Here is a 57,671-nt window from a genome sequence, read left to right as displayed (position 1 = left end):
CTTTTGGATCAACAACAACAATAGCTGCTGGTAATTTATGCATTTGTTTAATTCCACCAAGTGCTTTTTCTAATTTAGCTTTTTCTTTTAAAATTTTAATTTGTTCTTTTTTAGTTCTTAAAGATAAACGACCTTTTTTTTCTTCTTCTTCAATCTCTCATAAAGCTTTAATTCTAATTAAAATAGTTTTTAAATTAGTTAAAGTTCCACCTAATCATCTATTATTAATATAGAAGTTTCCACTTCTTAAAGCAGCTTCTTTAACAGCGTTTTTTCCAGAACGTTTAGTTCCTACAAATAAAATTTTTTGTTGTTTACTTCCTAAAAATTCTAATAATTTTTGAGCTGTATTTAAATGAGTAATAGTTTTTTCTAAATCAATAATGTGATTTTTATTTTTTACTCCATAAATATAAGATTTCATTTTAGGATTTCATCTTTTAGTTTGGTGTCCATATTGAACTCCAGCTGCAGATAATTCTTCTCTTGTTATTTCTCTTGACATAATAACCTTTCTTTATTTGTTAAACTTCAAAATAATTCGAACATTTTCCACTCTTTTTATTTAATTTGAGCACTAGGAAAATGAATCCTTATTTTTGATTGAATAATTTTTTTAAATTAACCAACTTTTATATTTTATCAATTTTTTCTAATTTTACAATCAATAAACAAAAGCATTAATTAAAAAAGCAGAAGTTAATCTGCTTATTGATTTATATTATTTTCTGGATTAAATGAAGTTTGTTCATAAATTTGTTCAATTAATTCTTTTTCTTTTTTAGTTAAGCTTTTAGGAACTACAATATTTACTTTGATTATTAAATCTCCTCTTTTATCTTTATTTATAGATTTATACAATCCTTTGTTATTAATAATAATAACTTCATTAGAATTAATTGATTTTGGTAATTTATATTTAATATCACCATCTAAAGTTTTGATTATAATTTCATTTCCTAAAATTGAATCTAAATAACTAATATTATAAGTCATTAAAATATCATTATTATTAACAATTTCAAATACCTTAGATTCTTTTAAATAAATATCAATAATTAAATCACCATTAACTCCATTATTAGTTGAAGCATGACCTTTTTGAGAAAGTTTAATTTGTTGATTTGGTCTAATTCCTTTTGGAATATTAATTTCAATTTTTTTTCTTTCTAAATATTTACCCTTACCTTTACAGTTTCTACACTTATTTTTAATAATTTTTCCAACACCATTACATACATTACATTTAGCTGATTGTTGAAATTGGAAAAATCCCATATTTTTTTGAATTAAAACTTCTCCAGATCCATGACAATTATTACAAATGCTTATATCATTATTTGACTCAGCACCACTTCCAAAACAAACATTACAATTTGTTAATAAATCTAATTCAATTATTTTATCAACACCAAATAAAAGTTCTTTAAATGTTAAATAAATATCTATACTGACACTTTGTCCTTTAGTTGATCTTTGATAATCAGATTTATTAGATCCAAAAAAATCAGAAAATATATTAGTAAAAGATGAAAATCCAGAAGAACCCATGTTAGAAAATAAATCTTCAAAATCAGTAAAATTTGAAGAAAATCCAGATGAATTATCAAAGGCATGATGACCAAATTGATCATATTGTTTTCTTTTATCTTTATCTAATAATACATCTGCTGCTTCATTAATTTCAACCATTTTATCATGAGCATCAGGAGATTTATTTAAATCAGGATGATATTGTTTTGCAAGTTTTCTATAAGCTTGTCTGATTTCTTGTTCACTAGCAGTTTTTGATACACCTAAAACTTCATAATAATCCTTTTTTTTCATATTCTCTCTTCTTTTCTATAAAAACAAAAACTAACTAGTGTTAGTTTTTATATATTTAGTGTGATTAATTATTTTGTTCTGGTGAATTATTATTTGAATCTGAATCATTATGTTTGTTAGCAAATTCAGCAGCTGCAGCCATTGCTTGTTCTAGTTCAGTCATTTTTTGTTCTAAAGCTTCATAGTTTTCATTTTTAACTAGTTCTTTAATTTCATCAACCATTTTTTGTGATTGTTCTTTTTGCTCAGCACTAATTTTATCACCAGCTTGTAATAATGAAGTTTCAATAATATTAATATAATTTTCAGCTTTGTTTTTTAACTCAATATTTTTTTTCTTAGCTTCATCATTTGCAGCATTTTCTTGAGCTTCTTTTATCATTCTTTCAACTTCAGCTTCACTTAAATTCCCTGAATTTGAAATAGTAATAGTTTTTTCTTCATTAGTATTTTTATCTTTTGCTGAAACACTTACAATACCATTAGCATCAATTTCAAAAGTAACTTCAATTTGTGGAATACCTCTAGGAGCTGGTTGAATTCCTGTTAGTTGGAATTGACCTAATGATTTATTATCAGCAGCCATTGCTCTTTCACCTTGTAAAACATTAATATCAACAGCTGGTTGATTATCTGCTGCAGTTGAAAAGATTTGAGTTCTTTTTGCTGGAATTGTAGTATTTCTTTCAATTAATTTTGTCATAACTCCACCCATTGTTTCAATACCTAATGATAATGGAGTTACATCTAATAATAAAATATCAGTAACTTCACCAGCTAAAACTCCACCTTGAACAGCAGCACCCATAGCAACAACTTCATCTGGATTAATTGATCTATTTGGAGATTTATTTAATAAACTTTTTACTAATTCTTGAACGGCTGGTATTCTTGTTGATCCACCAACTAATAAAACTTCATTAATTTCACTTGGAGTTTTTTTAGCAGCACTTAAAGCATCTTTAACTGGTTGAATAGTTAAATCAACTAAATGTTTTGTAATTTTGTTAAATTCACTTCTTGTTAGAGTTGTTGCAAAAGAAATTGGACCACTTTCATTCATTGCAATAAATGGTAAATTAATTTCAACTTCTAATTGACTAGACAAATTAATTTTTGCTTTTTCTGCTTCATCTTTTAATCTTTGTAAAGCCATTTTTTCTTTAGATAAATCAATATTGTATTCAGCTTTAATTTTACCTAGTAATCATTTGATAATTTCTTCATCAAAATTGTCTCCACCTAATTTATTATTTCCACTAGTTGCAATAACATCAAAACTTCCACCACCAATAGCTAGAATAGAAACATCAAAGGTTCCACCACCTAAATCATAAACTAAAATTGTTTCTTCTTTATCTTGTTTATCTAATCCATAAGCCAAAGCAGCAGCAGTTGGTTCATTAATAATTCTTTCAACTTGTAATCCTGCAATTGTTCCAGCATCTTTTGTAGCTTTTCTTTGCGCATCATTAAAATAAGCAGGAACTGTAATAACAGCTTTAGTTACTTTTTGTCCTAATTTAGCTTCAGCATAATTTTTCATATATCTTAAAATTTCAGCTGAAATTTGTTCTGGACTATAATCTTTTCCTTCTAAATTAACTTTAGAAGTAGTTCCCATTTTTGATTTTATTGATTGAACAACATTTGGATTAGTTACAGCTTGACGTTTAGCAGCACCACCAACAATAATATCTGAATTTTTAAAAGCAACAACACTTGGTGTAGTTCTTTGACCTTCAGGATTTTCTAAAATAATAGGTTGTCCACCTTCAATAACTGAAACAACTGAATTAGTAGTTCCTAAATCTATTCCAATAATTTTTTCTTTTGCCATGATTTTATTTCTCCTTGTATCTTTTTTACTGTTTATCTATTTATTATTGTTTTATTTATTTTGCAACTTTAACTATTGCATAAACTAGTACTTTATCATGAATCATATATCCATCACTTAAAACACCAATAATTTGATTTGTTTTATATTCATCTGATTCAACTGCTTCATTAGCATCATGAAGATGTGGATTAAACATATCACCAACTTTAACATTCATAGCTTTAATATGATGTGATTCTAAAATGTTATCTATTTGATTAACAATCATTTCAAACCCTTTAACATAAGCTTGAACTACTTCATTATTACTAGGAGCATTAACAACTTTTTTTAAAATTTCTAAAGGTTGAATTAAGTCTCTTGCTAATTTACTAGCACCATATTTTTTAATTTCTAATTCTTTTTGATTATACTTTTTAGTCAAATTACTAATTTCAGCTAAATTAAATTGTTTTTCAGATTCAATATCTTTTTTTAAAGTTTCATTTAACTCTTTTAAATTTTGAACTTCTAATAAAACAGTATCAAGTTTTGTTTTTAACTTTAAATATTGATTTTTTTTAACATGAGGTTTTTGAAATTCAGCTTTAATTTTATTTTTATTTTGACTATAATAGTTTTTATTATTTTTTTTATTTTTTAATTCTTCAGTCATTTTAATTCTCCTTTGCATTAATAATTTCAATAATTAAGTTCATTAACTGGTTTACTTGGTTATAATCTACTCTTTTTGGTCCAACTAAAGTTAAAACAGTAGAAGAATTACCAATTTTTAATTCTGTAGCAATCATTGAAATATCATCATTTATTTGATCGATTTCATTACCAATTTTAATTGCTATTTTATTCATATTTTTACTAGATTCATAAGCAATATTAAATCAATCAAAAGGAGATAATTGTTCAACTAACTTAACTGCATTTTTTAATTTATTAGTATCATTAAACTCAGGATTTTCTAACATATATCTCATTCCATGAGTTTCTTTTTGTTCATTTTTTGATTCTAAAATAGTATTTATAAATGTATTTAAAACATAATCATATTGTTTAATACTTAAGGATAATTGATGTTTTAAATCATTTAAATATCGATCTATTTCATCTAATTTAACATCAACTAAAAAATCTGAAAATAATTTAATAGCAATTTTTAAATCAGATAAAGAAATATCTTTTAAATTAAACATTTTATTTTGCACATCACCATCAGAAAAAATAAATAATACACTTACTAAAAATTCTGATAATAATATTAATTCAATTTTTTTTAACTTTATATTTTTTATATTTTGTTTTTTAATTATAACTGCTGTCATTTTAGTTAATTCACTAATAATTTCACCAGCATAATTAATCGTTTTATCAATATCATATTTTCTTAAATCTAATAACTGGTTTAAATAAATTTTTAATCTAGTATAATCAGCTGAATCTAATTTCATAATATTATCAACATAATATCTATAACCTTTAGTTGAAGGAGTTCTTCCACTTGAAGTATGTTGTTTTTCTAAATAACCCTCATGTTCTAAAATAGCTGATTCATTTCTAATTGTTGCTGAAGATATTTTAATATCTAATAGTTCTAAAATTCTTTTAGATCCAACTGGTTGATTAGTTTTAATAAATTCTTCAACAATAGTTTGTAAAATTTTAACTTGTCTTTTAGTTAACATAAAACTAATTAAATTGTTTAAATTCTTCTAAAACAAATTGGTTATTTTCAACATCAATTAGATATCTAGTACTTTCGCTTATTAAACCACTAATAATATAATGTGCTATTAAAGTTTCAATATTTTTTTCAATATATCTTTTAATAGGTCTTGCTCCAAATAATCTATCATAACCTTCATTAATAATTTTGTTTCTAGCTTCTTCTGAAAAATTAATAAAGTAGTTTTGTTCATCTTGTAATCTTGTAATTAATTCATCTAAAAGTTTATCTACAATTTCACCAATTGTTTGCACTGATAAAGCATTAAAATAAACAATATTATCAATTCTATTTAAAAACTCAGGTCTAAAAGTTTGATTTAATTCTGCTTGAATTTTTTGATCATCAATTTGCACATAATCATCTGAAGTTAGTAAGTATTGACTAGCTATATTTGAAGTCATAACAATAATTGTATTTTTAAAATCTATAGTTTTTCCTAATGAATCTGTTAATCTTCCATCATCTAGTATTTGTAATAAGATGTTAAATACATCACTATGAGCTTTTTCAATTTCATCAAATAAAATAATTGAATAAGGATTTCTTCTTACAGCTTCAGTTAGTCTTCCTCCTTCTTCATACCCAACATACCCAGGAGGAGCACCAATTAGTTTAGCAACAGAATGTTTTTCCATATATTCACTCATATCAAGTCTGATCATTTTTTTAGGTGAATTAAATAAAATATCTGCTAAGCTTCTTGCAACTTCAGTTTTTCCCACTCCAGTTGGTCCTAAAAATAGAAAACTACCAATTGGTTTATCTGGATTTTTAATTCCACTTCTACTTCTCATAATTGCTGAAGTAACTGCTTTAATTGCTTGATCTTGACCTTTAACATATTTTTTTAGTAGATCTTCAAGATTTAAAAGTCTTTCTTTTTCTGAAGAAATTAGTTTATCAACTAAAATTCCTGTTGATTTAGAAACAACTTTTGCAATTTCTTGCTCAGTTACTTCTTCTGAAATCATTTTTGTTCCAGATTGTATTTCAAATAAAACTAAACTTTTTTCAAGTGATGGTAATAATGAGTATTGAATTTCTCCAGCTCTTTTATAATTTCCATCATTTTGAGCAGTTTCTAATTCTTGTTTTAAGTTTTCAATACTTGATTTTACTGAATTAATCTTATTCAATTGTTCTTTTTCTTTTTCTCATTTTTGATTTAAATTAGCTTGTTCAATTTTTAAACTATCTAATTCTTTTTTAGCTTCTTGTCATCTTTCTTTAGATTTATCATCTTTTTCTTTTTCTAAAGCAGAAGTTTCAATTTCTAATTGCATTACTTTTCTATTTACTTGATCTAGTTCAATTGGGACACTTGCTAATTCTGTTTTAATAGAAGCACAAGCCTCATCAACTAAATCAATAGCTTTATCTGGTAAATATCTATCAGTTATATATCTACTAGATAGCTTAGCAGCTGAAACTAAGGCATTATCATGAATTCTTACTCCATGATAAGTTTCAAATCGATCTTTTAAACCTCTTAAAATTGAAATAGTTTGATCAACAGTTGGTTCATTAACTAGAACTCTTTGAAATCTTCTTTCTAAAGCAGCATCTTTTTCTATATATTGACGATATTCATTTAAAGTAGTTGAACCAATTGCTTTTAATTCACCTCTAGCTAAAGCTGGTTTTAATAAGTTAGAAACATCCATTCCACTATTATTTCCAGTTTTTCCAGCTCCAACTATTAAGTGTAGTTCATCAATAAATAAAATAATTTCACCATTAGATTTTTGAATTTCATTAACAACTGATTTAACACGAGATTCATAATCTCCCATATACATAGCTCCAGCCATTAAACTACCCATATCAAGTTCTAATATACGTTTGTTTTTTAATAATGTTGGCACATCACCTTTAACAATACGTTGAGCTAATCCTTCAACAATAGCAGTTTTACCAACTCCTGGTTCACCAATTAAAACTGGATTATTTTTTGTTTTTCTAGATAGTATTTGAATAACACGAGAAATTTCTTCTTCTCTTCCAATAACAGGATCTAATTTATTATCTTTAGCATCTTTTGTTAGATCTCTTGTATATTTTTTTAAAGCATCAGTTACTTTTCCTTTTTCTTGAAATTCCACTATCTCAGCTCCTTTAAGTTAAAATCTGTTTTTAACTATTTCTATTGTAACATATTTTTAGCAATTGCATATAGTGAGTGCTAAAAAAATAAAAAAGACCTTTTGGTCTTAAATTATTAAAATATTTCCAATTAAGTATACTAATCAAAAAGCTAAGAATAAACCTATTTTTTATTTTGAACTTCTTTAATAATCTGTTCTATTTGTTTAGCTACTCCATCATTTTCTAAACTATCACAAATTTTAAATGCAACTTTTTTAAGCTCATCAACACTATTTTCAACACAATATCCTTGTTTAACACCTTTAACCATTTCAATATCATTATGATTATCTCCAAACACAATAATATCTTTGTAATTAATATCTAAAGCTTTAGCTAAATGTTTTAAACCAGATAACTTATTAACTTTCTTTTTCATAATGTTAAATAATTTTGGTAGTGATTGAACTAGATCAAATTTATCTTTAATACATTCTTTAATTAAATTTAATTTTTCTTCAGCTTTGTCATCTGAAAGATTTTGTAAACTAATAATTACTTCAACAATTTTTAAATTGTTATTTTTTAATTCATTTGAAATTTCTAATAAATCGTTATACTTTTTAATTTCTCAATGATATTTTTTCTTAGTTTTATTCATATAATTTTGTCAAGAAATTACTCTTTCAGAATTAAAAGTTCCAATCATTGTATTATGAGTATATCCAACAATATCAATATTATGTTCATAAGCTAATTTAAATAACTCACTTGCTAACTTATTATTTAAATAATCAGCATGTAAAACTTCATTAGTCTTTAAATTAGAAATTAAAGCCCCATTACAAGAAATTACAGGTAAATTAACTTTTAGTTGTTTTGCTATTTTTTTATTAGCACCATCAACTCTTCCTGTACAAAACGAAAAACGATTATTACTTAATTTTTGATATTTTTTAATTACTTTAATAGTTTTTTTACTAATAGAAAAATCTTTTAAACAAACAGTTCCATCAAGATCAGATAAAATATATGGATAATTATTCATTATTCTTCAATTCCTTTTCAACGTTCACTTAAAATATAATCTTTACCTTTTTGAGTTTCGTATTTAACTAAATCTAAATAGTCTCATTGTCTTAAAACTTCATAACTAGCAATTCCAACAGTATTTGCAATATTTAAACTTCTAGTCTCACTTATCATTGGTATTCTAAAAGTTGTATTGTAATGTTCTTTTAAAATTGGTTTTGCAATTCCAGTTGATTCTTTTCCAAATACTAAATAAACATTATCATTAATTTTTGAAAAATCAAAATCAGAAATTGGTTTTTGACCATATCTAGATAAACAAAATAAGGTGATATTTTTATGTTTAGTTATAAAATCATTTCAATCATCATATCTAATACAATCAACATATTTATACTCATTTGCACTTGATCTTGATAAATGACGATCATCAAAAATAAAACCTAATGGTTCAATTATATGTAATCTTGCATTAATAGCTACACAAGTTCTCATAATTGCTCCAACATTTTGAGCAATTTCTGGTTGATATAAAACAATATTAATTTTTCTTTTATTCATATAAATCCTTAATTATTTTACATTATCAATATATTGTATTAGTTTATCTATTGCTTTTTTTCTAGCTGAAATTTGATTTTTTAACTCACTACTCATTAATGAATAAGGTCTATCATAACCTTTAGGAATAAAAATAAAATCATAACCAAATCCAAAATCACTTTTTTTAATATCAAAATCAATATAACCTTTAGCTATTGATTGATAAACAAATTGTTTTTTAGTTATTGAATCATATAAAGCAATAGCTGTTGTCATATAAGCTTTTCTTTTATGTAATTGATTTATATGTTTTAGTTTATCTAATAATTTATTGCATATATCATAATGATTAGTTAAAGGATAAGCTCATCTTTTAGAATAAATTCCTGGAAAATTATTTAAAGCTTTAACACAAATTCCAGTATCATCTCCAATTGCCACTCCATTGATATATTTAGCTAAGTGTTTTGCTTTTAATAAAGCATTTTGTTTAAATGTCTTTTTATTTTCTTCTATTTCAACATATTCTGGTATATCTAATAAACTTTTGATTTGATATCCTTTTAAAATTTCACTAAACTCTTTTACTTTATTTTTATTAGTTGTAGCTAAATAAATTACTTTATTCATAAAACCTCTTTATCATCTTTACTATATTAATTTTAAAATATTAAAAATAAAGTTAATCATTTTATTTTTTAAAACTTTAATTAATAAAAAATTTTGCATTTTTTTCTGTTTTATTGTAAAACAACAAAGTATAAAACTTTTATCCTAACCGATTTTAAGTTTTATACAGGAGGAATTATGAAGAAATTAATTGCGATTTTATCATCAATGTTGATAATAAGCACAGCTAGTTTACCAGTAATTGCTTGTCATAAAAAAGAACACAAATTTGAGTCTAACAACTCACTAATAAATACAAAAACTGCTGCTAGTTTATTTGCTAAAGATTTTATTTTAGCAGATCAGCTACAACTAAATTTTCAAGAAATTAAAGTTTTTAAATAAAAATAAAGATCTAGAATTATTAACTAATAAAAATAACTTATTAATTGATAAAAATGAACTAACTTCAAGTTCATTAAAATCAACTAGTCAATTTATTAACAAATATTTTGATGAAAATTCATATAAAAAAGTTATTGATAAAAGTATAAAACTTGACTCTAATAAGAGTTTAAAAAATTCTATATTAAATGAAATTTTTAAATTACTTAGCCTAGATATAAGTGATACTGAAAAAACTAGTAATGATATTAGTAGAATCTTAGAATTAACTTCTAAACTAAATCCTATGTTTATGTTTAGTCATTTTTCAAATATTGATTCTTTATTAAAAGAAATGTTTGAAAAACTTAAACCTAATTTAAAAACTTGATTAGAATCATTATCTAAACCAGATCAAAGTCTAATTAAAAACATTAAAGATTTTCAAGAAAAAGTTGATGTTAATAAAAAGTATAAAGATCTTAAATTAGAAGATCTTGATAAAGCTTTTTATACTAGTTTAATTAATGCTATAGGTTTAGGGTTATCTTCTAAAACTTATAAAGCAATTGAATTAGATGTTAATAAAACTAATGATTCATTACAAAAAGCTAGTGAAAATTTAGCCTCTATTTTAAATGATAAAAAGGGGCTTGAAAAAAATAAAGAGTGAGAAATTGTTAGTTATGTTTTACAAGCTCTTCAATTTTTACAATTAAAACTAAGTTTATTTGATAATACTAAAGAATATGAACCTATATCACCTAATAACTTATTTAATAAAGACAAAACTAACCAAGAATTTATTAAAGAACTTTATAAAGAAAAAACAATAGGTAAAATAACTGAAAATAGATCATCATCTATTAATTTAAAGTACCTACTTTCTTTTTTTAAAAAACCAGTTGATGAATTAAAAGATAGTTCTAAAAAAGATGGATATCAATTGCAAAAATTATTAGCAATGTTATTCTTATCAACTGAAAAAGTTGAATATACAACAAAAAGTTTTAAAGTTGATGATCCAACAGAATATTACAATAATAAAAAAGCACATCCATCAATTTATTTACTATCTATTCTTTCTAAGAATTTTCTAATAAAAAAACTTAGTCCTTTATTAATTAGTAAAACAATTAAAGAAGAAAATGTTAAAAGATTGATTGAACATTCAATTCCATATTTTTATAAATGGTTATCATATACAACAGTTAATTTATTAACTGGAACAAAAAGTTTCTATGAATCGTTAAGCGCTTTATTTGTTAAAGTATTACCTTCTATAGTTGTAATACTTCAAAATGAAACAAAACTTTTAAGTGATGAAATAATAAAATTTAAAGACTTTGCCTTCCCTATATTGTTTCAACAGATAATAACACCAACTTTAAACGTTGCTTTTCCAATAACAATAGATAATAAAACTAATAAAAATTCCTTTAAAATTCTTTATAGCGGAGATGTTTTTTTAGTTAACAAAACTAATGACATGTTTAAAACTTTTAAAGAAAAAATAGAAGGTCTTTTAAAAACATTTAGTAGTTATATACCAATAAAAACTAAAGATATTCCGTTTTCTACAATGCAGTTTTACTTTACTAGTTTTGCAAATAACTACGAATCAATCTTTAAAAATATTCAACACTTTAATTTAAAAACTCTATTAACTACTCCACTTAACAAAATGAATGAATCTTGATGAAAAGATAAATCATTTGCTAAAGAATATCAAAATATATCTATTGCTGATAATTTAGATAAATTATTAAAAGATTTAGATGTTAAAGGTAATGAAAAAATAGAAAATCTACAAAGTACAAATATAAATCTAACTAGTTTAACTGACATAATTTCAACTATTGAAAATTATAAATATCAAGTATCTAACATTAATTACAATAAAAAAACTAATTTAATTGATATTTTAAAAGAAAATCCAGATAAAGCTTTACAAATTCTAGGGTGAACTTCAGATAAAAATAAACCAATAGGACAAAACTCACTACTAGATATAGTATTTTCTAAAGGTTTAAATATTAAAGTTAATGATAAAAATGATAATTCTGAAAATACTATTAATTTATTATCAAAATTCTTATTATCTGTTAATAATTCATTAAATACTGAATTTAATGAAAATAAATTTAATATTTCTTATACATTTTTAGATGATAAGAAAAATAAATTTAACCAATTAGTTTCTCAACAATTAGAAGCTAAATTTGTAAATAATAAAAATAAATCTACAACTAAATATATCTTTAATTATTCTAGAAATACTAAAGATGATAAGTTTAGATTTACAAAAATTACTAAAAATTAATAATTAATAAAACATTATTTTTTATTAAAAAATAATAACTCGATAACAAATGCTCACTCAACTGTTAGTTTATTTGCTAAAGAATTAATTTTAGCAGATCAATTAAAAGTTCAATTGAGTGAAATTAAAAATAAAAACAATAAAAAGTCACTTAGTGATTTATTAAAAGAAAACAATTTAACATTAGAAAATACTGATAAGAGCATCAGTAATATAAACACATTTGAAAATCTTTTAAATCAATATTTTGAAAAAGATTCATACAAAAAAGTGTTAGATTCTAAAATCAAACTAAATTTAAAAAATAACTCATCTAATTTTTTATTTAAAGAAATTTTTCAATTAGTTGGATTAGGTAAAACTGAATTAAATAATTTTAGTGATGATATTACAAAAATTTTAGATTTAACAATTAGTTTAAATCCAATGTTTGTTTTTACTAATTTTAAAGAAATTGATAGTGCTTTAAACACATTCTTTGAAAAACTTAAACCAACTTTTTCAAATTGAATAAAAACTTTAAGCACCCCAAAAGAAGGTTTAGCTAAAAGTATTAAAGCCTTTCAAGATGAAATTGATGTAAATAAAAAATATAAAGATCTAAAAGCTAAAGATTTAGATGTTGCTTTTTATGTAAGTTTAGTTAATGCTGTAGGCTTAGCATTATCAACAAAAGATTTTAAAGAAGTAGAACTAAAAACTAATAATGTATTTGATTCACTAAAAAACGCTGGAGATGCATTAAACAAAATACTAAGTTCTTCAGCTCAACCTAATAAGACAAATGAATTAAAAGTAGTTTCTTATGTTCTACAAGCACTTCAATTCTTACAATTAAAATTAAGTTTATTTGAAAATGCTAGAGATCATAAACCAACATCTGCAGATAAATTATTTGATAATACTAAGCAAAATCAACAATTTATAAAAGATCTTTATAAAGATCAAAATATAGAATCAATAAGCAAGAGAAAACCATCATCTATTAATTTAAAATACTTATTATCTTTTTTTAAAAAACCAGTTCAAGAACTAAAAGATAAAAACCAAAAAGATGGTTATGAATTACAAAAATTATTAGCTATGTTATTCTTAACTGCTGATGAAGTTACTTATAAAAAATACAATAGTACTAATGAATTTGTAGAAGATTCTAAAAAATTTGTTGAAGAAAACAAAAGTTCACCACTTTTTTATCTATTACAAAGAATTTTAGAAAGTCAATTAAATAACAAATTTAAATCTAAAAAAGATAAAATAAGTGTATTAACTAAAAGTTTAGATATTTTAACTAAATGATTAACACTAACAGCAAATGATCTTTTAAATGGTAAAAGTTTAGCTAAATCTTTTAATGAAATTTTTAAAGAAAATCAAATTTTTCAAACTATATTAGAAAAATTATTTGAAAGTGAAATTATTGATAAAAATGTTATCCCTGCTGATTTTCAATTATTTATACCATTTTTACCAGCTTTAGTTAATAGTTTTTTATTCTCATTTTTAACACAAGGTGATGAATTACCTTCACTAATAAAAGAAGTTATTCCAGTAGTAGAATTTAAATTAAATTCAAATCAAAACGCATTTAAAGAAATTTATTCAGGATCAATATTTGATATTAATAAAGTCAAAACTTTTATTAATAACTTAAAAGGAGTTTTAGATAATATAGCTAAAAACCCTGATGGAGAAATATTTGCTGAAGTCTCTAAACAATTTGATACTAAAGTTGTTACAGAATATGCTGAAAAATTTGTAATTAAACCATTTAATGAACTATTTGGTAATGTTAAAACTTTCAATTTAAAAACTTTATTAACTACTCCACTTAATAAAATGGATGAATCAAAATGAAAAGATAGAAGATTTGCTAAACCATTACAAAGTAAATCTGTAGCTGATATTTTAGATACATTACTAACAACTTTAAACGTTCAAGGTAATGAAAAACTAGAAAGCTTAGAAAGTTCAAATATTAACCTAACAGCTTTAACTGAAGTTGTTTCATTAATTAATAATTATTCATACAAAGCAAAAGGAGTTAATAGTAGTAAAACTCAACTAATTGAGCTTTTAAAAGAAAATCCAGATAAAGCTTTACAAATTTTAGGATGAACCTCAGATAAAAACAATCCAATTGGTAAAGGCTCACTGTTAGATACTTTATTATCTAAAGTCTTTAATTTTAAAATGAATGATAGAAAGAATAAAACAGAAAATGCTTTAAACCAATTTGCAAAAGTTACTAGTCTACTAAACAAATGACTTGTTACTCAACTAAATGAATCTGATCTATTAATTACATTTAGCTTTACTAATACTAATAAAAATAGTTCGAACCAATTATTATCTGAAACTATGATAGCTACAGTTAAAAATAAAGTTAATAACTCTCAAACTAAATACACATTTAGTTATGCTAGAGATAAACAATCTAAATTCAAATTTACAAAAATCTCAAAAAATTAATCAATAATCATTATTAACTAAAACTGCAAGATCTTAAATATTATAAGGTCTTGCTTTTTTATTGCTTATTGTTGTTAAATTGATGAACTTATTAGAAAATAAAAAATTTTAAAAATGAATTATGTTATGAAATGTAGTTCATATTTGATAAAAATTATTGAATCTTTTTTATATTTATGTTATTTTTTACTTTTAGACTACTTTTATTGGCAACATCTTAATGTAAAGCATTTTTTATATTGTTTTACATAGGAGAAATTATGAAGAAATTAATTGCAATGTTATCTTCTTTTATGATGATAACAACTGCTAGTTTACCAATAATTGCCTGCCATGTTAAAGAAAAGAAATTTGACACTAATAATTCGATAGCAAATACTCACTCAACTGCTAGTTTATTTGCTAAAGAAATTATTTTAGCAGACCAACTAAAAGTTAACTTAAATGAAATTAAAAATAAAAACAATAATAAATCACTTAGTGATTTATTAAAAGAAAATAATTTAACATTAGAAAATACTGATAAGAGTATCAGTAATATAACAACATTAAATGGTCTTTTTGATCATTACTTTGTAAAAGATTCATATTTATCAAAAGATGTTTTAGATTCAAAAATTAAATTAGATAATCAAACTAAAAAAATAAAAACTCCTTTATTTGATGAAATTTTTAAATTAATTGGATTGGGAACAAGTGATATAGATAAATTAAGTGATGATATTTTAAAAGTATTGGAATTAACTACTAATTTAAATCCAATGTTTTTATTAAGTGATTTTGATTCAGTTAACAGTACTTTAAAATCGTTCTTTCAAAAAGTTAAGCCTTATTTAAAAGATGGACTAGAAAAATTGTCTAATACAAGTATTAAATTTGAAGATGAAGTTAAAGCTTTTCAAGAAAAAATTGATGTTAATAATAAATTTAAAGACTTAAAAGTTGAAGATTTAGATAATGCATTTTATGTAAGCTTATCTAATGCTATAGGTTTAAGCACAGTTGGATCTAGTTACACACCAATTGAATTAAAAACTAGTGAAGCTTCCAAGTCATTAAAGCAAGCTAGTGAAGCATTGACTAAAGCATTAAATGGTCCTGCAAAACCTAAAAATGGACAAGAATGAAATATTGTTGCTTATATTCTGCAATCTCTACAATTCTTACAAATAAAACTTAGCTTATTTGAAGAAGCAAGAGACTATACTCCTAACTCATATACTAATTTATTTAGCGCTTCTAAGAAAAATGAAGAATTTATTAAATCTATTTATAATAGTAAAACTATAAAAGAAGTTACTAAAGATAAACAATCATCTATTAATATAAAATACATTTTTTCATTTATTAAAAAAGCTGTTGATGAACTAAAAGATGAAACTAAAAAAGATGGGTTTGAACTACAAAAACTACTAGGAATTTTATTTTTAACATCAAATAAAGTTGAATATTCAGAAGATAGTTCTAAAGATGATTCAAAAGAATATTATGATAATAGCAAAGCTCATCCATCATTAACTATACTAGCTGACTTAGCAAAACAAGCATTAAATGAAAAACTTAAACCTTTGCTAGCATTAATATCAAAAGAAACTACTGATGATCAAATTCAAAAAGTTGTAGATACTTTAATTCAACAATTATATAAATGAATTTCGTTCACTTTAAGTAGTTTATTAACAGGAGAAAATAACTTAAATAAATGTCTAACAACATTATTTGCTAAGGGTTTACCTGTAATTATAGAAAGCATACAAAAAAATACTAAACTACTTCCACCTGAAATAGCAGCACAATTAGGTTTCTTACCATTTTTACTTATTCCATTAATAAATAAAGTTTTAGCAGTTGCATTTCCTATTTTATATAGCGGGGGTGAAAAACCTGCTGTAAATTCATTTAAAGATTTATATGCAGGACAAGTATTTTTAGTAAATAAAGTTAATGAAATGTTTAAAGTCTTTAGAAAAACATTAATTAAGATATTAACTGAAGTAAAAGTTGATACACAAAGTATTCCGTTTGCTACAATTAGAGGATTTTTAACTACATTAGAAAATGGTTATGACAAAATCTTTAAAAATGTTAAAGAATTTAACTTAAAGGGTTTACTAACTACTCCACTTAATAAAATAAATGAAACTTGATGAAAAGATCAACCAATTTCTAAATCATTACAAGAACAATCAATTACTGATATTTTAGATTCATTACTAAATGATTTAGATGTTAAAGGTAATGAAAAAATAGATCAAGTTAAAGATTCAAATATTAACTTAACAAGTTTAACTGAAGTTGCTAAATTAATGGATAACTATACTTATAAAGTTAAAGACATTAATACTAGTGGTAAAATACACTTACTAGAAATCCTAAAAAATAATCCAGAAAAAACTTTAGAAATTTTAGGTTGAACTTTTGATAAAAATAATCCAATAGGAAAAGATTCTTTAATTTACGCATTATTAACTAAAGTGTTTAATGTTAATTTAGATAAAAAAGATGATAAATCACAAAATGCTATAAACCAAATTTCTAAAATTATTTCAACAGTAAACAAATCAATAGAAATTAAAACAAATTGAAATAGTGTTGAAATTAGTTTTGAATTTAAAAATCAAAAGAAAAATAAATTTAACCAATTATTAAGTGAAACTGTCATTGCTAAAGTTAAAAATAAAAATAATAACTCTCAATCTAAATACACATTTATTTATCAGAGAGATAAACAAGACAAGTTTAAATTTACAAAAATTACAAAAGAATAATAAATTAATTAATATAAAAAGCAAGACATAAAGTCTTGCTTTTATTATCTAAAATTATAATCCTAACTCTTCATCAGTTTTTAAATCTAAAGCTGATCCAATATATGAAAAAATTTCAGGAGATTGTTTAATATATTTACCTTCAATAATTCTAATAACACTATCAATTGTTTCATTTAAAGGTACATATTGACCTTTTTGTTTTGTAAATTGTTCAGTCATAAAGAAATATTGAGTAAAGAAGTTTTCTAATTGTAAAGCTTTTTTAACTAAGATTTTACTTTCAGCATCTAATTCATCAAATCCTAAAATTAAAATAACATCTTCTAAATCTTTATAAGCTTTTAAAATTCTTTTAACTTCAATAATTGCATTAAAGTGTTTTTTACCAATTAAAGTTTCATCAACTGAACTAGAAGAACTTGCTAGTGGATCAAAAGCTGGAAGAATGTTTTTTGCAGCTTGATCTCTTGATAAAACTAGATTTGAATCCAAGTGATTAAATACAGCTACAGCTGATGGATCACTTAAATCATCCATTGGTAAGAACACAGTTTGAAATGAAGTAATAGCTCCATTTTTATTTTTAAATAAACGATCTTGAATATTTGCAACATCACTTTCTAAAGTAGATTGATATCCACCAACTGAAGGTTTTTTACCAAGTGTAGCACTTACTTCATTTTCTGCTTGAATAAAACGATAAATATTATCAATAAATAATAAAACATCTTCTTTTTTAACATCTCTTAAATATTCAGCAGCAGTAACTCCAATTGGAACAATTGACATACGTGCTCCTGGAGATTCGTTCATTTTAGAAACAAACATAGTTGAATTTTTCATTAAATTAGATTCAGTTAGTTCATCATAAAGTTCAATACCTTCTCTTGAACGTTCACCTGATCCAATAAAAATATTTGAAGTCTTTTTATATTTGTTATTAACATTAAAAATAATTTCTTTCATTAAAACTGTTTTACCAACACCAGCTCCACCAAAAATTCCCAATTTAAAACCTTTAAAAATAGGAATAAAAAAGTCAATAGCTTTAATACCAGTTTCAATTAATTCAAATTCACTACTTAATTCTCTTTTATTATTAATAGTTGAGTTCATTTCAACATATTCTTGTTTATCATTATGAGGATTATTTAATGAAATTCCTGTAAAACTAAAAATATTGTTTTTAGCACTATTTCCAACTGGAACCATAAAGCTTTTCTTAGTATTAATAATAATATCGCTTAATGAAATTTGTTTATATGCATAAATGATGATTGCTTTAATATTAGTGTCATTAATAACACTTTTTACTAGTAAATATGTTTGATTATCATGAGTTGTTAATAAGTGATTAATTGAAGGTAAATTACTTGGTTCAAATTGAACTTCAATTACATCACCTGATATACTTAAGATTTTTCCGTTCATTATTTATCTCCTAACTTTTTAGCAGTTTTTTCTAAAAAACTTTGATCTAATGATAAGAAATCATATTCATTATCAATTTCTCAGTTTAATCCAACATAATCAGAATATTGTTTTAAAGCAAATAAGAAGTAATTTTTCATCATTTTATCATCATAATTATTTCCTGATTTGATAATTTCAAATTGTTTTTTTCCATCATTACTATTATTAATTAATTCATCAATAAATTTTAAAGCTTTTTGTTCGTCTTTAATATCCTTGATTAATGATCAATTAATGATTTTAGTCATTATTAAAATAAAATTGTATGAAAATATGCTAAATCCCTTTGAAGTAAACAATTTATCAATCATTTTACCTTTATACATTAAATCACTAACTTCACTATTTAAGTTATAATCTAGCATCGATAATTTTAATTGTCTTTTATATTTTCTATATGTCTTGTTAATTTCACCAGCTATTTGGCGTATAGTTTTGTCTTGTACACTTCCACCAGTTCTTGAAACTGAAAAATCAATATCAACAGCAGGTAAAATTCCTTGAGAAAACAATTTACTACTTGTAACAATTTGACCATCAGTAATAGAAATTACATTTGAAGCAATTAAACTAGTAATATCATTATCAATAGTTTGAATAATTGGTAATGCTGTGATAGTCTTTTTATTTTTATATGATCCAGCACGTTCTAGTAATTGAGAATGAGCAAAAAACATATCACCAGGCATTGCTTCTTTTCCAACAGGACGATTACTTAATAAAGCAATTTCTCTAAAAATGTTTGCATGTTTTGTTAAGTCGTCAAAAATAATTAAAACATCATTGGTATTTGAAATATTTTCAGCATGTGTCATTCCAATGTATGGGGCTAAATATTGTTCATAACTACTATTAGCAGGCGCATCAAGTATAATTGTGTTTTTTAAAGCATCATGTTGTTGTAAAATATTATAAATTCTTGAAATGCTTTCTTTTTTTTGACCAATAGCAACATATACACATTTAATATTTCTAGCAGATTGATTAATAATAGTATTTAAAGCTATATGAGTTTTACCTGTTTGGCGATCTCCAACAATCAATTCACGTTGACCCTTTCCAATTGGAATTAATAAATCAATAGCAGCTAAACCAGTATATAATTGTTCATTTAATCTTTGAACTTTCATTAAATCATGACTTAATTTAAAAACTTCACTTGAAATATCTTCAGGTTTTTTAACTACTGTTTTTTGTTCAGGTAAAATGATATTTCCATAAATATCAATTACTTTTCCAAAATATTCACTTGAAGTAAAGACTTCATTTGTACTATCTAATAATTCTAATTCATCATTAATAGTTAATTTTAAAGCTTGCAAATTAGCCAATAAATATGCAGTGTCACTTGTAGCACTAATTAAAAATAATCTTGCTTCTTTATTTTTTTTAGAAGTAAAAATTTGTTGTTGTTTATAGTCAAACTCACCTTTAACTTCGACAATGTAATCATAAATTGCACTAATTTTAGGTAATGTATGTTTGCTATTTGTTTTTAAATTCATTGTTTTATCCTTTCAATCCTATTATTAATAAAATAATTGAAGATATAGTAATAATTGTTGAAATTGTAGTTGAAATAATAAATGTTAATTTAGCATTTTTATTATTACTACGTTTTGCTTTAATTAGAAATACTAAAGTGTTTGCTATAATGAACAATAATGAAAGAGCAATAAATAATGAACTAATAATTATTAAAGGTCTTTTATTTTCTCTATTATTATCTTCTAGTTTTTTAATAGCACTTTGATAACTTTCTTGAAACTCTTTAACTTTTTCTTCATTATTTTTAATTTCTGAAGTATCAGTTAAAACTTTTAATAAAGCTGAGTGTTCAGAAGTATCTTTAATATGATTTGTAAAATCATCATATCAACTTAAAATATTTAAAGCCTTACCAATTTGATTTGCACTAGTTTGTGCTTTTAATATTGAAGTGTCTAAATAGTCATATAATTGATCTAGATGTTTTAGGTCTATATTAAATTCATTAGCTTTTTTAATAATTGCTTCTCTAGTACCACTAACTCTTGCTAGTTCTTGATAAATTTCTTGAACACTTTTAAATCCAGCTGTAAGAACTGTTCATGGATTATTTTGATTATTTAATTGTGAAGCACTAATTGCATGTAATAATCTTGAAAACGCTTGATTTGATACTTTATTAATTCAACTAGCATAATCATCATCACTACTAATATCATTTAATGATTGATATTTACTAGTTGCTATATTATATAAAACATTATGTGAGTATTTAGTATCACTAACTATTCTAGTAGCTAAATTTACTAAACCAAATAAACTAGTTTGTAAATGATCATTGTTCAAATCTACATAATTAATTTTTTCATCTAATAATAAGGCTTTATAAAGTTGTAAGAATTTTGCTTCGATTTTTTTAGATAAATTTTCTAAAATAAAGGTAAATCTAGGATCTGCATTATAAGTTAATTTAGATGTATAATAAGTTCTTTCAACGTCTTTTACTTGGTCTTTAATTTTAACAACAGCTGTTCCATCATCATTTAGTGAAGTAACATGATATTTAAATCTTGTGTTAACAGGATTAATAAAGAAAAAAATAGGTTCTTTTTCTTCAGTAGATGCATTAAAAGTACTTTTTATAGAACTTTTGTCCTTATCTGCATAGCTTCATCTTAAAATTGGTTGTAATCTTGGAAGTTGTTCAGCATATTCAACTGAATTTTGATCTCTTTTTTCTGTTGGATCTAATGGTTTTTTATTTATGTCAGGAAGATTTGGTGGGGTTGGTTTACTTGAATTACTAGTTTGAGTGTTAAACTGAAAAGCTTGATTTTGATTTAAATCAAAATCAACAAATCTATTTTTAATTTTAGTTTTAATATAATCTTGTCAAGTTTTGTGCTCTTTTTTCAACACAATAGTATAACCATCAATATTTGTTGTATTACCAGATTCATTTGTTGAAGTATTAGATTCATTTGAATTTTTTTGACTAAAAAATATGTCTTTACCAAATTCTGGTAAATCCTGTTCTTCTTTATAAATAATATCTTTTAATTTAGATAACAAACTTTGTGAATAATTACTCAATAAAGCATCAAATCTATGACTAGTTATAACATTTTCTTGTTCTTTTTTATTTTTTTCAACACCATCTTGTTTATCTTTTTCAACTACTTTTGTATAATCTCTTTCTGCTTCGTCAGGTGATACCTTTATATTATTGTATGTTTTACCATTAAATTTAACTATAGCTGTATCTACTTTTTTATCATTTGCTATAACTTTAGGAAAAGTAATATCAAAACCATATTTTGATGCTTCCTTCTCAAATTCATCTTTATTACTAAAATGCTTTTTTAATTCAGTTAAATAAACTCTTTTTTGCAAATTTTTAAAATATTGTTCTGATTTTTCAGTGCTTTCATCTAATTTTTTTAATTTGCCTAATTCTTGTTCAATAGTTTCAATTGCCTTTTTTTGAACTTTTTCTAAAGTTTCTTTAATGCTTTTTTCTGCTTTTTCTTTAAAAGTATCAAATTGATCTGAAATTTTAGGTGTTAATGGATCTGTAGAATTTGTAGTATTATCATTTCCATTACTTGTGTCATTATTTCCATTTTCACTAGTAGATCCACTATTTGCGCTACCATCTTGATAGAATCTAATAACAGTATTATTTTGATTAACATTTTTAATTAGTGATGTTAAACTTAAACCACTAATTGCTGTTAAAAGGAGAATAGCTATTTTATATGATTTAGATAATAATTTATTTTTTTTCATATTATTCTCCTTTTAACTGTAATAAATTTTTTAATTTTAAAACATAATATTTATTTTTTAATCTTTTTAATTCTAATAAAGAATCTATAGTTAAACCAATTGTTTGATTTGCTTGTAAGATAGTAATTTGTTTATGTAATTCTTTTAATTGTTCTTGATATTTTTTCTTACGATTTGTTCTAATTAAAAAGTTTTGTTTTGAAAAAGTATTAATTACAACATGATTATTTTTAACCATAATATTTACATTATTTACAAATAAGTATTTTTCTTGATTATTAGATAAATCTAAGATTTTTAATAACATAATTTCATAACCTAAAATAGAGTTATTATTTAATGAAATTCATTCATTTTCTTCATCAGCATTAAAATAAACAATTGCTTTATTAAAATTAATAGTTTGCTTATTTTCAATAAAATTAATTTCAACACTAAAAGCCATTATTGATCTCTCCTGATTAAAAATCTTTTATTATTACTTGTTAGTAAAACAATTTCTTCAATTTCTTTTTCACGTTTAATTCTAATAATTTTCTTATTTAACTTTTTAACTTCTTCATCTACTTCATTAATAGTTTTATTAGTTTTAATCAATTCATTTTTAGTTTTATAAAATGATGATTCAACTAATAAAGATTGAATTGAATTTTCTATAAAGTTATCAATTTGAGTTTGAATATAATTATCAATATCTGGAAAGATTTTAAATTCTTTAATATTTGTTAAGTCGAATTTATTTTCAGTTTCACTTAAACTATTTACATTAAACTTAGTTAATGGAAGAATAATAAAATTATTATCTTTATTTTTATTAGAATTAATTACAAAATGTAAACTTTGATAATTATATTGAGAAAATAAAAATTTTATAATTAAAGTTAAAATTCAAGAAAGTTTTGAAATAGTTTGTTTTTGATCAACATTATAAATTACATTTAACTTATTTTGACTACAAAACTCTTTAGCACGATCTCCAATAGTAATAAAATCAGCACTACTTTTTTTAATGTTATTTAAAATATGTTTTTCATATCTTGAATAAGAATCTGTTGAATATTTTTGCTCTTCAGTAACATAAATTCATAATTCTTTTGGTTGAGAAATAAAATCTTTTAATTTATTAATTAATTTATTTTTACTAGCTTTATTTTCATTGATTAAATTATTTTTAATTTTATATTCAGTTTGTAATAATGAAATAATATTTTGATTTCACAAAGCATTTTTAACATAATAATTTAATAAAGCATTTTGTTTAATCATATCTATTAGCAAAATGTTTTTTTCATTATTTAATCTTTGTTGAATAGTTTTTAAGTTATTTAACTTGGTTTCTACTTTTTTTAAATCCATATTAACCTCTAGTTAAAACTTTAGTTTTATCAAATATAATTTTTAATTTATCAGTGTTTTTAGATTTAAAAATAATTATTTTTGGAAAAATTTCAACACATAAATCTTGTTTAATTAGTGAAATTAAACAATCATTAAAAGTATTTAAAAATTTATTATATTGTTCATCTTTACTTTGTTTTAAGTTTATAGCTTCAGTATTACTACTTTCAGATGCACTAATCATTGGTACTAATAAATCGCTACTAATTTTTAAATTAACATTAAAAGTAATTACAAAATCTCTTAATACTAAATCATAATGATTTTTTAATCCTAATAAGTATGAATTTTCAAATTCTTTATATACTTTTGAATCAAAACCAATTTGATTTTCTAATAACACTGTTGCTAGTAGTTTTTGATAATCAATGTAATTATTAGCATTAACTATTTGTTCATATAAGTCAAAAACCATAAAAGATTGATCACTAGTTTGTTTGTTTTTGTGTTTCATGATTTAGCTCCTTTTTAAAAGTTTTAGAAATTTTAATACTTGTGATTAACATATAAGTTAATGGATAAATTACATTAATAATTTGAAATGCTACTATAAAAATACTTATAATTTGTAATAAATTAGCTTTTAAAGGAATAATAAATAAGTTTTTATTATTATGTGATAGTAATATTTGATTAAATCCAAATACTAAACTTATTATAAAAATCATTATTACATTTAAAGTAATTAATAAGTAATTATAATAGTTGTTAAATCTTGATGATTTAATATGTCAATAATAACTAATAGCAACTAAAACAATAGTAATTAATAAGTTAATCATACTTACAGTTGTACTTGTTGTTAAAAAACTAGCAACCATAAATACAGTTCAAATAATAAAATGAAAAATAGTTAAATAACTGATCTTAATTAAAGGACTATTTAATCTATTTTTAAATTGTTTAAATCATAAATAAACAATAGTAATAATAATGTTTAATAAAGAAAATAATAAGTATAAATATTCTAAGTTATCATTTTTTACAAACACTTCATGAGTTGATGGTATTTTTAAAAATACTAAACTTATTAATCAAATAAATACAACAATTACTCCAGTTAAATAAAAATTCAACTTATCTCTAATAATTTCAAAACTAAATTGTTTATAAACTATTTTTAAAATAGTATAAATATTTAATCCAATAAACAATAAACCAATAAATATAAAACTAGTAATAATAATTAAAAAGTTTAAAAAGTTTTTAATTCCAAATAAGTTTAATACATACTCATAAAACTTATTATTAGCTAGCATTTCATAAGCTGTTCCACCTTGATTTATTCAAACTAGAAAAATAGTTAAAACTAAACTAACTAAAATTGCTCTACTAATTAAATCAACAATTAAACTTCATTTATTTTGATATACTAATGGGTTTAATTTTTTTCTTGTTTTATATTTAAATAACACATAAGAAATATCTATTAATAATAAACCGATTAAACTATAAATTAGATTAATTATATTTTGTGCTTCTAATGGTGAATAAGTAAAAAATAATATAAATGCAGAAATACTAGTTATTAAATATAAACTAAATCAAATCGTGTATTGTTTTAAATATGGTTTGTTTGGTTCTATATTTATATAAGCTTTTTTTAATCCATAAAAATATAAAAATCCTAATAAACAAATTCTAAAAAGTACTACTCAGTTATATTGTTCAAATGCTGGTTGAGAAAAATTAAATAGAAATTGGTATGAATTTTCTATATTTTTATTAAAGATTGAATAATTTGATAAAAATAGTAACAATGACATTGATACAAAAAAGAATGAAAGAACAATAGTTTTATAAATAGATACTATTTTATTCTTTTTTGTCTCTAGTATTAAGTTTGAACCATCATCATAAAATTTTTGTTGTTCAACTTTTAAAGAAATCATTTATCTTGTCTCCTTGAATAGATGAAAAGTATATTTATCAGATTACTTTCCTTTATCATTTTTAAATTGAAATTCAGTCGGAACATCCTTTTGTTCAAATCCTTTATCAAATAATGCACTTTTTTTACCCTTATACATAGAATTCATAACTTCTCTATATGACTTACCTTCAGCTTGGTCTTTTCCTCCACCATAAATTAAATCATATTGCCCTAATTTATAATTACCAAATAAATTATTATAGTCATAACCATTAGATCTAAACGCTACAGCTAATCCTGTTCTTGCTGTTTCATTTGACGCGTGATATGTGGCTAATAGTTTATTATCTTTTGTTCTAACACTAGAACCAGAAGCCCCACCAGCTGGTGCATAAAATCTTGGCATTATTTCTAATCCGTAGTTAAAATATCTCTTAGTTTTTTCTTGTTTTTTATCATTTAATGAATATAATTTTTTACCGACTTTATTAGCTGTTATAAATGCATCAGTTAGTCCTGGTTTATCAATAAATGAACGGTAACCAATTTGATATGAAAAGAAGTTTCCTTTTTTAGTTTCATAATCTTTAAATGAACTAGTTGATCCTTCCTTATTAATTAGTTTATTATAGAATTTGTACTCACTATTAATTCATAATGAAAAATCATATTTTTTATTTTTTAGTTGTTTTTCATCTTCATATCTATCTAAATAAAAATCTTTATAAGCTGTAGGATAACCGACTATAAATAAACTATCTAGATCATTATATTTCTTCAATTCTTCTTCTTTATTAGGATTAAAATCAAGTGGTCTATCAAACTTTTCATAATTTTCTTTTTCTAACAATGAATCTGAAACAAATTTAATTTTTTGCCCACTTTTAGCATAATCATTGGTTATTTTACTAATTAATTTATCTTGTTCTTTTTCATATGTATTTGATATATCATTAGAAGAACTTCATACAGAATGTGAATATTTGCTTGTATCTAAAAGCTCTTTAAAATCAACTTCAACAACAGCAAAATCAGCAAATATTCCGACATCACTATATTTAGTTTTTTGGTCATCTTGCAACAATTTTACAGGACTACTATTTTCTTTTATAAAATCAGTAGCATGAAAAATTGCAGTAACAGCATCTTCAAGTTTATTATTATTGATTGGAGAAAATGTAAATTTTGTAAAATTGCTATCATGTCCATTTAAACCAAAAGTTTGTCCTACTTTAACATTTGAATTTATTCTTGTTAAAGAAAATGAAACCATCCCATCTTTAATCCCTTTAGCAACGTGTGAATTTGTTCCAAAATAGAATTTGGTTGGGCTTTTACCATCATCTTCATTTAAGTAATCCATTATTCACATAGTTCCTGATTCTGAAATTTGGAATGTTTTTTCTTTTTTCTTTTCTTTATATTTTTCTATTTCTTCTTCTTGTCATTTTTTAAGACCTTGTTTATCCAGACCTGATATTTTAGCTACATCTTTTTGATATTCTTCTTCAATTTTTTTTCTCTTTTCTTTAAGACCAGATAATATAGTAGTTCGATCATCTTGAGTTTCAGAAATTTGTTTGTCTATTTGAAAAACTTCATCTTCATAATTTAGCCTTAATTGTGTTAACTGTTCTGAAATATAACTTTGAATTTCTTGTTCATTTCAAGAATCAAATAATTTTATATTATCTTCTGCTTCTTCTATTTCTTTTTCATAATCCTTATAGATAGTAAAGTTGGTTTGAAAAGTTTGAATAGCTGCTGTTTTATACATATCATTAGGTAACGTTCTAGCTAAACCAACAGTTCTAGCTTTTTCATTTCTACCAAGAGAATCCAACTCTGAAGGACCCTTTCCTACTTCTGGACCATCATTAATTTGTAAACCTTTAACATTTCCATCTTCACCATATACAGGTAAAGTAAATCCCTTCAAAGCAGCATTATAATAAGTGTCAAAATTACTATTTTTAGCTTGCTCATCAAATTTTTTAATATGTTCTTGCTTAGTATTTAGTCCTCTATATTTTTTTAAATCTATTGAACCCGAACCATCGCCAAATTGTCTTTTCAATCTAGTCATATATCTTTCATTATCATAATCAAATCTTTGTTTTTGGTCTTTTTTAGCATATTGATCGTAACCGTCAGATCCACCAAAGTATGCTAAATCATCAACTACTCTATTTCCAGAAGCATCGAAGTTACCTTTTTGATTTAATCCTTTAATAATAAAATTTATAGATCTAGTTGTATTTGTTTTAAGATTTTTAAATTGAGCAAATATTGTAGCTTCTTTTTGTATTGCAAAAGGGTTTGTTCTATCAACATCTACATTTGTAACTACTGCGCTAATTTGTCCTTGATATTTACCTTTGAAAGTTATACTTATATTTTCATTTTTTAATTGTGAAGGTATTATGTCTTCTTTTTTAGTATCTGCACCACTAGAATTTTTAATTCTAATATCAGCGTATTTTAAAAGATCATTTTCAGTTTTTATAGAATCAATAAGTTTATTAAATTCATCATCATTAATTGGTTTAGCAACTACTTTAGAAGGAGTACAAGCAACTAATAAAGTAATCGGGAGTAAAAGTGTTGATGATGATATATACATCAATAATTTATTCAATCTTTTCATAGGTTACATATTCCTTTTTTTATTATGTAAACGATCTATCAGAAGCAGTTGAAACTTTATAACCTCAACCTTCTAATTGTTTTTTTAGTTCATCAGATCCGCTTGGTATTTGAATTTGTTTTCCTGAATTTCTAAGTGATTCATTATATTCCAAGTATTTATCTAAGTTTTTTCTTCCTTCATCAGATAATAGAGTTTTTCCAGAAATTCTTATACTTGTTGTGTTATTTCCATTACTAAAATGAATTTTTGGTTTTTCAGGATTTCCTTCTCCAGTTGATAAATGTTGTAAGTTAGCTTCATTTAATTCATCAGAAGAAATTTCAAAGTAAGATTCATTATTATATAAGGTTAATTCAGTAATTTTTCTTGGTTCATTTGAAGTATCTAAATCATCATCAAATCTTAGTCCTTTTAATGATTTAATACCTATAACTCTAGAAAAGTCTAAACCTGTTGGGTAACTATTTTGTCCTAATTTTTTATCAGGCTCTAATCCAGGTCCATGTCCACCTTGGAAGAATGGTTCATTATTTCTTGCATAATACACCATTCTTAATCCATCATTAATTCTTTCATAACTACCATTTTTAAAGTCTTCTTGATCAAATGCTAAAGTGTTAAAAGTAATTCTAGTTGTAATTTTGTCATAACTAGAATATTCAGCACTTACATTATAATCTATTGTATTAATTCAAGTTGTATTTCTTAAAGCTAATGGATTATATGATCAAGCTTTTTTTAATGAATTTCCACTAGTGTATAATGATAATTCTTTAATATTTTTATTTTCTAAAGCAATTAAACTAGCTGTATTTGTTGCTTTATCTGAGAAGAACAATTCTAATTGTTGAATGTTTTTTGGAAGTGCAGCTAATATATCTTTAAATGCTTGATCTGAGTTTTTCTCACCCATATTTTTTATTCTATAAGAAGTGATTTGTTCACCATCTTTTTGAAGTTTTTCTATTAATTCTTTAGATCTTCTATAAGCTTCATCATTTGAAACATCTAAATCTAATACTAGTCCTGAGTTAAGTTTACCCTTAGCTGGATTTGGATTTATTCTTTCTAATTTACTAAATCTAATTCCATCACTTGCTTTGAAATTATACTTTTTACTATATTCTTCACTAACATCTTTTTTAACTCAACCTGGATAAGTTCCATTTGCTATTTTATCTGATGATCTATTATAATATTCATCATAATCAAAGACTCTATATTCAGAATTATCTCTTCTTAATCTTGAAGTTACAGTATTATATTCATCTGGTGGTCCTCAACCATTAGAATCAATTTCACCAGCTTCGTTAATAAATGCACTTCTTGGAGAGATTGTTAATCCTTTTTCTAAATATTTTTCTGAAGTTGATGCTATTTTTGTGAATTTAGACTGATCTAAATTAGCAATTAATCAAATATATTCTTGATTTTTAGTTTGAAATTTAGATTTTAGTTTTGGATATTCTTTTTGTGCTTCAGATTTTAAGAAATTTATAACATTTGGTGAATCTAACAATTTTTTATAACGTTCTAAAGTATTTTGAAAAGCACCAGAGTTTTGACGTGCTACTGATTCAAGAGTGCTTAAAATATCATTCAATTCTTTACCAGAATTAAATTCTTGTTTAAGTACATTAAAAATACTATTGTTAAATAATCCTGCACCTTTATCATAACCCCCACCACCATTTAAAGCGTCTTTAGCAACTTGCTCTTTTAGTTTAGTAGTTACTTTAACACTAAGTATTTTATTAACAGTGTGGTTTTGATATGGTTTTGTTGGATTTGATATTTTTTTGTCTTTATCTCTTTGATGAGTTACAAATCCTGGTGGTCCTTCAATTTCGGCTTCAACTTCAATTCCAGCAATTATAATAGTTTGTTTTCTTCTAGTTATTTTTGGTGAAGTTATTTTTGTTTCAGGCTTTCTTACTACTGGTTTTGGTATTGGTTTTGCCGCTTCTATTTTTTCTTCTTTTTTAGCAGGTGGTATTATTATTTTTTCTTCAATTTTCTTTTCGGTTTCTTTGATGATTTTTTCTTCACTTGGTTTTAATTTATTATCTCTATTTGAAACTATTGCATCATCAATCGGATTATTTATTGGGGTTAATTCAGCATCAGTTATTCCATTTGAAGAAGTTTCAAAAGAAATATTAGCATCTGAAATAGAATAATAAATTACTGATCCAAATGATAAAGAAGTAACTAAACTAGCAACTAAAGTATACATTAAAATCTTATTCTTTTTCTTTTTTAAAAAATACACTTTTATTCTCCTTAGAAATAAAATATAGTTTTTCTTTTTGTTTAGCATTTTATAATAATATAAAAAATTAAAAAAAAAATAACATAAGCTAACTTAAGATTATTTTAAAGTATTTTTTTTATATATTCAATATTAAAATTTTAATTAAAAAATCCTTTAGTAATTAGCTAAAGGATCTTATAATTTATATTATTTTGCTTTGCTATCTTTAAATTTAAAATTTTCAGGAACTTCATTGAATCCATTACTAAATAATGCGCTCTTCTTATTATTGTATTTAGTATTCATAACTTCTCTATAAGATCTTCCTAATTGTTGATCTTTTCCACCACCATATATCAAGTCATATTGACCTAAATTATATTCACCAAATAAACCTTTGTAATTATAACCATTTGATCTGAATGTGGCTGCTAATCCAGTTTTTGCAATATTATTAGCTGCATGATATACAGCTAATAATTTATTATCTTTTGTTCTAACACTTGATCCACTAGCCCCACCAGCTGGTGCATAAAATCTTGGTAATATTTCTAAACCATAGTTAAAGTATTTCTTTGATTGTCCATTATTTTTTTCATTTAATGTATATAGCTTTTTACCAACTCTATGTGCTGCTAAAAATGCATCAGTTAATCCTGGTTTATCAATAAATGATCTATATCCAATTTGATATGATAAGAAATTTCCTTTTTCTAATTCATCTTTACTAAATGAACTAGTATAACCTTCTTTATTAGCAAGTTTTTTATAATATTTAGATTCACTATTTACTCATAATGAAAAATCATATTTTTTAGTACTTAATTGAGTACGATCTTCATATTGATCTAAATAATAATCTTCATTTGCTGTTGGATAACCAACTATGTATAGACTTTCTAGTTTTTTATATTCTTCTAATTCACTAGAATTATTCTTATCAAAATCTAGTTTTCTGTCATATTTATCATAATAAGTTTTATCTAGCAATGAATCAGAAACAAATTGAACTTTTTTAGAATTATTACCTGCATAGTCATTAGTAATATTAGAAATTAATTTATCTTTATCAGTTTCATAACCAGAAGTTATATCTCTAGATTCAGTTCAAACTGTATGAGTATATTCACTATCATTTAATAGCTTTGAAAAATCGACTTCAATAACAGCAAAATCTGCAAATATTCCAGCATCTTTATATTTTTCTTTTTGCTTATCTTCAAGCATTTTTAATGGATTTGATTCCTCTTTTATAAAATCAGTTGCATGAAAAATTGTAGTAATTGCATCAGTTATTTTTTTACTATTTTTTGGAGTAAATACAAATTTAGTAAAGTTTTTATCATAACCATTTAAATTAAATGTTTGACCAACACTAATATTTGAATTTAATCTAGTTAATGATACTGATAATAAATCATCTTTAAGTGCTTTAGCAACGTGAGAATTTGTTCCAAAATAGAACTTAGTTGGATTTTTGCCACCATTTTCAGTTAAATAATCCATTATTCACATTGTTCCTGATTCAGAAGCTTGAAATTTCTTTAATTCTTTTTTCTTTTTATATTCTTGAATTTGTTTTTGTTGTCATTTAACTAAACCATCTTTGCCTAATTTAGATATCTCATCTTTATCTTTTTTATATTTTGACTCCAATTCATTTTTTTGTTTTTGAAGATTATCTATTATACCTGTATTTTCTCTATTAGTAGTTGCTATTTGTTTATCTATTTGTCCAGATTCATCTTCAAAATTCAATTTTAACTGTTTTAGTTGAATATCGATGTAATTTTTAATTTGCTTATCATCTCATGATTCAAATAATTTTATATTATCTTCAGCTTCTTCGATTTCAGTAGCATAATCTTTATGAGCTGTAAAACTTACTTGAAAAGTTTGAATAGCAGCAGTTTTATATGTTTCATTTGGAATGGTTCTAGCTAAACCATTAGTTTTAAATCTATCTCTTCCTAATGAATCAACTGTTGAAGGACCTTTATTTATTTCAGGACCATCATTAATTTGTAATCCTTTTACAGCACCTTTATCATCATAAACTGGTAAAGTAAATCCTTTTAATGCAGCGTTATAATAAGTATCAAAATTACTTTCATTAGCTTTTTGATCAAACTTAATGATATGTTCTTTGCTAGTTTCTAAACCTCTATATGTTTTTAAATTAATAGGTTTATCAGGACTAATTTGACCTTCTAATGAATTTATATATTTTTCATTATCATATTTAAATCTATCTTTTTGGCTTTTATTAGAATATGAATCAAACCCACCAACACCATCAAAATAACTTATAGTATTAACAGAACTACTTCTAAAAGGATCAACTACTCCCTTTTTATTTAACCCACTAACTATAAAATTTATAGTTTTAGTTGTATTTGTCTTATTATTTTTAAATTCAACATAAAGTCTTACACTACTTGATAATTCATTATTATTTAGATCATTATTTATAGTTGTAACTTCTGCACGAATTTGACCTTTATAACTACCTTTAAATATAATTTCAACTTGGCTTTTTTCTAACTGACTAGGTATGACATCACCTTTATTAATATAAGAACCTCTAGAATCTTTAAACTTAAGATCAGCATATTTTAAAAGATCTTCTTCAGATTTAATAGAATCAACTACTTTTAAAAACTCATTATCATCAATAGATTTTGGTGATGATTTTGTTGAAGTACAAGCAACTAATAAAGTTAAAGGTAATGCTAAAGTTGTTGAAGATAATAATACTAATAATTTATTCACACGTTTCATAAAATATTATTTCCTTTTATTATGTAAATTCTCTTCCATTAGATACATTTACATTAAATCCTCATTGTCTTAATTGGTTTTGTAATTCAGTAGCTCCAGATTCAACTTCAACTATGCGTGGTCTTCCTTTAAAACTTTCACCATATTCAAAGTATTTGCTTAGATATTCTCTACCTTTATCAGTAATTGTACCTTGTCCAGTTATTTTAATACTTGTTGTTTCATTACCATTACTAAAGTAAATTTTTGGTTTTTCAAGATTTCCTTCACCAGTTGATAAATGTTCTAAGTTTGCATTATTTAATTCTTCAACTGATATATTAAATGCTGAACCAGTATTATATAAAGTTAATTCTGTAATTTTTCTTGATCTATTTGATGAATTATATTCATCATCAAATCTTAATCCTCTTAATGATCTAATTTTTGGTATTCTTGTAAAATCTAGTCCAGTTGGATAACTATTTTCTCCTAATGATTTATCAGGACTAAGTCCTGGACCAAATCCCCCTTGAAAGAATGGTTCATTGTTTCTAGCATAATAAACCATTCTTAAACCATCATTAATTCGGTCATATTTACCATCTTGAAAGTCTTTTTCATCAAATGCTAATGTGTTAAAAGTAATTCTAGTTGTAATTTTTGCATATTTAGAATATTCAGCACTCACATTATAATCAATTGTATTTATTCAAGTAGTATTTCTTAAAGCTAATGGATTATATGATCATGATCTTCTTAAAGAATTACCATTTGTGTATAAAGATAATTCTTTAATTTTTTTATTTTCTAAAGCAATTAAACTGGCTGTATTTGTTGCTTTATCTGAAAAGAATAATTCTAATTGCGGAATTTCATCAGGAAGTTCAGAAAGAATATCTATAAAGTTTTGAGATGAATTAACTTCACCCATATTTTTAATTCGATATGAGGTAATTTTTTGATTTTTTTCTTTAAACTTTTTAATCAATTCTTTAGTTTTACCATAAGCATAATCTTGAGAAACATCAATTTCTAAAACTAAACCAGAATTAATTTTATCTTTAGCATTAGTATGTTTATCTCTTGTTAATTCACTAATTGTGATTCCCTTTTTTTCTTCAAAACCATATGTAGATGCATAATTACTAGTTACATCTTTTTTAGTTCATCCAGGATAATTTCCACTTTCAATAGAATCAGAAGATCTATTATAATATTGGTCATAATCAAAAACTCTATATGTAGAATTATCTTTTTGTAATCTTGATGTTACTGTATTATATGCATCAGGTGGCCCTCATCCATGAGAATCAATTTCACCATTTTCATTAATAAAAGCACTTCTTGGTGAAATTGTTAAACCTTCTTTTAAATATTTTTCTGAAGTTGAAGCAATTTTAGTAAATTTAGAATGATCTAAATTATTAATTAATCAAAGATATTCTTGTGTTTTAGTTTTAAATTCACCTTTTAGTTTAGGATATTGTATTTTTGCTTCTGGTTTCAAATATTCTATTACATTTTTAGAATCTAATAATCTTTTATAACGTTCAATACTTGAGTTAAAAAAATCTGAATTTTGTTTTGAAATAGCTTCTAGATTTTCTAGGGCCTTATGAATATTACCTTTATTTTCTTCAATTTCTCTAGAAATGACATTAGTTAGTGTATTTTGAAATAATCCAGCACCTTTATCATAACCTTCACCACCAGTTAATGAATTTTTAACAACACTATCTCTTAATGCTTGTGTTACTTCAATACTTAATATTTTTTCAACTATATGATTTTGATAGGGTCTAGTTGGATTAGCAATATTTCTAGATTTGTCTTGATCATGAACAATAAATCCAGGAGGTGCTTCAATTTCAGCGTTAACTGTAACTCCATTTATAACAATTTGAGATTTTACTTTAGCTCTACTTGGTTTATTTATAGTAGTTTCAGGCTTAATAATTTCTGGTTTTGTTTCTGGTTTTGCAGCATCTATTTTTTCATCTTTTTTAACTGTAGGAATAACTAATTTTTCAATATTTTTATCAGTTTCTCTAATAATTCTTTCATGATTTGGTTTTAGTTTATTATCTCTATTTGAAACTATTGCATCATCAATCGGATTATTTATTGGGGTTAATTCAGCATCAGTTATTCCATTTGAAGAAGTTTCAAAAGAAATATTAGCATCTGAAATAGAATAATAAATTACTGATCCAAATGATAAAGAAGTAACTAAACTAGCAACTAAAGTATACATTAAAATCTTATTCTTTTTCTTTTTTAAAAAATACACTTTTATTCTCCTTAGAAATAAAATATAGTTTTTCTTTTTGTTTAGCATTTTATAATAATATAAAAAATTAAAAAAAAAATAACATAAGCTAACTTAAGATTATTTTAAAGTATTTTTTTTATATATTCAATATTAAAATTTTAATTAAAAAATCCTTTAGTAATTAGCTAAAGGATCTTATAATTTATATTATTTTGCTTTGCTATCTTTAAATTTAAAATTTTCAGGAACTTCATTGAATCCATTACTAAATAATGCGCTCTTCTTATTATTGTATTTAGTATTCATAACTTCTCTATAAGATCTTCCTAATTGTTGATCTTTTCCACCACCATAAATTAAATCATATTGACCTAATTTATAATTACCAAATAGATTATTATAATCATACCCATTAGATCTAAATACAGCAGCTAAACCAGTTTTTGCAACATAATTTGCTGCGTGAAATACTGCAATTAATTTATTATCTTTTGTTCTAACACTAGACCCAGAAGCTCCACCAGCTGGCGCATAAAATCTTGGTAGTATTTCTAATCCATAATTAAAGTAATGTTTAACTTTCTTTTCTTTTTCATCATAAAGTGTATATAAATCATTACCGATTCTATGAACTGCTAAAAATGCATCAGTTAATCCTGGTTTATCTATAAATGATCTATATCCAATTTGATATGATAAGAAATTTCCTTTTTCTAGTTCATAATCTTTAAATGAACTAGTATAACCTTCTTTTTTCACTATATTTTTATAATATTTATATTCACTATTTACTCATAATGAAAAATCATATTTTTGGTAATCTAATTGCTTTTGGTCATAGTATTTTTCTAAATAATGATCTTCTTTTGAAGAAGGATAACCTAAAATATAAAAACTATTTAAATCTTTATAGTTTTTTACATCTTCAGGTTTGTTATGATTAAAATCAAGTTTTCTATCAAATGTATTATAGAATTGATCTTCTAACAGCGAATTAGATTCAAATTGAACTTTAGATTTACTATTTTGATAATCATTAGTAATTTTTTTAATTAATCCTTCTTGATCACTTGGAGATTTATCAGAAATTTCAATTTTTTCATTTCAAATATAACGTTTGTAATCATCTGTTTTTAATAGTTTTTTAAAATCTATTTCAATAACAGCAAAATCAGCAAATATTCCAGCATCTTTATATTTTTCTTTTTGTTCTTTTTCTAGCAATTCAACTGGGCTACTTTCTTTTTTTATAAAGTCAGTTGCATGATAAATAGCAGTAACAGCATTACTAATTTTGCTTTTATTTTCTTGTGCTTCAAATGTAAAAGTTGTAAAGTTTTTATCAAAACTATTTATATTAAAAGTTTGACCTACATTTATATCAGAATTAATTCTAGTTAATGACACTGAAATTAGATCATTTTTTATAGCTTTAGCAACATGTGAATTTGTTCCAAAATAAAACTTGGTTGGAGTTTTACCACTATCTTCAGTAAGATAGTCCATTATTCACATAGTTCCAGATTCAGAAGTTTGAAAAATCTTTTCTTCTTTTTTCCTTTTATATTTTTCAATTTCTTCTTTTTGTCATTGAACTAATTCATCTTTTTTTAAAGAAGATAATCTTGCTTTTTCTTTTTCATAATCCTTTTTTAATTGTTCTTTTTTATCATTAAATCCTTTAATTACTGTAGTTAACTCAGGATCAGTTGTAGCAATATCTTTTTCTACTAAATTTAAGTCATATTTAAGATTTTGTTCTAATTGTCATAATTGTCTAGCAATATATTGCTTGATTTGATCATCAGTTCATCTTTCAAATAATTTTATATAATATTCAGCCTCAGCTATTTCTTGAGCATAATCTTTTCAACCTTTAAAACTTACTTGAAAAGTTTGAATAGCAGCTGTCTTATATATTTCATTTGGTATAGTTCTAGCTAGTCCATTAGTTTTTGCTTTTTCAATTCTACCTAGTGAATCAATTGGCGAAGGACCTTTTATAGTCTCTGAAGCATCATTGATTTTCAATCCATCAACTTTACCATCTTTATAAACAGGTAAGGTAAATCCCTTTAATGCAGCATTATAATAACTATCAAAATTGCTTGATTCAGCTTGTTTATCAAAGTTTTTAATATCATTAGCACTAGATTCTAATCCTCTAAATCTTTTTAAATCAATAGAGCCTTTAGATCCACCAAATTCAGATTCTAGTCTAGAAATGTATTTATCATTATCAAATTTAAATCTTTCTTTTTGACTATTATTTGTATATTTAGTATAACCTGTTTCACCACCAAAATAAGCTAATTCATCAATTACTTTATGACCAGATCTATCAACTGTATTTTTAGTATTTAAACCAGTTATTTTAAAACTTTTGGTTTTTGATTTATTTGTTGAAACATTTTTAAATTCAATAAAAATGGTAGCATCATTTACTACAGAAAATGGATTATCAGAATGTTCGATTTTTATATTAGTAACCCTAGCATTAACTTGTTTTTCATATCTATTTTTAAAAGTGATTGATATATCATTATTACTTAATCTTGTAGGTAAAACACTTTCTTTATTAATCAAATCACCTGATGGATCTTTAAACTTAATATCAGCATACTTTAGAATATCATTTTCATTATTAATAGAATCAACTAAATTTATAAACTCATTGTCATTTAAAGGTTTATTAGTAGTTTTTCTAGTTGATGGTTTACAAGAAACAAGTAAAGTAAGTGGAATAAGTAAAGTTGATGAAGAAATTAACATTAATAATTTATTAAATTTTTTCATTATTTATCTTTCCTTTAAAATTAAGTAAATGATCTAGTACTTGAATCTGAAACACTATACCCTCATGATTTTAATTGTTCTTTTAATTGATTTGAACTTGAATCAACTTGAATTTGTTTACCAGCAAATTTTAAGCTTTCACTATATTCAAAGTATTTTTCAAGATTTTTTCTACCTGATTCAGATAACTCACTAGTTCCTTTAATTCTTATTCCTTTAGTTGAACTTCCATTGCTAAAGTTAATTTTTGGTTTTTCAGGACTTCCTTCTCCAGTTGATAGATGTTCTAAATTAGCTTTATCTAATTCATCTGCAGATATTTCAAAAAAGTCTTCGTTATTATATAAAGTTAATTCAGTAATTTTTCTAGATTTATTTGATGAATCATATTCATCATGAAAAATTAAACCTCTTAATGATTTAATACCTGTTACTCTAGAAAAGTCTAATTTAGATGGATAACTATTATCTCCTAATTTTTTATCAGGAGTAAGTCCAGGACCAAATGCTCCTTGGAAAAATGGTTCATTGTTTCTTGCATAATAAACCATTCTTAATCCATCATTGATTCTTTGATAATTTTGATCATTTTTATAATCATCTTTATCAAAAGCTAATGTATTAAAAGTGATTCTTGTTGATATTTTTTCGTGCTTAGGATAATCATAACTAACATTGTAATCTAAATTGTTAATATATGTTGTATTTCTAAAGGATAACGGATTATATGATCAAGAATTTCTTAATGAATTTCCATTAGTAAATAAAGATAATTCTTTAATTTTTTTATTTTCTAAAGCAATTAGACTGGCTGTATTTGTTGCTTTATCTGAAAAGAATAGCTCTAGTTGTGGAATTTCTTCAGGAAGTTCATCTAGTATTTGTTTAAAACTTTGAGAGGTATCAACATCACCCATATTTTTAATTCTATAGGAAGTGATTTTTTCAGTATGACCTTTAAATTGTTTGATTAAATTTTGAGCTTTTTTATATGCATTTGGATTAGAAACATCTAATTCTAAAACTAAACCAGTATTTATTTTTCCTGTTGATTCAGTTTGTTTTTCTCTAGTTAATCTACTTATTGTAATTCCTTCTCCATCAGAAAAATTAAACTTACTTGTAAATTCAGAAGTTACATTTTCTTTTTTTCAACCAGGAAAATTGCCACTATCAATATCTCCAGGACTTCTTGTTTGTCATGCATCATAGTCAAAAACTCTATAAGTTGAATTATCTCTTTGCATTCTAGAAGTTACAGTATTATATTCTCCAGGTGGACCTCATGAATAAGAGTCAATTTCTCCATTCTCGTTAATAAAAGCATTTCTTGGTGAAATTGTTAAACCTTCTTTTAGATATTTTTCTGATCTAGAAGCTATTGTAGTGAATTTTTTTTGATCTAAATTATGAATTAATCAAATGTATTCTTGTGTTTTAGTTTTGAATTTACCTTTTAATTCTGGATATTCTTTTTGACCTTTTTCAGTTAAAAATTCTGACACTCTAGAAGAATCTAATAATTTTTGATAGCGTTCTATATTATTTTTAAAAAATTCTGAATTAACTTTTCCAATTGCTTCTAATGTTTCTAAAGCCTTTATCACATCTGAAGCATCTTTCAGCTCACTATCAAATACCTGCATTAATGTGTTATTAAATAAGCCTGCGCCTCTATCTTCATGACCGTCAGGAGCAGATAATGCATTATTTAAAACACTCTTTCTCAATTCATCAGTTACTTCAATACTAATAATTTTACCAACTGTATGATTTTGATAAGGCTTAGTAGGATTTGTTATTTTTCTATCTATATCTTGTTTATGAACATGAAAACCTGGAGGTCCTTCAATCTCAGCTTCAACACTTACTCCATTTATTGTAATCCTAGTTTTTGATCTACTAGTAGTTTGTCTAACTGCTGGACTATCAGGTTTATTGATTTCAGGCTTAGGTTGAACTTTTGCTACATCTTGTTCTTTTTCTTTTTTAACAGGAATTATTAATTTATCTTCTTTAGTCTTATCAGATTTCTTTAATGACTTTTCTGAACTTGGTTTTAATTTATTATCTCTATTTGAGATTAGTGCATCATTGGTTGCATTATTAATTGGAGTTAATTCAGCATCAGTTATTCCATTTGAAGAAGTTTCAAAAGAAATATTAGCATCTGAAATAGAATAATAGATTACTGAACCAAATGATAAAGAAGTAGTTAAACTAGCTATTAATGCATACATTAAAATCTTGTTTTTTTTCTTTTTTAAAAAATACACCATTATTCTCCTTGAATAGAATTTAATTTATATTACTAATTTGTTATTTAACTATAATATTTTAAAGCATTTTTTTTTCATATACAATAAATTAGTCATTTTATAAGTAATGAAAAATAAAAAAAATGTTAATATATCAAGATATACTTAAAATACATATCATTATAAATAATTTATTCAGTAAAGTTTTGAGCAATGAAAAAGTTGAAGTATATTTAATTCATTCGATATTGTATAAATATTTCTTATCAACCAATTTAAAATCTATTAGAAACTAAAAAAATAACAAGCACTAAGCAATTTTGTTAAATGAATTGATGATAAAAAACAAATTAAAAATACAATTATTAGTGGCAGTGTCTAATAACTAAACAATTTAATAACTATATTGAACTGTTATAAGCGGTGTTATATTTTATTTAATTACAACTCAAAAACGCTACTATGATATTATTAATGATTTAAATGAATAACTAATTAATGTCTTATAATGTAACTAAAAATATTTTTTAAGCTAATTCAATCACTAAAAAATAGAAAACCTTATTTTATTAACTTCAAATTCTTTGATATATTTTATCTTTATATTAAAAAAGTTCTTAATGAACTTCTAACTTATTTAATATTTAAATTTTAATATAGTATCCTTCATATTCATAAGATTTAACTATACTTTTTATAAAAGTTTTTCTATCATTAATTTTATCTGTTAAATGTTTTTTTAATAGTTCTTTTAATTCAGCTGGATTAACAGTTGATCTAATCATAGCTGAAAGATAGCTATATTTATCAATAAACTCTCAATTAACTACTAACTTTAATCTTTTTTTTAATATTAAATCTAATCAAATTCTAGTTGATCTACCATTACCTTCTCTAAATGGATGACAAATATTCATTTCAACATATTTGTTAATAATCTCATCAAAAGTATTTTCAGGTAGTTTATCTATTTTTTTTAAATTATCATCTAAAAATAATAAAGAAGCAAACATAAAATTATTTTTTGAAATATTAACTTTTCTCATTTCTCCAGCAAAATCAAATACATCTTGAAAAATATATTTATGAATTTGTTGTAAACCTTTTTATGTTCCAATTTCAAAAGTAGAGATAATATCTTTATCTCATAATTCTTGACAACGTTTTTTAGAAAGTTCGATTTCATATTCTTTTTCAATAAAATTTAATTTCATAATAAATCTCTTTTTAAAACAAATATCTCATAAACAAATTATATAGTTTATATAAAAATAAATTATTCTTTTATATTTCTAATTCATTAATTTGTAATACTCTCTTGTTTTTATTTTTATTAATAAATACTTAAGATATTTTAAATCTTTTAGTTTTTTAAAAACTACTATTAGTTAATCCTAATAACTGTTTTAATTAATAACTAAAAAATAAAAGATTTTATAAATAGTTTTATATAATCAAAATATGGAAAATACAATAACTAATTTAACTGATATTGAAAATCTATTAACACTTGATTATGATACTTGTGTTGTTTTTTTGCTAATAAAATATGGAGAAGTTAAAGGTAATTATATTGTATATAGTAGATTTTTTAACACTATAAGTGAGAACTTAGAAATTAAAAAGTCTTGATATGGCTTAGAAATACATCATATAGATGAAGATAAAATTCCTAATTTATCATCAAAAGAAAATAGAGAATTATATATAAATGAACAAAAATCTGATCGTTTAGTTTATTGTAATTTAATTGAACATTTAGTTTTACATATAAAAATTTATCAAAAAACTAAAAACAATTTATCTAAAAACGGAATTAGGTTATTGATTAGAAAAATTAATGACTATTATTCTTATCATGAATTTGAAGATGATAGAAACAAGTTGTTTTTTCACTCAGTTAAAGATAAAAAACTAGATTATTTTAAATGTCTAGCTTATATTAATGATCATAAAATTTTAAATGGAAAGAACTGATTTGCTTGCTCTTTATTAGAAGATAAACATAATAATTTATATCAATTAAGTATTTTATATGATGAAATTGATGCTTATTTAAAAGCAAGAATTTTACCAAAAGAAGTTGATGATAATATTAACTTACCACCAACTTTTAAACTAAATAAACTTTATGATTTAGATCATTATTTAAAACAAAGAAAAAGATTACTTGAACAACAAAAAGCTTTTCAAAAATTTAATCAACAATCTCAAGAAAATAAAAATAATGATAAGTGTCGTCCTACTAATAGTTCATATAAACCAAGTATTTGATCTAAATATAAATGAGAATTTATTTTGATCTTTTTAATTTTAATTATGATCATATTTATTGTTTTTATAATTACTCATTAAAAAAGGACTTAAATAATTTTAAGTCCTTTTTATTTTCTACTATAGTTTAATCCCATTAAATTTTGTACTTTATTAAGTTTTTTATTAGCAATATGTCTAGCTTTATTAGCACCAAGTTCTAATCATTGTTCAACTTGTTTTGAATTATATAGTTCTTTAAATTTTGTTTGAATTGGGATAATTTCATCAATTAAAGCTTGAGTTACATCATCTTTTAAATCTTTATAGTTTTTATTTTTTCAATGTTGTTCAGCTTGTTTAATTGAAATATTTTTTAACTGACAATAAATAGTAATTAAATTAGAAACTCCAGGTTTATTAATCAAATCATATTTAATTAAATTTTCTGAATCAGTAACTGCTGCTTTAATTTTTGTCTTAATTTCATCAATTGAATCTAATAAAGTAATTATTGATTTTGGATTATCACTAGATTTGCTCATTTTTTTACTAGGATCTTGAAGATCCATAATTTTAATTTCACTATTAATTAAAGGTTCTGGAATTTTAAACATTTCTCCATATTTATTATTCATTCTAATAGCAATATCTCTAGTAATTTCAATGTGTTGTTTTTGATCAATTCCAACTGGTACATATTTTGGATCATATAATAAAATGTCTGCTGCCATTAAAGCTGGATAAGTAAATAGACCTGTTGGAATATATCCTCTTCCATTAATTGATTCAGCTTTTAAAGATTTGTCTTTAAATTGAGTCATTCTAGATAATTCACCCATACTAGTGTTAGTTGTTAAAATTCAACCCAATTGAGCATGTTCTAAAACATCTGATTGTAAAAAAATAGTAGTCTTATTAATATCTAATCCACAAGCAAAATATAAAGCAGCAATTTCTTTAATGTTTTTTTTCAATTTTTCTTTTTCTTGAGGTAGTGTAATTGCATGCAAATTAGCAATAAAAATAAATAAATCATATTCATTTTGATATTTTATAAAACGTTTTACAACTCCTAAGTAATTACCCAAAGTCATAGTTCCACTTGGAGTAATTCCTGAAACCATTATTTCTTTTTTCATATTTTTTCTCCTAAAAAGTAGTTGGTTAATATTATTCTATAAGAGAAATTGATTAAATAAAAATACTAAATCAATCTTGATGTTTTTAACTAAAACTAAATATTATCATCTCAAATTAATATAATATAATATTAAAAATAAAGAAATGAGGACTATTATGACTAAACATGAAATAATTAATGAATTATTAGAAAAAAATAATGCTGATGCCATTCTTTTATATTCTCCTGAAAACAGATATTGATTTTCTAAATTTCACTCTTCTTTAGGTTATTTAATTATTAGTAGAACTGAAAGTCATTTATTTTTAGATGGAAGATATATAACTGCTGCAAAAAATAGTAAAGAAATTAATAAAGATGTTCAATTACATCATTTTTCAAGAAGTTTAAAAGATGATTTAATTGAAATTTTAAATAAAAATAATATTAAAACTTTAGCATTTGAATCTGATTGAACTTATTTTAGTCAATATGAAGCATATAAAAATCATTGATTTAAAGACTTTAATTTAGTAGGAATTAATTGTTCAAAAATGAGAATGATTAAAGATGAATGAGAAATAGCAAATATTAAAAAAGCTTGTGATATTACAGATCAAGTATTTCAAGCAGCACTAGATTTTATAAAACCAGGAATTAGTGAAAAACAATTACAAAGATTTATTGATGATAAATTTTTAGAATTTGGTGCAGATAAAATTAGTTTTGACACTATTATTGCAAGTGGTGTAAATGGAAGTATGCCTCATGCTGTTCCTAGTGAAAAAATTATTCAAAATAATGAATTAATTACTATTGATATGGGTTGTTTTTATAATGGATATTGTTCAGATCAAACAAGAACAATTGCAATTGGTGATGTTGATCCAAAATTAATTGAAATTTATAATATCGTTTATGAAGCTCAAAGTTTAGGAATTAGTTTAGTTAAAGAAGGAGTAATTGCTGGAGATATTCATAAACAAGTTTATGATTATATTGACAAAAAAGGATATGGAAAATATTTTGATCATGGACTTGGACATGGAATTGGTGTAGAAATTCATGAAGAACCAAGTGTTGGTTCAATAGGTGGTGAAGTCTTAAAAGAAAATATGACTATTACTATTGAACCAGGAATTTATATTCCAAATCTTGGAGGAGTAAGAATTGAAGATGATGTTTTAGTAACTAAAACTGGATGCAAACTACTAACTTCATCACCAAGAATTTTAATAAAATTACAAAAATAAATTAATAATTTATAATATTAGTACTTATAGTTAAAATTACTTACAACTATAACTATGATTATTTAAACAGTGAACAAAATTAATTAAGGACACTAATTTAAGTGTTCTTTTTTATTTTTATCTTTTACTTATAAGCTAAACTAAAAATATCTAGTAAGATGATAAAATATAATCTAGTTAGAAAGACAAATTAGATATGAATACAATTACTACTAAAGATGAAAATAGTATTAAACAAATTAAAAAAAATTTAAAAGCAAGATTAATTTCAGCAACTGTTTTAGTATTGTTATTAGGTTTTTATTTAGCCTTTCCAATATTGTATTATTTTACTAATAATAGTTCTTTTCATCTTTTAACTGCTTATAATTTAATCTCACTAATTTTAAGTAGTGCTGTTTTATTTTTATCAATAAGAGAATTATTAATTTCATTTGACATAAAAAATCTTGACCAAAAGTTATTTCTTGAAATTTTAACAGTAGTTTTGTTTTGAATTCCTTTTAGTAGTATTGAATCTAAAATTCCAGTTTATAATAATTTAAACTTAAAAGAATATTGATATTTAATAATAATTGGTATTATTTTATATTTATTTTTAACAACATTTTTTTTAATGAAGTTTTGTAATAAAAACATTATTCAAGTAACTAAAATTTTATTTGTTTTATTAATTATGGTTTTTGCTTTTAAAGCAATTAACTTTTTAGGTTTTTTAAAAACAAATGATGTTATATTATATGGATTTAGTTCAATTATTTGAATTTGAGCAACTATTATTCTAACAGATAGTTTTGCTTATTTATTTGGTATTAGATTTGGTAGACATAAACTAGCTCCAATTATTAGTCCTAAAAAAAGTTGAGAAGGAGCAATTGGTGGATTTTTTTTAAGTACTATAATTAACTTAATTTGAGTTTTAACAATCTTTTTTGTTCCTTGGACAAGAAATTTTGCTCCTTTTATAGGAATGTTTGATTTACTTTTAAATAATAATGTTACTTTAATGTTATTAGTCTATATTTTTTTAACTATTTTAGTTTCTTTATTTACTCAATTTGGAGACTTAGTTTTTAGTTATATTAAAAGAAGTATAGATATTAAAGATTTTTCTAATTTAATTCCAGGACATGGTGGAATTTTAGATAGATTAGATTCGTTTTATTTTGTATTTTTTATAATTTATATAATTCTACATATTAGTCTAACTTTTAATAGAATATAGGAGGTTTTATGCAAACAAAAATACTAAATATCTTTAAAAAATTAGATATTGAATTAAGTGAAACTGATTATATTTATTTTAAAGATGCTATTTTAGTAGAAACTCCTAGAATTTCTAAAATTAAAAACAAAGGTTATTTGCATATTCAAATTAAAGACTTTTTACCAATAGAAGTTTTAAAACAAATTAATAATAAGTTAAAAAATAATAAGTATTTTAATTTTAAATTAATACTTAATGTAGAAAATCAAGATATTAATAAGCAACTAATTATTCAATATTTAGAATTTATTAAAATGTATAAATCTTTATTTAATAATCGAGTTTCTTGAAAATTATTAGATATTTATAATTTTGACTTAATAAATAATCAATTAATTTTTACAGTAAGTAGTCAAACAACTAAAAATGATATTAGTCAAGAATTAGATTATTGTTTAGCTAAATTAAACCAATTTGGGTTTAAAAATCTTAGCTATTTAATAAATGTTAAAGAAATTAGTTTAGATGCTTTAGATCAGCAAGAACAAAAATATAGTACAAATATTGAACAACAAATAGTAATTAAACAAGTTGAAAAAAAACCAAGTTTACCTACTAATAGTTATAAAAATAAAAGAACTAATTTAGATAAACCTAGTTATCAGTCATTACTAGATGTTGAAGATGATGCACAAAACATTGTAATTCAAGGTGTTGTGATTAATAAAGAGTTTAAATTATCAAAAACAGGTAGAAAGATTTTTTATATAGATATAACTGACTATCAATCATCAATTAGATGTATGTATTTTGCAAAAAGTGATGCATTATGTGAGTTTGATGATTTAACTGATGAACAATTAAATTCTAAAAATGTTGAAGAAATTAAAGAAAGTAAAATAAAAATAAATGATTGAATTAGTGTTAAAGGAAAAACTAGTTTATCTTTATATGATCAAGAACAAATTTTTTATATTGATGATTTTAAAAAAATTAATAAACAAATTATAAGTAGAACTGATGATGCTAAAACTAAACGTGTTGAACTGCATGCTCATACTAAAATGAGTGTAATGGATGGAGTTAGTGATCCAATTGATTATTTAGAACTAATTAGTAATTGAAATCACAAAGCAATTGCTTTTACAGATCATACTAACGTACAAGCTTTTCCAGATATTTATAAAGCTTTAAATTCAGTTAATAAAAAGCGTGATGATCAGAATAAAATTAAAGCTATTTATGGTTTAGAAATCAATATGCTAAATAATGATTTATGGTATGTTAAAAATCCTAAAAACCAAAATTTAAAAGATGCTAAAATGGTCTTTTTTGACTTAGAAACTACTGGACTAAGTCCTGAATTAGATGAAATTATTGAATTTGGAGCTATTGAATATAACTTTAAAACTGGTGAAAGAAAAAAAATAGATATTTTAATTAAACCAAAAGCAAAATTAAAAGACTTTACTAAAAAACTAACTAATATAAATGAAGAAATGTTAGAAAATAAACCGGGAATTGAAGTTGCTTTTAAACAAATTAATCAAATAATAAAAGATGCTATTTTAGTTGCTCATAATGCCAATTTTGACTATACTTTTTTATCACATTGATCTCAAAAATTAGGTTATGGAAAATTAGAAAACACTATTATTGATACTTTAACAATCTCAAGAATTATTTATCCTGAATTAAAGTCACATAGATTAGGTTCACTAGCAAAAAGAGTAAATATTTCATATGATCCAAGTGTTGCTCACCGTGGAGATTATGATGCTGATATATTAGCTGATATTTATGAAAGAATGCTAGATGAAACTAGAAAAAAAACTAAAATCACAATCGATAGTGATTGAGATAAAATAAATCCTTTAAATAATATCGATAATCTAAATTATCACAAAAATAAAGGTTTTCATACAAACATTTTAGTTAAAAACCAAGCAGGATTAAAAGAGTTATATAAATTAGTAACAAAATCACATACTACTAATTTTTATTCATCTCCAAAAATTTTTAAAAGTGATTTAATTGAAGTTAAAAAAAATAATAATTTATTATTTGGTTCAAGTTGTGTTAATAGTGAAATTTTTGAACTAGCTAGAACTAGTACACTTGAAAATTTAAAACAAGCAATTAGTTTTTATGATTATATTGAAATTCAACCAATTAGTGTTTATAAAAATTTATTACAAAATGATTCATTAGATTTAGATCAATTAAAACAAGTAATTACAAATATTATTAATATAGCAAAACAAGAAAATAAACTAATTATAGCAAGCAGTGATTGTCATTATACAAATCCTGAACTAAAACAAATTAGAGAAGTTTATATTAATGCTAAAGGACTTGGTGGAATTAGACATCCATTATTTGATTTTAATAACAAAGTTAAAGATTATCCTGATCAATATTTAAGAACAACTAATGAAATGTTAGAAGAATTTAGTTGATTAGAAGATGAAAACTTAATTTATGAAATAGTTGTTATTAACTCTAATAAAATTAATGAAATGATTGACATTAATGTCATTCCTATTAAAGATGGATTATTTACTCCAAAAATTGCTAATGTTAATGAAAAATTAAAAGATAAATGTTATCAAACAGCAAAACAAATGTATGGAGAAAATTTACCAGATATTGTTGAAAAAAGATTAGAAAAAGAATTAGGTTCAATTACAAAACATGGATTTGCTATTGTTTATTGAATTTCTCATTTATTAGTTAAACAATCATATGATGATGGATATTTAGTAGGATCACGTGGTTCAGTTGGTTCATCATTTGTAGCAACTATGGCTCAAATTACAGAAGTTAATCCTTTAAAAGCTCATTATAGATGTTTAAATTGCAAATATTCAGATTTTGATACTGATCCAACTTATAAATGTGGATATGATTTACCTACAAAAAATTGTCCTAATTGTAATCAAAAACTAATTGGGGATGGTCATGATATTCCATTTGAAACTTTTTTAGGTTTTGATGGTGATAAAGTTCCAGATATTGATTTAAATTTTTCTGGAGAATATCAAAACCAAGCTCATAATTTCACTAAAAAAATGTTTGGTGAAAATAATGTTTTTAGAGCAGGAACAATTTCAACAGTTGCTGAAAAAACAGCTTTTGGTTATGTAAAAACTTATTTTGAAGAAACTAAAAAAGATACAAATTTACCAAGAAAAACCGAAATTAATAGATTAGCAAAACTAGCTCAAGGAGTAAAAAGGACAACTGGTCAACATCCAGGTGGAATTATTATTCTACCAAATGAGTATGAAATTGAAGATTTTACTCCAGTTAATTATCCAGCTGATGATTTAAGTTCAACTTGAAAAACAACTCATTTTGATTTTCATTCAATTCATGATAATTTATTAAAAATGGATATTCTAGGTCATGATGATCCAACTGCTTTAAGAATGCTAAGAGATTTGACAAATATTGATCCAATTACTATTCCAACAGATGATAAAAATGTTTATTCATTATTTTCATCTTTACAGGCTTTAAATTTAACTTCAGATAAAATTAATGATGAAATCACTGGAGCTATTGGAATACCTGAATTTGGGACTGGTTTTGTTAGAAATATGTTAAGAGAAACAAAACCAAAAACTTTTGCAGATCTAGTACAAATCTCTGGTCTTTCACATGGTACTGATGTTTGGTTAGGTAATGCTAGAGATTTAATTAAAGATAATAAAGCTAATATTTCTACAGTTATTGGATGTAGAGATGATATTATGGTTTATTTAATAAACATAGGATTAGAAAGTTCCTTGGCTTTTATGATTATGGAATCAGTTAGAAAAGGTAAAGGATTAAAAAAAGAATGAATTGATATTATGAAAAAACATAATATTCCTGACTGATATATTGATTCTTGTTTAAAAATTAAATATATGTTTCCAAAAGCACATGCTACTGCTTATGTATTAATGGCTTATAGAATTGCTTGATATAAAATTTATTATCCAACTGAATATTATGCAACTTATTTATCTACAAAAGCTGATGTTTTTGATTTAAAAACAGCTCTTGGTGGCTATGAATCAGTCTTATTAAAACTAAAATCTCAACAGCAAAAAGTAAAAAATGGAGAAAAGCTTTCTAAAAAAGAAGAAGATTTAGAAGTTGTGTATGAAGTTTTATTAGAAATGTTTGCTAGAAATATTAAATTTAGTAATATTGATTTTGAAAAATCTGAAGCTACTAAATTTAAAGTAGATGTTTTAAATGATAATACTAAAATTATTATTCCACCATTTAATGTGATTGATTCACTAGGAGAAGCAGTGGCACTTTCTATAATTAATGCTAGAAATACAAAACCAATCACTTCAGTTAATGATTTAAAAAACAGAACACAAACTACACAAACTCAAATTAAAATTTTTGAAGAATTTAATATTTTAGACTCATTATCAGTTGATGAACAATTAACTTTTGATTTCTAATAGAAAGATAATATGCAAAAAGAATATATAAAAGAATTGATGATAGATAGAAAAAGCGCACGTGATTTTGATCCTAATCAAAAAATTAGTGATGGAGATTTAAAAATAATTTTAACTGCTATGAGAATGTCTCCTAGTGCTTTTAATTTAATGAACTTAAGATTGTTAATTATTGATAGAGATTGTAGTTTTAAATCTGAACTTAGTCCGTTATTTTATAATCAATTAAATTTTATTAATGCTGATAAAGTAATTTTGTTTGTTTCTGATAAAGCTAATAAAATTTTAAATCATACTATTAATAAAACTGTTAATAAAATGTTTAATGAAAATCAAATTGAAATTGCTAATAAGTTTAAAAATAATGTAATTAATGCTACAAATAGATTAGCTCAATTAAATGAATTAGATCATTGAAGTAAAACAACAGCTCATATTGCTGCTGGAATAGCTACAGTAGCCGCTGCTAGTTTAAATGTTGATAGTTGTATAATTGGTGGTTTTAATGCTAAAGTGTTAGAAAGTTTTTTTATTGACAAACAATATATAGTTGAAGATGAACAAATAGTTTTAACAATGAGTTTTGGTTATATGAATAAATCAATTAAACCTAAACCAAAAATTAGAATTGATGAAAATGAATATATTACTTTTATCAAATAATTTGAAAACACTAATATAAGCATATATAATTTATATGTATTAAAAATAATATATAAAGCTAAAAGCAAGGTTTTTAATACCTTGCTTTATTTTTTCTAAACTAAGGAGTGTTATGAAGGATTTTGAATCAATAAAGTTTCAAATTAATGAATTAGTTAATAAAGAATTAGAAGTTTTAAATTTAAAAGTTTATGAGATTAATAATCTTAAAGAATTTGAAAACGACATGATTCAAATACTAGTAGAAGATGCTTTACAAGCTAATAAACCATTAGATTTTGATATTTTAATAAAAGCAAATGATCTAGTTTCAAACAAAATTGATCAAATAATTAAAACAAATCAAAAATACTTATTAGAAATTTCAAGCAGTGGAATAGAAAAACAAATTAGAAGTCAAGAAGAACTAATAAAAGCTTTAGATCAGTGAGTTTATGTACAACTAAATAATGAAATAAAAAAAGTTAAAGAATTTGAAGGTTATTTAACTAAATACAATAATGATACTGATACATTTAGTTTTTTATTTTTTATAAAAGGTCAAAAAAAGACTTTAGATGTTATGTGAAAAAACATTAAATTTATAAGATATGCAGTTAGATTTTAAGGAGATATATGCTAAACGGAACAGAACTATTAGAATCAATTAAGTTAATAGAAAAAGAAAAGGGAATTAGTAAAGAAAGTATTATAAATGGTCTTAAAGAAGGATTACAAAAAGCTTATGAGAGATTTTATGATACTGATGCAATTATTAAAATTGATATTAATGAAAAAACAGGATCAATTACTATGCATCAAGAACTAAAAGTAGTTGAAGAACTTGATGATGATTGACTAGAAATCACACTACAAAAAGCAAAATTACAAAACCCAAATGCTCAAATTGGAGATATCATTTATAAACCAATTGAATTTAGCGAAGAATTTTCAAGAATGGTAGTTAACCAAGTAAGACAAATTTTTCAACAAAAAATTAGAGAAGCTGAAAGAGCAAGAATTTATGAACAATTTATAAGTTTAGAAGGTGAAGTTGTTCAAGCTAAAGTAGTGGGAATGAATAGAGAAAATAATTATGTTCTAGATATTAATGGAACAACTGCTTATTTGTGAAAAAATAAAACTATTAATAATGAAATTTTTCAAATAAATGAAATTATTGATGTTTATATTGAAGTTGTTGAAAAAGAAAGTAAATTATCACAAATCGCTATTTCAAGAACTGCTCCTGCTTTTTTAACAAAATTAATTGAAAGAGAAGTTCCAGAAGTAAGAATGGGAATTGTTGAAATAAAAGCTGTAAGTCGTGAACCTGGAAAACGTTCAAAAGTTGCCGTAGTTACTCATAATCAAAATGTTGAACCAATTGGAGCTATTATTGGAGTTGGTGGTAATAGAATTAATAGAATTAGTGATATTTTAAAGGGTGAAAAAATTGATGTTATTAGATGAAGTGATGATCAAATAACTTATTTAATTAATGCAATGACTCCTGTTAAAGTAATTTCAATTAATAAAATTGGTGATGAATATGATATTGTTGTTCCTGATTCTCAACTATCACTAGCTATTGGAAAACAAGGGATTACTGCTAAACTAATTGCTAGCTTATTAAAAACTAAAATTAATATTTTTTCTTATTCAATTGCTTTAAAAGAAAATATGGATATTTTATGAAATGGTGATACTACAAAACAAGAAGTTAAAACTAATTCATACATTCCTAAAACTAAAATATCTAAAAAAGAAGAAAAAATAGTTAATACTGTTGTTAAAAAACCTGTAAAGAGAAGAGAAGAAAATATTATTGATGTTGATGCATTAATGGCTTTTCAAGCTGAGGTTGAACAAGAACAAGATGCAAAGATTTATGAAGAAGACAGCCAAGACTTAGTCAATGATAAAGATCAAATAAATAGTAATAAAGCTAAAACAATCATTAATGTTATTAAAGATAAAGATGATGAAGTAGTTAAAGTTGAAGTTGAAACAGATGATACAGTTGTTAATATTACAACTAATAATAATATTCTTATAAAAGATGAATTAAAAAATGATGAAGTTAAAACAGACACTAAACCAAATCTAACTAAAGTTGAAATATCAAAACCTAGTTCTAAAAAGCAAAAACACAAAGAAGAATTAAATATTGATTTCAATTTAGAAAATGAACCAGATATTGATGAAATTGATGCAAATCTAAAAGCATTTAATGATGCGATTTTAAAACAAGAAGACGAAGAAGATATTGATATTGATTCATTAGATGATTATGACAAATACTATGATTAATAAAAATAAAAATCTAAGAAAAGATATCGCTTCAAATCAAATGTTAGAAAAACATCAATTAATTAGAATTGTTAAAAATAAAAATGATGAGATTTTTATTGATACTACTTATAAAGCTAACGGTAGAGGTGTGTATCTAAAACCAGATTTAAATAGCTTAAAAATAGCAAGAGAAAAAAATTTGATTGCAAAAAGTTTAAAATCAAAAATAGATGTATCTATTTATGATCAACTAGAAGAATTTATTAATGCAAAAAGATAAATTACTAAAAGCTATTGGAATGGCATACACTTCTAATAACCTAATAACTGGATTTAAATTATTAGAACAAATAAAATTAAATAAAATTAAGTTTGTGATTTTAAGTTCAGATATGGGATTAGCACAAAAAAAGAAATATATTGATAAATGTCTTTCAAGAAATATCGAATGTGTTTTTAATGTTTTAACAAAACAAGAATTATCTAAAGCATGTGGAAAAGATATTTTAGTAGCTATAGGATTAAAAGATGAAAACTTTATAAAGTTGATTAAATCCAACTTATAGATAGAATGGAGTATATGATATGAAAAAACCAGTCAAAAATATAAAAAAACAAAAAGCTCAAAATCAAACAAAAAATATTAAAAAACAATTAAAAGAAGAAGTTAATATAGGCTTAATTGATGGGATTTTTGTTTATACAGAACCACTATCAATACTAGAATTTGCTACTAAAATTAATAAACCAGTAACTGTAATTTTAAAACACTACTTTAATCAAGGTCTATTATTAAATCAAAACACACTTCTAACTGAAGAGCAAATGGGTGAATTGTGTTTAGAATTTGGTTTTGATTTTAAAAAAGAAACATCAGTAACTAAAGAAAATATTTTAGAAACTTTATTAGATACTGTTGATGATGAAAAACATTTAAAAGAAAGACCACCAATTGTCACAATTATGGGGCATGTTGATCATGGAAAAACCACTTTATTAGATTCAATTAAAAATTCTAATGTTGTAGCTAGTGAGGCTGGAGGAATTACTCAAGCGATTGGTGCTTATCAAATTATTACTAAAAATAATAAAAAGATTACATTTATTGATACTCCTGGTCATGAGGCATTTACTGAAATGAGAAGTAGAGGGGCTAATGTAACTGATATTGTAGTTTTAATAGTTGCTGCTGATGATGGAGTAATGCCACAAACTGAAGAAGCTATTGATCATGCTAAATTAGCAAATGTTCCAATTATTGTTTTTATTAATAAAATCGATAAACCTGGATCTGATCCAAATAGAGTAAAAACTGAATTAATGAAGTATGGTTTAGTTGCTGAAGAATTTGGTGGAGATATTCCATTTATTGAAGGATCAGCTATTAAAAAAATTAATTTAGACAAATTAGAAGATACTATTATTCTAATTTCTGAATTAGAAAACTTAAAAGCAAACCCAGATAGATTTGCTTCTGGAGTTGTTTTAGAAGCTCACTTAGATAAAGCAAAAGGTCCAGTTGCTTCAGTTTTGGTTCAACAAGGAACATTAGAAATTAAAGATATTATGGTAGTTGGAACTACATTTGGATCAATCAAACATATTGAAGATGAATTTAAACATAAAGTTTTAAAAGCTGAACCAAGTAAACCAGTTGTTGTTTATGGGTTAAATCAAGTTCCAAAAGCAGGAGACAAATTTGTTGTCATTAATGATGAAAAAATGGCTCGTGAAATTTCTGAAGCTCAATTAAAAAAACAACAAGAAGAAGAAAGAAGAACTAAACAAGCATTTACTTTAGATGCAATTAAACAACATATTGATGAAGGAGAACTAAAAAATATTACTTTAATTATTAAAGCTGACACTCAAGGAAGTGTTGAAGCTTTAAAAAGTTCTTTATCAAAAATTAATATTTCTGGTGTAAAAATTAATATTATTAGAGCTAGTGTTGGAGCTATTTCACTTTCAGATATTTCTTTAGCTTCAACAGTTAGAGATGGTTTAGTAATTGTTTATGGATTTAATGTAAGACCTGATGCAATAGTTAGAAAAAAAGCAGAAGAAGATCGAATTGAAATTAGATTACATAACATTATTTATAAATTAATTGAAGAACTAGAAGATGCTGCTAAAGGAATTTTAGATCCTGAAATTAAAGAAGTTGTTTTAGGACAAGCACAAGTAAGAGCTTTATTTAGACATTCAGCAATTGGAACTATTGGTGGATTTTATGTAGTTGATGGTACTATTACAAGAAATGCCAAAATCAGAGTAATTAGAAATGGCTTTGTTGTTTATGATGGAGAAATTAATTCATTACAACATCAAAAACAAGATGCCAAAGAAGTTAAAGCAGGCTTTGAAGGTGGATTGACTATTAAAAACTTTAATGATATTAAAGAAGGCGATATATTTGAAGCTTATAAACTTGAACAAGTTAAGTAATTAAAAAGACAGATTAATTATCATCTGTCTTTTTTTTTATATAATTCTTCTTTAAACTTTAAAAGTTCTATATATTCTTTTTGTTTAGCAATTTTATATTCTATTTGTTTTATTTTTTTTAATTGTTTTTTTGTAGGAATAATTTGATTATTTAAATAAGCTTTTAAAATTGCTTGGTTTTGTTCTTCTTTTTGATATTCTTTATTTTTATAAATAACACTTATAAAAGTTCCTAGCAAAACACCTAATACCATACTAATAATTATTAAAATAAATCGTAGCATTGTTTTAATTACTAAACTAATATTTCAATTATAAAATAAATCTCCAGTAAAAATTATTAAAATACCAACAAAAACTAAACCAAAAGAATAACTAAAACTATCTGGTTTTATAAATTTAAATAAAACAAATAAAAAATTAACTACAAATATTATTAATAAATAAGTTAAACAAATTAAAAACAAATATAAATAAGCTAATTTATCTAATTTATTAAAATAATTTCAAGAATAATTTTTTAAATCAGGACCAATAAAAAATAATATTACTAAAAATAAGCTAATTGTCGTAAATAATTGAAATAAGAGATTAATTAAAAAAGGGGTTCTACTATTATTAAATTTAATATTATCTAATAGTTGTTCTTTATTTTGTTCTTTCATAATTTTTAATTTATTACTTTAAGTATATCAAAAACTAGACATAAAATTGAATACAAAAAACAACACCTGAGTGTTGTTGTCATTTTCAATGGAGCAGGTGAAGGGAATCGAACCCTCACAATCAGCTTGGAAGGCTGAAGTTCTACCATTAAACTACACCTGCATACTTGACACTTTTATATATTATTAC

Annotated in this window: 37 protein-coding genes, 1 tRNA gene and 1 pseudogene (1 of these 39 running past the window's edge); 13 read left to right on the top strand and 26 right to left on the bottom strand. The window is 23.7% G+C overall.

Translation table 4 applies throughout. From position 1 onward, the window contains the following. The 9 genes from rpsB to rdgB all read right to left on the bottom strand — a co-directional run. Window positions 1-505: the 5' portion of a 30S ribosomal protein S2 gene (gene rpsB, locus MSB_RS01875; RefSeq protein ID WP_013447689.1), read on the bottom strand. The gene continues 371 nt to the left of window position 1, outside the view; 505 of the gene's 876 nt are visible here — the first part of the coding sequence; the start codon lies at window positions 503-505; its stop codon lies off the left edge, out of view. Between the two features lie 203 nt (window positions 506-708). Beyond that, window positions 709-1,827, bottom strand: a complete 1,119-nt coding sequence (dnaJ, locus tag MSB_RS01870) for a molecular chaperone DnaJ (RefSeq protein WP_013447688.1) — start codon at window positions 1,825-1,827, stop codon at window positions 709-711. Window positions 1,828-1,891: 64 nt separating this feature from the next. Then, window positions 1,892-3,667, bottom strand: coding sequence for a molecular chaperone DnaK (gene dnaK / locus MSB_RS01865; protein ID WP_013447687.1), 1,776 nt, complete (start codon window positions 3,665-3,667; stop codon window positions 1,892-1,894). A 55-nt stretch (window positions 3,668-3,722) separates the two neighbouring features. Continuing rightward, window positions 3,723-4,325 (bottom strand): nucleotide exchange factor GrpE, encoded by a 603-nt coding sequence (locus tag MSB_RS01860; protein ID WP_013447686.1) that lies wholly within the window; start codon window positions 4,323-4,325, stop codon window positions 3,723-3,725. Window position 4,326: 1 nt separating this feature from the next. Next, window positions 4,327-5,349, bottom strand: coding sequence for a heat-inducible transcriptional repressor HrcA (hrcA, locus tag MSB_RS01855; RefSeq protein WP_013447685.1), 1,023 nt, complete (start codon window positions 5,347-5,349; stop codon window positions 4,327-4,329). A 4-nt stretch (window positions 5,350-5,353) separates the two neighbouring features. Then, window positions 5,354-7,495: an ATP-dependent Clp protease ATP-binding subunit gene (locus tag MSB_RS01850; protein WP_013447684.1), complete on the bottom strand. Its 2,142-nt coding sequence runs from the start codon at window positions 7,493-7,495 to the stop codon at window positions 5,354-5,356. Between the two features lie 164 nt (window positions 7,496-7,659). After that, on the bottom strand, window positions 7,660-8,526 hold the full coding sequence (locus MSB_RS01845) for a Cof-type HAD-IIB family hydrolase (protein ID WP_013447683.1): 867 nt from the start codon (window positions 8,524-8,526) through the stop codon (window positions 7,660-7,662). Next, window positions 8,526-9,071, bottom strand: coding sequence for a tRNA (cytidine(34)-2'-O)-methyltransferase (locus MSB_RS01840; RefSeq protein ID WP_013447682.1), 546 nt, complete (start codon window positions 9,069-9,071; stop codon window positions 8,526-8,528). The genes MSB_RS01845 and MSB_RS01840 overlap by 1 nt, the downstream gene beginning before the upstream one ends. A gap of 12 nt (window positions 9,072-9,083) precedes the next feature. Then, a complete protein-coding gene (rdgB, locus tag MSB_RS01835) occupies window positions 9,084-9,683 on the bottom strand; it encodes an RdgB/HAM1 family non-canonical purine NTP pyrophosphatase (protein WP_013447681.1) in 600 nt (199 codons plus the stop codon). A gap of 177 nt (window positions 9,684-9,860) precedes the next feature. On the opposite strand from rdgB, the pseudogene MSB_RS01825 reads away from it, so the two are divergent. From MSB_RS01825 to MSB_RS01815, 3 genes and pseudogenes are all read left to right on the top strand, one after another. Then, window positions 9,861-12,369 (top strand): annotated as a pseudogene (locus tag MSB_RS01825) (MOLPALP family lipoprotein). A gap of 3 nt (window positions 12,370-12,372) precedes the next feature. Beyond that, window positions 12,373-14,841, top strand: coding sequence for an MOLPALP family lipoprotein (locus MSB_RS01820; RefSeq protein WP_334198801.1), 2,469 nt, complete (start codon window positions 12,373-12,375; stop codon window positions 14,839-14,841). A gap of 260 nt (window positions 14,842-15,101) precedes the next feature. Next, window positions 15,102-17,609 (top strand): MOLPALP family lipoprotein, encoded by a 2,508-nt coding sequence (locus MSB_RS01815; RefSeq protein WP_013447676.1) that lies wholly within the window; start codon window positions 15,102-15,104, stop codon window positions 17,607-17,609. A gap of 54 nt (window positions 17,610-17,663) precedes the next feature. Here the strand turns inward: MSB_RS01815 and MSB_RS01810 are convergent, their stop codons facing one another. The 14 genes from MSB_RS01810 to MSB_RS01745 form a co-directional block, all read right to left on the bottom strand. Next, window positions 17,664-19,043 (bottom strand): MSC_0618 family F1-like ATPase beta subunit, encoded by a 1,380-nt coding sequence (locus tag MSB_RS01810; RefSeq protein ID WP_013447675.1) that lies wholly within the window; start codon window positions 19,041-19,043, stop codon window positions 17,664-17,666. Then, window positions 19,043-20,590, bottom strand: coding sequence for an MSC_0619 family F1-like ATPase alpha subunit (locus tag MSB_RS01805; RefSeq protein ID WP_013447674.1), 1,548 nt, complete (start codon window positions 20,588-20,590; stop codon window positions 19,043-19,045). The genes MSB_RS01810 and MSB_RS01805 overlap by 1 nt, the downstream gene beginning before the upstream one ends. Before the next feature lie 4 nt (window positions 20,591-20,594). Then, window positions 20,595-22,862 carry an MSC_0620 family F1-like ATPase-associated subunit gene (locus MSB_RS01800; protein ID WP_013447673.1) on the bottom strand — a complete coding sequence of 756 codons (2,268 nt, stop codon included), beginning with the start codon at window positions 22,860-22,862 and terminating at the stop codon, window positions 20,595-20,597. Window position 22,863: 1 nt separating this feature from the next. Further along, window positions 22,864-23,307 (bottom strand): MSC_0621 family F1-like ATPase epsilon subunit, encoded by a 444-nt coding sequence (locus tag MSB_RS01795; RefSeq protein WP_013447672.1) that lies wholly within the window; start codon window positions 23,305-23,307, stop codon window positions 22,864-22,866. Beyond that, window positions 23,307-24,218, bottom strand: coding sequence for an MSC_0622 family F1-like ATPase gamma subunit (locus MSB_RS01790; RefSeq protein ID WP_013447671.1), 912 nt, complete (start codon window positions 24,216-24,218; stop codon window positions 23,307-23,309). The genes MSB_RS01795 and MSB_RS01790 overlap by 1 nt, the downstream gene beginning before the upstream one ends. A gap of 1 nt (window position 24,219) precedes the next feature. Further along, the gene (locus MSB_RS01785; RefSeq protein WP_013447670.1) at window positions 24,220-24,714 is read right to left on the bottom strand and encodes a DUF2714 domain-containing protein; all 495 of its coding nucleotides are present in this window, start codon (window positions 24,712-24,714) and stop codon (window positions 24,220-24,222) included. Then, entirely contained in the window at window positions 24,689-26,152 is a 1,464-nt protein-coding gene (locus MSB_RS01780) for an MSC_0624 family F1-like ATPase-associated membrane protein (protein ID WP_013447669.1), read from the bottom strand. Before MSB_RS01780 ends, MSB_RS01785 begins: the two co-directional genes overlap by 26 nt. A 42-nt stretch (window positions 26,153-26,194) precedes the next feature. Then, a complete protein-coding gene (gene mip / locus MSB_RS01775) occupies window positions 26,195-28,780 on the bottom strand; it encodes an Ig-specific serine endopeptidase MIP (protein ID WP_013447668.1) in 2,586 nt (861 codons plus the stop codon). Window positions 28,781-28,802: 22 nt separating this feature from the next. Continuing rightward, window positions 28,803-31,055 carry a putative immunoglobulin-blocking virulence protein gene (locus tag MSB_RS01770; RefSeq protein ID WP_013447667.1) on the bottom strand — a complete coding sequence of 751 codons (2,253 nt, stop codon included), beginning with the start codon at window positions 31,053-31,055 and terminating at the stop codon, window positions 28,803-28,805. Window positions 31,056-31,244: 189 nt separating this feature from the next. Continuing rightward, window positions 31,245-33,818 (bottom strand): Ig-specific serine endopeptidase MIP, encoded by a 2,574-nt coding sequence (gene mip, locus MSB_RS01765; protein WP_013447666.1) that lies wholly within the window; start codon window positions 33,816-33,818, stop codon window positions 31,245-31,247. A gap of 19 nt (window positions 33,819-33,837) precedes the next feature. Next, window positions 33,838-36,090 (bottom strand): putative immunoglobulin-blocking virulence protein, encoded by a 2,253-nt coding sequence (locus MSB_RS01760; RefSeq protein ID WP_013447665.1) that lies wholly within the window; start codon window positions 36,088-36,090, stop codon window positions 33,838-33,840. A 189-nt stretch (window positions 36,091-36,279) separates the two neighbouring features. Continuing rightward, window positions 36,280-38,868, bottom strand: a complete 2,589-nt coding sequence (mip, locus tag MSB_RS01755; protein ID WP_013447664.1) for an Ig-specific serine endopeptidase MIP — start codon at window positions 38,866-38,868, stop codon at window positions 36,280-36,282. A gap of 20 nt (window positions 38,869-38,888) precedes the next feature. Beyond that, window positions 38,889-41,144: a putative immunoglobulin-blocking virulence protein gene (locus tag MSB_RS01750; RefSeq protein WP_041362503.1), complete on the bottom strand. Its 2,256-nt coding sequence runs from the start codon at window positions 41,142-41,144 to the stop codon at window positions 38,889-38,891. A 626-nt stretch (window positions 41,145-41,770) separates the two neighbouring features. Beyond that, window positions 41,771-42,217: a Fic/DOC family protein gene (locus MSB_RS01745; RefSeq protein WP_456298998.1), complete on the bottom strand. Its 447-nt coding sequence runs from the start codon at window positions 42,215-42,217 to the stop codon at window positions 41,771-41,773. A gap of 370 nt (window positions 42,218-42,587) precedes the next feature. Here MSB_RS01745 and MSB_RS01740 point away from each other — a divergent pair, with 370 nt between their 5' ends. Then, window positions 42,588-43,481 carry a hypothetical protein gene (locus MSB_RS01740; RefSeq protein ID WP_013447661.1) on the top strand — a complete coding sequence of 298 codons (894 nt, stop codon included), beginning with the start codon at window positions 42,588-42,590 and terminating at the stop codon, window positions 43,479-43,481. Window positions 43,482-43,510: 29 nt separating this feature from the next. On the opposite strand, the gene trpS is transcribed toward MSB_RS01740, so the two are convergent. Next, window positions 43,511-44,521: a tryptophan--tRNA ligase gene (gene trpS / locus MSB_RS01735; RefSeq protein ID WP_013447660.1), complete on the bottom strand. Its 1,011-nt coding sequence runs from the start codon at window positions 44,519-44,521 to the stop codon at window positions 43,511-43,513. A 157-nt stretch (window positions 44,522-44,678) separates the two neighbouring features. On the opposite strand from trpS, the gene MSB_RS01730 reads away from it, so the two are divergent. From MSB_RS01730 to infB, 9 genes are all read left to right on the top strand, one after another. After that, window positions 44,679-45,755, top strand: a complete 1,077-nt coding sequence (locus MSB_RS01730; RefSeq protein WP_013447659.1) for a M24 family metallopeptidase — start codon at window positions 44,679-44,681, stop codon at window positions 45,753-45,755. 196 nt (window positions 45,756-45,951) lie between these two features. Then, entirely contained in the window at window positions 45,952-46,980 is a 1,029-nt protein-coding gene (locus MSB_RS01725; protein ID WP_013447658.1) for a phosphatidate cytidylyltransferase, read from the top strand. Between the two features lie 8 nt (window positions 46,981-46,988). Then, complete coding sequence (locus MSB_RS01720) at window positions 46,989-51,431, top strand: PolC-type DNA polymerase III (RefSeq protein WP_013447657.1); 4,443 nt, start codon at window positions 46,989-46,991, stop codon at window positions 51,429-51,431. Between the two features lie 12 nt (window positions 51,432-51,443). Next, the gene (locus MSB_RS01715) at window positions 51,444-52,094 is read left to right on the top strand and encodes a nitroreductase family protein (RefSeq protein WP_013447656.1); all 651 of its coding nucleotides are present in this window, start codon (window positions 51,444-51,446) and stop codon (window positions 52,092-52,094) included. Between the two features lie 112 nt (window positions 52,095-52,206). Next, the gene (gene rimP / locus MSB_RS01710; RefSeq protein WP_013447655.1) at window positions 52,207-52,701 is read left to right on the top strand and encodes a ribosome maturation factor RimP; all 495 of its coding nucleotides are present in this window, start codon (window positions 52,207-52,209) and stop codon (window positions 52,699-52,701) included. A gap of 8 nt (window positions 52,702-52,709) precedes the next feature. Next, entirely contained in the window at window positions 52,710-54,386 is a 1,677-nt protein-coding gene (gene nusA / locus MSB_RS01705; RefSeq protein WP_013447654.1) for a transcription termination factor NusA, read from the top strand. Further along, a complete protein-coding gene (gene rnpM, locus MSB_RS01700; RefSeq protein WP_011387220.1) occupies window positions 54,361-54,648 on the top strand; it encodes an RNase P modulator RnpM in 288 nt (95 codons plus the stop codon). The genes nusA and rnpM overlap by 26 nt, the downstream gene beginning before the upstream one ends. Further along, a complete protein-coding gene (locus MSB_RS01695) occupies window positions 54,635-54,934 on the top strand; it encodes a L7Ae/L30e/S12e/Gadd45 family ribosomal protein (RefSeq protein ID WP_011387219.1) in 300 nt (99 codons plus the stop codon). Before rnpM ends, MSB_RS01695 begins: the two co-directional genes overlap by 14 nt. Window positions 54,935-54,953: 19 nt before the next feature. Continuing rightward, window positions 54,954-56,816 (top strand): translation initiation factor IF-2, encoded by a 1,863-nt coding sequence (gene infB / locus MSB_RS01690; protein WP_013447652.1) that lies wholly within the window; start codon window positions 54,954-54,956, stop codon window positions 56,814-56,816. Window positions 56,817-56,833: 17 nt separating this feature from the next. Here infB and MSB_RS01685 read toward each other — a convergent pair whose 3' ends face one another. Together MSB_RS01685 and MSB_RS01680 are read right to left on the bottom strand one after the other, a co-directional pair. Next, window positions 56,834-57,481 (bottom strand): DxFTY motif-containing membrane protein, encoded by a 648-nt coding sequence (locus MSB_RS01685; RefSeq protein ID WP_013447651.1) that lies wholly within the window; start codon window positions 57,479-57,481, stop codon window positions 56,834-56,836. An 89-nt stretch (window positions 57,482-57,570) separates the two neighbouring features. Continuing rightward, window positions 57,571-57,644, bottom strand: a tRNA-Gly gene (locus MSB_RS01680). Window positions 57,645-57,671 lie beyond the last annotated feature (27 nt).

Source organism: Mycoplasma leachii PG50, assembly GCF_000183365.1.
Lineage (GTDB): Bacteria > Bacillota_I > Bacilli_A > Mycoplasmatales > Mycoplasmataceae > Mycoplasma > Mycoplasma leachii.
Note: the sequence above shows the minus strand (reverse complement) of the source record. Positions and strands in the feature narration are given on the sequence as shown.